The organism is Actinomadura physcomitrii (genome assembly GCF_008923205.2).
Lineage (GTDB): Bacteria > Actinomycetota > Actinomycetes > Streptosporangiales > Streptosporangiaceae > Spirillospora > Spirillospora physcomitrii.
In genome coordinates this window covers 169,779-227,449 of record NZ_WBMS02000007.1, presented here as the reverse complement: position 1 = coordinate 227,449, position 57,671 = coordinate 169,779, and the positions used below count along the sequence as shown (strand labels likewise).

34 protein-coding genes (2 of these 34 cut by a window edge) are annotated in these 57,671 nt (G+C 73.2%); 10 read left to right on the top strand and 24 right to left on the bottom strand.

The window, feature by feature from the left end:
* On the top strand, positions 1 to 1,144 hold the 3' portion of the coding sequence (locus tag F8568_RS11580) for a protein kinase domain-containing protein (RefSeq protein WP_151593526.1). It extends 947 nt beyond the left edge of the window; 1,144 of the gene's 2,091 nt are visible here — the last part of the coding sequence; its start codon lies off the left edge, out of view; its stop codon occupies positions 1,142 to 1,144.
* Positions 1,145 to 1,169: 25 nt separating this feature from the next.
* Here F8568_RS11580 and F8568_RS11575 read toward each other — a convergent pair whose 3' ends face one another.
* Positions 1,170 to 2,114, bottom strand: coding sequence for a Ppx/GppA phosphatase family protein (locus F8568_RS11575; RefSeq protein ID WP_151593525.1), 945 nt, complete (start codon positions 2,112 to 2,114; stop codon positions 1,170 to 1,172).
* Between the two features lie 86 nt (positions 2,115 to 2,200).
* On the opposite strand from F8568_RS11575, the gene F8568_RS11570 reads away from it, so the two are divergent.
* On the top strand, positions 2,201 to 2,629 hold the full coding sequence (locus F8568_RS11570) for a PH domain-containing protein (RefSeq protein WP_151593524.1): 429 nt from the start codon (positions 2,201 to 2,203) through the stop codon (positions 2,627 to 2,629).
* A gap of 18 nt (positions 2,630 to 2,647) precedes the next feature.
* Here F8568_RS11570 and F8568_RS11565 read toward each other — a convergent pair whose 3' ends face one another.
* From F8568_RS11565 to F8568_RS11555, 3 genes are read right to left on the bottom strand one after another with little or no spacing between them, the layout of a single operon-like run.
* Complete coding sequence (locus F8568_RS11565) at positions 2,648 to 3,550, bottom strand: ribokinase (RefSeq protein WP_151593523.1); 903 nt, start codon at positions 3,548 to 3,550, stop codon at positions 2,648 to 2,650.
* Positions 3,551 to 3,562: 12 nt separating this feature from the next.
* Positions 3,563 to 3,850, bottom strand: coding sequence for a substrate-binding domain-containing protein (locus F8568_RS49505; RefSeq protein ID WP_151593522.1), 288 nt, complete (start codon positions 3,848 to 3,850; stop codon positions 3,563 to 3,565).
* 10 nt (positions 3,851 to 3,860) lie between these two features.
* Positions 3,861 to 4,073 (bottom strand): hypothetical protein, encoded by a 213-nt coding sequence (locus tag F8568_RS11555; RefSeq protein ID WP_151593521.1) that lies wholly within the window; start codon positions 4,071 to 4,073, stop codon positions 3,861 to 3,863.
* 84 nt (positions 4,074 to 4,157) lie between these two features.
* On the opposite strand from F8568_RS11555, the gene F8568_RS11550 reads away from it, so the two are divergent.
* Complete coding sequence (locus F8568_RS11550; RefSeq protein ID WP_328600820.1) at positions 4,158 to 5,219, top strand: DUF2293 domain-containing protein; 1,062 nt, start codon at positions 4,158 to 4,160, stop codon at positions 5,217 to 5,219.
* A 13-nt stretch (positions 5,220 to 5,232) separates the two neighbouring features.
* Here the strand turns inward: F8568_RS11550 and F8568_RS11545 are convergent, their stop codons facing one another.
* The gene (locus F8568_RS11545; RefSeq protein WP_151593520.1) at positions 5,233 to 6,063 is read right to left on the bottom strand and encodes an aldo/keto reductase; all 831 of its coding nucleotides are present in this window, start codon (positions 6,061 to 6,063) and stop codon (positions 5,233 to 5,235) included.
* Positions 6,064 to 6,313: 250 nt separating this feature from the next.
* Here F8568_RS11545 and F8568_RS11540 point away from each other — a divergent pair, with 250 nt between their 5' ends.
* Positions 6,314 to 6,841 (top strand): pyridoxamine 5'-phosphate oxidase family protein, encoded by a 528-nt coding sequence (locus tag F8568_RS11540; protein WP_151593519.1) that lies wholly within the window; start codon positions 6,314 to 6,316, stop codon positions 6,839 to 6,841.
* A gap of 73 nt (positions 6,842 to 6,914) precedes the next feature.
* Here the strand turns inward: F8568_RS11540 and F8568_RS11535 are convergent, their stop codons facing one another.
* From F8568_RS11535 to F8568_RS11445, 19 genes are all read right to left on the bottom strand, one after another.
* A complete protein-coding gene (locus F8568_RS11535) occupies positions 6,915 to 10,043 on the bottom strand; it encodes a family 78 glycoside hydrolase catalytic domain (RefSeq protein ID WP_202124800.1) in 3,129 nt (1,042 codons plus the stop codon).
* Positions 10,044 to 10,053: 10 nt separating this feature from the next.
* Positions 10,054 to 12,579, bottom strand: coding sequence for a beta-L-arabinofuranosidase domain-containing protein (locus F8568_RS11530; protein ID WP_151593518.1), 2,526 nt, complete (start codon positions 12,577 to 12,579; stop codon positions 10,054 to 10,056).
* Positions 12,576 to 14,615 (bottom strand): alpha-L-rhamnosidase-related protein, encoded by a 2,040-nt coding sequence (locus tag F8568_RS11525; protein ID WP_151593517.1) that lies wholly within the window; start codon positions 14,613 to 14,615, stop codon positions 12,576 to 12,578. The genes F8568_RS11530 and F8568_RS11525 overlap by 4 nt, the downstream gene beginning before the upstream one ends.
* A gap of 114 nt (positions 14,616 to 14,729) precedes the next feature.
* The gene (locus F8568_RS11520; RefSeq protein WP_151593516.1) at positions 14,730 to 17,693 is read right to left on the bottom strand and encodes a glycosyl hydrolase; all 2,964 of its coding nucleotides are present in this window, start codon (positions 17,691 to 17,693) and stop codon (positions 14,730 to 14,732) included.
* Positions 17,694 to 17,725: 32 nt separating this feature from the next.
* Positions 17,726 to 20,908, bottom strand: coding sequence for a family 78 glycoside hydrolase catalytic domain (locus F8568_RS11515; protein WP_236008639.1), 3,183 nt, complete (start codon positions 20,906 to 20,908; stop codon positions 17,726 to 17,728).
* Between the two features lie 8 nt (positions 20,909 to 20,916).
* Positions 20,917 to 24,120 carry a family 78 glycoside hydrolase catalytic domain gene (locus F8568_RS11510; protein ID WP_151593514.1) on the bottom strand — a complete coding sequence of 1,068 codons (3,204 nt, stop codon included), beginning with the start codon at positions 24,118 to 24,120 and terminating at the stop codon, positions 20,917 to 20,919.
* An 11-nt stretch (positions 24,121 to 24,131) separates the two neighbouring features.
* Positions 24,132 to 26,849 carry a family 78 glycoside hydrolase catalytic domain gene (locus tag F8568_RS11505; protein WP_151593513.1) on the bottom strand — a complete coding sequence of 906 codons (2,718 nt, stop codon included), beginning with the start codon at positions 26,847 to 26,849 and terminating at the stop codon, positions 24,132 to 24,134.
* Between the two features lie 29 nt (positions 26,850 to 26,878).
* Positions 26,879 to 30,634: a glycosyl hydrolase gene (locus tag F8568_RS11500; protein WP_151593512.1), complete on the bottom strand. Its 3,756-nt coding sequence runs from the start codon at positions 30,632 to 30,634 to the stop codon at positions 26,879 to 26,881.
* Positions 30,631 to 34,611: a family 78 glycoside hydrolase catalytic domain gene (locus tag F8568_RS11495; protein WP_160573587.1), complete on the bottom strand. Its 3,981-nt coding sequence runs from the start codon at positions 34,609 to 34,611 to the stop codon at positions 30,631 to 30,633. Before F8568_RS11495 ends, F8568_RS11500 begins: the two co-directional genes overlap by 4 nt.
* Positions 34,612 to 34,803: 192 nt before the next feature.
* Positions 34,804 to 36,222: an L-fucose/L-arabinose isomerase family protein gene (locus F8568_RS11490; protein ID WP_151593510.1), complete on the bottom strand. Its 1,419-nt coding sequence runs from the start codon at positions 36,220 to 36,222 to the stop codon at positions 34,804 to 34,806.
* Positions 36,223 to 36,237: 15 nt separating this feature from the next.
* A complete protein-coding gene (locus F8568_RS11485) occupies positions 36,238 to 38,442 on the bottom strand; it encodes an alpha-L-rhamnosidase-related protein (RefSeq protein ID WP_151593509.1) in 2,205 nt (734 codons plus the stop codon).
* A 9-nt stretch (positions 38,443 to 38,451) separates the two neighbouring features.
* Entirely contained in the window at positions 38,452 to 40,977 is a 2,526-nt protein-coding gene (locus F8568_RS11480; RefSeq protein WP_151593508.1) for an alpha-L-rhamnosidase-related protein, read from the bottom strand.
* A gap of 164 nt (positions 40,978 to 41,141) precedes the next feature.
* Positions 41,142 to 43,190, bottom strand: a complete 2,049-nt coding sequence (locus F8568_RS11475; protein WP_151593507.1) for a bifunctional aldolase/short-chain dehydrogenase — start codon at positions 43,188 to 43,190, stop codon at positions 41,142 to 41,144.
* A gap of 78 nt (positions 43,191 to 43,268) precedes the next feature.
* On the bottom strand, positions 43,269 to 44,435 hold the full coding sequence (gene rhaI / locus F8568_RS11470) for an L-rhamnose isomerase (RefSeq protein ID WP_151593506.1): 1,167 nt from the start codon (positions 44,433 to 44,435) through the stop codon (positions 43,269 to 43,271).
* Positions 44,436 to 44,446: 11 nt separating this feature from the next.
* The gene (locus F8568_RS11465; RefSeq protein ID WP_151593505.1) at positions 44,447 to 44,779 is read right to left on the bottom strand and encodes an L-rhamnose mutarotase; all 333 of its coding nucleotides are present in this window, start codon (positions 44,777 to 44,779) and stop codon (positions 44,447 to 44,449) included.
* 21 nt (positions 44,780 to 44,800) lie between these two features.
* Complete coding sequence (gene rhaS / locus F8568_RS11460; RefSeq protein WP_151593504.1) at positions 44,801 to 45,886, bottom strand: rhamnose ABC transporter substrate-binding protein; 1,086 nt, start codon at positions 45,884 to 45,886, stop codon at positions 44,801 to 44,803.
* 65 nt (positions 45,887 to 45,951) lie between these two features.
* A complete protein-coding gene (locus F8568_RS11455; RefSeq protein ID WP_151593503.1) occupies positions 45,952 to 46,992 on the bottom strand; it encodes an ABC transporter permease in 1,041 nt (346 codons plus the stop codon).
* Complete coding sequence (locus F8568_RS11450; protein ID WP_151593502.1) at positions 46,989 to 48,173, bottom strand: ABC transporter permease; 1,185 nt, start codon at positions 48,171 to 48,173, stop codon at positions 46,989 to 46,991. The genes F8568_RS11455 and F8568_RS11450 overlap by 4 nt, the downstream gene beginning before the upstream one ends.
* Before the next feature lie 3 nt (positions 48,174 to 48,176).
* The gene (locus F8568_RS11445; protein ID WP_151593501.1) at positions 48,177 to 49,715 is read right to left on the bottom strand and encodes a sugar ABC transporter ATP-binding protein; all 1,539 of its coding nucleotides are present in this window, start codon (positions 49,713 to 49,715) and stop codon (positions 48,177 to 48,179) included.
* A gap of 299 nt (positions 49,716 to 50,014) precedes the next feature.
* Between F8568_RS11445 and F8568_RS11440 the strand changes: the two genes are divergently transcribed.
* From F8568_RS11440 to F8568_RS11415, 6 genes are all read left to right on the top strand, one after another.
* Complete coding sequence (locus F8568_RS11440) at positions 50,015 to 51,127, top strand: LacI family DNA-binding transcriptional regulator (RefSeq protein WP_151593500.1); 1,113 nt, start codon at positions 50,015 to 50,017, stop codon at positions 51,125 to 51,127.
* On the top strand, positions 51,124 to 51,840 hold the full coding sequence (locus tag F8568_RS11435) for a (Fe-S)-binding protein (protein WP_151593499.1): 717 nt from the start codon (positions 51,124 to 51,126) through the stop codon (positions 51,838 to 51,840). The genes F8568_RS11440 and F8568_RS11435 overlap by 4 nt, the downstream gene beginning before the upstream one ends.
* Positions 51,837 to 53,291, top strand: coding sequence for a LutB/LldF family L-lactate oxidation iron-sulfur protein (locus F8568_RS11430; RefSeq protein ID WP_151593498.1), 1,455 nt, complete (start codon positions 51,837 to 51,839; stop codon positions 53,289 to 53,291). The genes F8568_RS11435 and F8568_RS11430 overlap by 4 nt, the downstream gene beginning before the upstream one ends.
* Positions 53,288 to 53,908, top strand: coding sequence for a LutC/YkgG family protein (locus F8568_RS11425; RefSeq protein ID WP_328600819.1), 621 nt, complete (start codon positions 53,288 to 53,290; stop codon positions 53,906 to 53,908). The genes F8568_RS11430 and F8568_RS11425 overlap by 4 nt, the downstream gene beginning before the upstream one ends.
* A 50-nt stretch (positions 53,909 to 53,958) precedes the next feature.
* Positions 53,959 to 55,392, top strand: coding sequence for a rhamnulokinase (locus F8568_RS11420; RefSeq protein ID WP_151593497.1), 1,434 nt, complete (start codon positions 53,959 to 53,961; stop codon positions 55,390 to 55,392).
* Positions 55,393 to 55,614: 222 nt separating this feature from the next.
* Positions 55,615 to 57,671: the 5' portion of a helix-turn-helix transcriptional regulator gene (locus F8568_RS11415; protein WP_202124798.1), read on the top strand. It continues 946 nt past the right edge of the window; 2,057 of the gene's 3,003 nt are visible here — the first part of the coding sequence; the start codon lies at positions 55,615 to 55,617; its stop codon lies off the right edge, out of view.

Here is a 57,671-nt window from a genome sequence, read left to right as displayed (position 1 = left end):
GCCGCACCCGCCGGCCGGCGGCGCGGTTCCGGTGCCCGGGTCACCCGGCGGCGGCGTGGGCGCGGGGCCGGTGCCGCATCCGGCGACCGCGCCCGCGAACGAGCTCGCCCAGACCGCGCCGTCCCCCGAGAGCGAGCGCCTGCAGCAGCTCCCGCACGCCCCGACGACGCCGTCCCACGGGACGGCCCCGCCTCCCCTCCGGCGCGTCCGGCGCGCGCCGCTGATCGGGGCGGCTGCGCTCGCGGTCGTCCTCGTCGCGGCCGCCGGCGCCTACTTCCTCACCCGCCCCGACGACGACCACCGCGGGTCCAACACGGGCGCCGTCGCCACCGGGTTCCCGGCCGAGCCGATGCTGGTGCGGATCGACACCGCCTCCGGCTGGCCGGAGGACTGCCACGCCGACATCGGCACCTACACGCCCGGCGCCGCCGCGCCCACCACGCTCGTCGGCGGGCCCGCCTGCGACGTGCTCCCGGAGCGGTCGCCGGACGGCAAGTACATCGCGTTCACCCGCACGGTCGACGGAGCCACGTCCGCGCAGGTCATGAACGCCGACGGCAGCGGCGTGCACAAGGTCGCCGACATCGCGGGCGGCCGGGTGACCTGGTCGCCCGACGGCACCCGCCTGGCCTACATGGGCGGCTCCGGCGGCACCCGCCAGATCTACACCGTCGCCCTCGCCACCGGTGCGGTCACCCGGCTGACCGACGACGGCTCGGCGAAGGACGACCCGATGTGGTCGTCCACCGGGCGGATCGCCTTCTGGAGCAAGAAGGACGGCGCCGAGCAGATCTACACCCTCGACCCCGACCACCCGTCCCGGGCCTGGACGCGGCTGACGAAGGACGGCGTCCGCTCCGTCGACCCCGAATGGTCGCCGGACGGCACGAAGATCGCCTATACCCGCGGGCCGTCCGCGACCAGCGAGATCTGGGTGATGAACGCCGACGGATCCAACGCGCGCGCCCTCACCACCGGCGGCCTGCACGACATGGACCCGGGCTGGTCCCGCAACGGCCGCTGGCTCTGCTACGTCCGCGGCCCGGTCGCCGCGCCGGTGATCCACGCCGTCCGCGCCGACGGCACCGGCGACCGCGTCCTCACCCCCGCCGGCCACGTCCTCGGCCATCCGAGCTGGTCGTGAGCCCGCGCGGCGGAAACCGGCCCGCCTAGCGGCCCGTCCCGAGGGGCGACGCGTGGTCGATGCGCCGCAGGATGACGCCCTCGCGCAGCGCCCAGGGGCAGATCTCCAGCTCCTTCAGCTCGAACAGGTCCATCGCCGCGTCCGCCACGATCGCGCCGGCGAGCAGCTGCGGCGCCCGCGACTCCGACACCCCCGGCAGCTCCGCGCGCTCGGCGGACGTCAGCTGCGCGAGCTTGTCGGCCCAGTCGGTGAGGTCGGAGTCCTGCAGGACGCGCCGCTGGTACGGTCCATCGGCCGAGGGCGCCGCACCCGCGATCCGGGCGAGCTGCCGGAACGTCTTGGACGTCGCCACCGCGTGGTCGGCGGGCCCGTACCGGGACACCTCCCCGACGTGCCGGGCGATCTCCGCGCGGACGTGCCGGCGCAGCGCGCGGACCTCGTCGGAGGGCGGCGGGTCGGCGGTGAGCCAGTCGCGGGTGAGGCGGCCCGCGCCGAGCGGCAGCGAGAACGCCGCGTCCGGCTCCTCGTCGATGCCGGACGCGATCTCCAGGGAGCCGCCGCCGATGTCGACCACCAGCAGCCGCCCGGACGACCAGCCGAACCAGCGGCGGACGGCGAGGAACGTCAGCCGCGCCTCGTCCTCGCCGGACAGCACGTCGATGCCGATCCGCTTCTCCGTGCGGATCCGGTCGAGGATCTCCTCGCCGTTGGCGGCGTCGCGGATCGCGGAGGTGGCGAACGCGACCAGGTCCTCGACGCCCTTGTCCTCGGCGATCTGCAGGGCCTCGTCGACGAACTCGCGGAGCAGCCGCTCGCCCCGCTCCGACAGCCGGTCGCCGTCCTCCAGGTGCGCGGCGAGCCGCAGTTCCGCCTTGTGGGAGAACGCGGGCAGCGGGCGGGCCCCCAGATGGGCGTCCACCACCAGGAGGTGCACCGTGTTCGAGCCCACGTCCAGCACGCCGAGTCGCATGTCCTCGACGGTATCGGACACCCGCGCGGCGGGAACGCCAGACCGGCCTTCACCGGACGGAACACGCTTACCACTACGGTGGGCGCATGGACGGGCGGGAGGCGCGGCGCTGGCGGGTGCCGCCCAAGGTCGTCGCGGCCAAGTGCGCGGCGGCCGCCGCGGTCGCGGCGCTGGCCGCGCTCAGCGGCGGCGACGACGAGCGGCTGCTGCTGGCGGGCGTCGCGGCGCTGGGCCTCGCGGCGGTCGCGCTGCGGGACCTGCTCGCGCCCGTGCGGGTGGCCGCCGACCGGGACGGCGTGACGGTCGTCACCGGCTACGCGGGGCACCGCCGCGTCCCCTGGGAGGCGGTGACGGCGATCCGGGTGGACGAGCGGCGCCGGCTGCTGCTGCACACCCGGATGCTGGAGATCGAGACCGCCGACGACCTGCACCTGTTCAGCGCGTTCGACCTCGGCGCCGACGTCCACGACGTGGCCGACGACCTCTACCGCCTGCGCGCCCGCACCACCCGCTGACCCCCCGCGGCCGGACGGTCAGCGTGGCAGCTCGTCGGGGGCGGGGTAGCTGGTCTGGGCACCGGGCCTGCGGACGGCGGCGGCGCCGACGCGGGCGGCGTAGCGGGCCGCGTCCGGCAGGGAGTCGCCGCGGGCGAGGCGCAGGCAGAGGGCTGCGGTGAACGCGTCGCCCGCTCCGGTGGTGTCGACCGCCTCCACCTTCGGCGATGGGACGGCGGCCGTGCCGTCGGCGTCGGCGACGACGGCGCCGCCGGGGCCGAGGGTGATGACGGCCGAGCGGGGGCCGGAGCGCAGCAGCGCCCTGGCCATGTCGTCAGGGGACGCGGCGCCGGCGTCGCCGAGCAGCCACGCGGCCTCGTGCTCGTTGACCACGAGCGGGTCGCAGAGCGCGAGGACCTCGTCCGGGACGGGTGCGGTCGGCGACAGGTTCAGCACGACCCGGGCGCCCGCGGAGGCCGCCGCGCGGGCGGCGGCCTCGATCGCGGGCATCGGCACCTCGAGCTGGAACGTCACCACGGACGCGGCGGCGATCATGTCGCCGGCCGCGGCGACGTCGCCGGGGGTCAGCCGGGCGTTGGCGCCGGGCGAGACGATGATGCTGTTGTCGCCGTCCGGCCCTACCGTGATCAGCGCGACGCCGCTCGGGCCGGGCGTGACCGCCAGGTGCGCGAGGTCGACGCCGGCGCCGGCGAGCGCGTCGCGCAGCAGCGCGCCGTGCCCGTCGTCGCCGATCCGGCCGACGATCCCGACCCGCCCGCCGAGCCGGGCGGCGGCGACCGCCTGGTTGGCGCCCTTGCCGCCCGGGTGGGTGGCGAGGTCGGAGCCGAGGACGGTCTCCCCCGGCGCGGGCCTCCGGTCGACGCCGACCACCAGGTCCGCGTTGACCGAGCCGACCACGACGACGTCGTACTGATCCGGCACGGGACTCCCCTTCTAGTGTGTGGCGAACTGGGCGGCGTTCTCCGGCGTGGCGATCTTCACCGGCACCGGGGCGTTGGCGACCAGCGCGCCGCCCCTGGCCGCCTTGAGCGCGCTGTCCACGGCCATCTTGCCGAGCAGCCGGGGCTGCTGCGCGACGGTCGCGTTCAGCGTGCCGTCCTGGACGGCTTTGATGCCGTCCGGGGTGCCGTCGAAGGCGACGACCTTGATCTGCTTGCCGGCCTTGCCGCCGAGCGCCTTGCAACCGGTGACCCCCGGGGGATTTCCCCTAGCACGGCCCAGGGCAGGGTCCCTAGTCGGCGCGCAGCTCGGCCAGGTCCAGCACGTCCGCGAGCTCCTCCACGGTGGCGTAGTAGCCGACGATCTCGCCGTTCCGCGTCACGAGGTACGCGCCGGCTCCGCGCACGCCCGCGAGCGCCGCCCACACCCCGTGCGCCCCCGACAGCCGCACCGCCGTCACGCGCAGACCGCCCGGGCCCGTCCAGCTCGTCCGATCGTCCCCCATGCACAGAACGCTACGCTGCGTGACTTTTCGTGATCGACGCAGGTCGGGGGGTATCGTCCGAGGGGTCCTATAGCGTGGTGCGCCGTGAGCGAGGTGCATGAGTCCCGGCTGGCGCGCCGGGTGTCGGACGCCGCCGGAGAGCTGCTGAAGCGGTCCCGGACCGTGGCGCCCGTGGAGGTGTTCGTCCGGCTCGGCTGGCTCCGGACCGCGACCGTCGACGAGTGGCGGCAGGGGCGGCACGACCACCTGCACGCCGCGATGGCCGTCCGCCCCGACCGGATCGCCGCCGCGCTGCGCGCCCTGCGCGCCTGGGCCGAGGCGAACGGCCTGGAGCCCGCCGAGACCCCCTACCCGGCCGCCACCCGCGACCACCGCGAGCTGCGCTTCACCGCGAGCGGGAGCGCCGCCGCCGAACGCGACCACCGCACGCACTGGCTGTCGCCCGAGCTGACCCCCGCGCAGCGCGAGCGCCTCGCCGCCCGGCAGGCCAAGGCGCCCGACCTCACCGTCCTGATGCCGGCGGGCGACTGGACGTGCGGCGGCTGCCACTCCCCCGGCGGCCTCCAGGTCATCGAGGACGGCGCGCCGCTCTGCCTGGACTGCGCCGACCTCGGGCACCTGGTGTTCCTGCCGTCCGGGAACGCCGCGCTGAGCCGCCGCGCGAAGAAGGAGAGCGGGCTGTCGGCCGTCGTCGTCCGGCACAACCGGCGCCGCAAGCGCTACGAGCGGCGCGGCGTGCTGGTCGAGGAGGCGGCGCTGGAGCGCGCCGAGGAGCAGTGCCTCGCCGACGAGGACGCGCGCGCCCGCCGCCGCGACCGCGACCGGGAGCGCCGCGCCGCCGAGGACGCCGGCTTCCAGGAGCGGATGGCCGTCGAGATCGTCCGGCTGTTCCCCGGCTGCCCGCCCGGCCGCGCCGAGGAGATCGCCCGGCACGCCGGGCTGCGCGGCAGCGGGCGGGTCGGCCGCACGGCGGCGGGCCGCGACCTGGACGAGAACGCCGTCACGCTCGCCGTCATCGCCTCGATCCGGCACCTCGACACCGGCTACGACGCGCTGCTGATGTCCGGGGTGCCGCGCCGCGCGGCCCGCGACCGCATCCGCGCCGACGTCGACGCGGCGCTCGCCGCCTGGCGCCGCCGCCCCTGACGCGCCCCGGAGGTCAGGCCATCTCGAAGGTGGCCGGGTCGGGGCCGACCCGGGCGCCCTTGTCCAGCTCGGCGATCGTCTTCATGTCGTCCGGGCCGAGGTCGAAGCCGAACACGTCGATGTTCTCGGCGATCCGCCTCGGCGTCACCGACTTCGGGATGACCACGTTGCCGATCTGCAGGTGCCAGCGCAGCACCACCTGCGCCGGGGTCCGGTCGTGCGCCTGCGCGATGCGGGCGAGCGCCGGGTCGTCCAGCAGGCCCTGGCCCTGCCCGAGCGGCGCCCAGGCCTCGGTGTGGATGCCGTGCTCCCGGTGGAACGCGCGGAGGCCGTCCTGCTGGAAGTAGGGGTGCAGCTCGATCTGGTTGACCGCGGGCACCGTGCCGGACTCGTCCATCACTCGGCGCAGCGCGTCGACGGTGAAGTTGGAGACGCCGATCGAGCGGATCCGGCCGTCCTCCTGGAGCTTCTGGAACGCCCGCCAGGTGTCCATGTAGGTGTCGTGGCCGGGCATCGGCCAGTGGATCAGGTACAGGTCGAGGTAGTCCAGGCCGAGGCGGCGCATGCTGGCGTCGAACGCCCGGAGCGTCCGGTCGTAGCCCTGGTCGCTGTTCCACAGCTTGGTGGTGACGAACAGCTCCTCGCGCGGCAGCCCGGACGCGCGCAGCGCGCGGCCGGTGCCCTCCTCGTTGCCGTAGGCGCTGGCGGTGTCGACGCTGCGGTAGCCGTCGCGCAGCGCGACCTCCACGGCGTGCTCGGCCTCCTCGTCGGACACCTGGAACACCCCGAAGCCGAGCTGCGGCATCATGGCCCCGTCGTTGAGCCTGACGTCGGGTACGGTCATGGTCCTCCCCCTTCGGATGGCGCCTGCCTGGAATCCGCCGGTCCGGAAATCCGCCGTGCCAGGAGAGCCGTGCCCAGCAGATCGGGCACCGAACCTGTGAGCAGCCTCGCACGCCGCCCTGCCGCGGCTCGGGCGGCCGGACGCGTGCGGCGAGCCGGCGGAGGGCGTCCCCGGTGATCGCGAGCCGATGAGTTCCCGGGCGCTCGCCGGTCATATCTCTCGAGACCGCACGAACGGAGAGGTGACAGCCATGACCGACCGCGAACCCGTCGACGTCAAAGACCTGGACATCTACGACAGCGGCGGCCCGATGCCCTGGGAACGGGCCCGGACCGCGCTGGCCGAGGGCCTGCCGCGGATGGAGACGCCCGTCTTCCTCGGCACGGTCCGCCCGGACGGCCGGCCCCACTCGGCCGGCATCGGCGCCCTGTGGCACGACGGCGATCTGTACTTCACCAGCGGCCCCGGCACGCGCAAGTCCCGCAACCTCGCGCGGAACCCGGCGTGCACGCTGTCCGCCCGGCTGGAGGGCCTGGACCTCGTCCTCGAAGGCGAGGCGGCGCGGGTCACCGACCCGGCCGTGCTCGAACCCGTCGCCGCCGCCTACCGCGAGGGCGGCTGGCCCGCACAGGTCGACGGCGACGCGTTCACCGCCCCGTACAGCGCGCAGAGCGCGGGCCCGCCGCCGTGGCACCTGTACCGCTTCACCGTCCGCGCCGCGGTCGGCGTCGCGTTCGTCGAGCCGTACGCCGCGACCCGCTGGACCTTCGCGACATGACACCGCCCCGGGGCGGTGCGCTGGCGCCGGGCCCGCCCTCCCCGGGGGGTGATGGGAGGGCGGGCCCGGGTCGTCAGGCGACGGTGCCGTGGAAGGTCCAGGTGCCGGAGCCGACCTTCGCGGGTTCGGCGGTGCCGGGGACGTGGACCTCGGCGGTGCCGCCGGCCGGGACGGTGACGGTCAGCGTGACCTTGCCGCCGTCGCGCGTCCAGGACGAGCGGACCTCGCCGTACGGGGTCTGCCGGGTCGCGGACGCGCTGGTCAGGTCGCCGACGACGGCCGGGGCGACGACCAGGTTCCGGTAGCCGGTGGAGCCGGCCGCCTGCTGGATGCCGGCGAGGCGGGAGGTGAACCACGAGTCGATCGAGCCGAGCATGAAGTGGTCCTGCGACTGGCCGCTGCCGCCGTCCCACGACTCGCCGAGGGCGGTGTTGCCGTGCACGACCTGGTAGCCGTAGCTGGGGCTGTCGGTCTGCGTGGCGATCCGGTAGACGACGTCGTCGGGCAGGACGCGGAACGCCGACGGCAGCGAGATCTCGCCGAGCAGCAGGTGGTAGCCGGCGTCCTTCACGCTGGACACCAGGTGGTCGAGGAGCTTCTGCCGGTCGGCCGCGGGCACCGCGCCCATGTCGAGGGCGATGGCCTCGGCGCCCTGGCCGCCGCCCGCGAACGTGCCGGTGGAGGCGTCGTAGTACTTGTCGGTGAGGGACTTGACGCTCTGGTCCGCCTTGGCCTTGTAGGCGGCGGCGTCGGCGGTCTCGCCGAGGACCCCGGCGATCTTGGCGAGGGTGTCGTTGACGCGCCAGTAGCCGTAGGTGCCCGACACCATCTTCGGGAACGTCCGGTCGGGCGTGAACCAGTCGCCGAGGCTGTAGTCGGTGAGCCCGTCGGTCGCGCGGGCCTCCAGGTAGGCGGAGTACTTCTTCATCTGCGCGTAGTACGTCCGCATCGTCTCGGTGTCGCCGTAGTTCTGGTACAGCTGCCACGGGACGACGACGAACGCGCCGCCCCAGTTGGGGTCGTCGCGGTAGGCGCCGGCGAGGACGGTGTAGTCCGGCACGGTGGACGGGATGAGGCCGGTGTCGGTCTGCGCGTCCGCCATGTCCTGGACGACCTTGCGCAGCAGCGCGTGCACGTCGTAGTTGGCGGCGAGGGCGTCGCCGACGAGGTGGTCCTGCTCCAGCCAGCCGAGCTTCTCGCGGCTCGGGCAGTCGGTGAGGATGCTCTGCATGTTGTTCTCGATGGCGCGCCTGATCAGCCCGTGGATCCCGTTGATGAGGTCGTTGGACGAGCTGAACGTGCCGGCGGACGCGGTGTCGTTGCGCAGCGCCTGCCCGCGGACGGTGATCGTCGCGCCGGCGGGCAGGCCGCGCACCTCCAGGTACCGGAACGAGCCGTAGGAGAACTGCGGGTGCCAGGTCTCGGCGCGCGAGGTGCGGGTCGTGTACTGGTCCCAGATCGGCGCGCCGACGTTGCTGATCGACTGGTCGGCGCGGCCGTCCTTGAGGCTCTCGGACGGGTAGACGCGCACGGCGGTGCCGGCGGGCGCGGTGACGGTGATCTCGGGGCGTCCGGCGATGACCCGGCCGATGTCGAAGACCTGGTAGCCGTCGCCGGAGCCGACCCGCTTGCCGGGCAGGGTCTCGACGACGCGGACGGGTTCGGCCTCGCGCCCGCTGAGCGCGCCGGGCGCCGCCACCGGGACGGCGGCCTCCCAGCCGGAGCGGGACGCGCCGGGCCGGTCCCAGCCGGGGCGCTCGCGGCGGGCGTCGTGGTCCTCGCCGCCGTACCAGTTGGAGAAGGTGACGGGCCCGAGGACGGTCTTCCACGTCCCGTCGCTGGCGACCCGCACGACCTGCCCGTTCGCGAGCGTGACCTCCAGCTGCGCCATCAGCTTGGGGTCGCTGATGGTGCCGGAGAACTTGCGGTACCGGTCGGGCGTGGAGATCACGTTGGCGGTGCCGTTGCCGAGTTCGACGCCGAGCGTGTTGCCGCCGGGCCGCAGCATCTTCGTGACGTCGTACGTCGCGTACTGGACGCGCTCGGCGTACCCGGTGTTGGCGGGTTCGAGCTCGGCGTCGCCGATGCGGCGGCCGTTGAGCCGCGCCTCGTAGACGCCGAGCCCGGCGACGTAGAGGCGGGCGTCGCGGACGCCGCGCGGCAGCGAGAAGTCCTTGGCGAAGATCGGCAGCGCTTCGGGGATCGGCGACTCCGGCGGCTGCTGCCCGGTGACGGCCGCGCGGTTCTCGAACGCGCCGTCGGCGGCGTCGGACGTGCCGACGGTGAAGTCGGCGGGCGCGTACGGGACCTTCCCGCCCTCGGCGGGCTGGTCGGTGCGCGGGAACAGCAGGACCTCGTCGAACGCCTTGGCGTCCTTGAGGTCGACGGTCAGCGTCAGCGGCGCGTCCGAGACGTCCGCCTTGGTGTAGGCGGAGCTGGACCAGCCGGCGAACTCCTGGTTCGTCGTCTCCGTCCCGTCGGTGAGGTAGCGGGTGCCCCACTTGCGGTTGACGTTGCCGCCGTTGTCGGACGCGGTGACGGTCCGCCCGGCGGCGAGGTTCGTGCCGGGGTCGGCGGAGTCGCGGACCTCCAGCTCGGCGAGCTGGAGCCGGTACGTCTCGTCCGGCACCTGCTCGACCATCGGCAGCCCCAGCTTGGTGACGTCGAGGCGGACGTAGCGGGCGGTGGTCTTCGGCAGCTTCACCACGATCGGGTCGGGCTTCTTGGTGCTGGTCTGCCAGTCCTTCTGGCCGATCCAGCGGCCCTGCCAGTCGCTCTGGGCGGTGAGGCCGGTCTCGAACCAGGACGGCGCCGACCAGCCGGACGCCTTCGGGCCCGTCCACACGCGGACCCGCCAGTACACGCGGGTGCGGCTGCCGAGCGCCTTGCCGGCGTAGTCGGTGCGCTGGGCGGCGGAGGCGACGCGGCCGGAGTCCCACAGGTCGGGGCGGCCCCGGTGCAGCGCCTTCTCGCTGGTGGCGGCCTGGATCTGGTAGGCGGTCTGGGCGGTGTTCCGGCCGCCGCGCAGCTGCCAGGTGAGGGGCGGGGTGGTGTCGTCGATGCCGAGCGCCTGGGACAGGTCGTCGGCCCGCAGGCCGGTGACGCCCGCGGGGGCGGCGGCGTGCGCCGGCGCGGCGAGGAGGCTGAGGGGCAGGACGGCGGTCACCGCTGCGGCCGCGAGGCCGCGCATCGGGTTGCGCAAGGGGTCTCTCCTAGGAACGGCCCTGCGTGTGCAGGGAGGCGATCTCGTCGGCCGTCAGGACGTGGTCGTAGAGGCGGAACCCGGTGACCTGGCCGTCCATGGCCGGGTTGCGGGTGTCCTGGGAGCGGCCGAGGTAGTTGTGCGTGGTGGCGCCGAGTGCGAGGGGGCTCATGACGAGGGCGTCGTTGCGTCCGGCCGGGACCCCGTCGACGTACAGGACCGCCGATCCGCCCCCGGCGGTGACGGCGACGTGGGTCCAGGCGCCGGCGGGGAGGGCGGACGGCGCGTCGGCGTAGTCCTCGCCGTCCATGCCGGTGATCTTCATGGTGAAGCGGGCCTTGGCCGACCCGGTCCGGGCGATGACGGCGAAGTACGTCGTCTTGTTGAACCCGAGGTCGAACACCCGCGTGTTGTTGGGGACGGTGTCGAGGTTCAGCCAGAGGGAGACGGTCAGCGCGTCGAGCCCGGACAGGAGCCCGGCGGGCAGCGCGACGTGGCCGCCGGTGCCGTCGAGCACGACCGCGCCGCCGTCCTCGGCCCACGCCGCGCCGGACGCCAGCGACGCGTCCGGCCACCGGCCCGTCGCGTCGGCGAGGCTCCGCCCGGTGAGGGGGAAGTGCGCCAGCAGCGCGGGCTTGCGGCGCGGCGCGGGCGTCGCCCAGTACACCGTGTAGTGCTCGTGCTGGACTTCGGCGAACGGCTTCAGCTTCACGGTCGCGCCGTCCGCCGTGGCGGTGTAGGCCAGCGGAGCACCGCGGTCGGCGCGCAGAGAGCGCGGGTCGATCGCCGGGAACGCGTTGAGCGTCCGGTCTCCGTACTCCCCCGCCAGGACGACCGGGCCGACGCTGACGGCCTGGACGCACGGGTTGTCGGGCGCCTTCCGCCACACTGGCGCCATCGGCATCGCGACGTCGACGACGTCGCCGCGCTTCCAGTGCCGCTCGATCGCGACGTAGGTCCCGGGACGGGCCTTCACCGGCACGGCGGCGCCGTTCACCTTGATCCGGGGCCGGGCGCCGCGCGCGCCGAGCCAGCCCGGCACCCGGATCTTCAGCGTGAACCGGGACGAGCCGGACGTCACCGTCAGCCGCGTCCGGTCGGAGTGCGGGTACCCGGTCTCCTGCCGGAGCCCGATTCCGCGTTCCTTCCAGGTCACCTCGGACGGAATGAAGAGGTTGACGTACATCTCGTCACCGGAACGGAAATAGATGCTGTCGGCGAATTTCGTCGCCGTCTCCATTCCGGTGCCGTGGTCGCAGGAGAAGTTGTCGTAGTCGGAGCTGTAGCTGCCGGGCGCCGCCTTCAGGCCGCCTTTGACCTCGCGCTGCGAGCCGGGCCACAGGCCGGTGTAGTAGGTGACGAACCCGTGCTCGGAGTCGGGGTCCTGTTCGCCGAGCATCTGGTTGAGCAGCGTCCACTCGTAGTAGTCCATGTAGGCGGACGCGGACGGGTCGTGCAGGAACAGCAGCCGCGAGAGCTTCAGCATGTTGTAGGAGTTGCAGTTCTCGCAGGTGTCGGAGCCGAGCCGGCTGGCGATCTCGCCGGGCGGGCAGAAGAGCTCGTTGTTGCTGTTCCCGCCGATCACGTAGGAATGGTGGTGGACGACCGTGTCCCAGAAAAAGGCGGCGATGTCGTGGTAGCGGGTCTCGCCGGTCGCCTCGTACTCGCGCACCGCACCGACGATCTTGGGGATCTGGGTGTTGGCGTGCAGGCCGTCGAGGGCGTCGGTGCGGGCGGCGAGCGGTCCGAAGACCGCCTCGTGGTCGAAGCGGCGGGCCGTCGCCAGGTGCTCGGGGTCGCCGGTGACCTGGTACAGCTCGGCGAGCACGTCGTTCATGCCGCCGAACTCGACGCCGAGCACCGCCTGCATCTGGGCGGTGCTCAGCTTGGCCGTGCGGGTTCCGGCCCAGGACGCCATCCCCTTGAGCACGGTCAGCGCCTGCGCGTTGCCGCTCAGCCGGTACTGGTCGAGCAGCCCGGCCATGATCTTGTGGAGGGTGTAGTACGGCGCCCAGGGGTGGCCGCCCGCCTCCATCTGGTCGAAGACGGCCTCCTCGAACGCCGACAGGTACCCGGCGCCGAACCCGGCCGACGGCGAGGCCGCCTGGCATTTCGCCAGCTCGCCGACGATGTACCGGCCCTTGGCCGCGTACGCGTCGTCGCCGGTGTTGGCGTGCGCCTGCGCGAGCGCCGACAGCAGGTGCCCGGTGGAGTGGCCGCGCAGCTGGACGTCCGGCGCCTCCCAGCCGCCGCACGGCTCCGCCGACGACGGCAGCCCCACGTTCAGCCGGAAGGTGTGCAGGAGCCGGTCGGCGTCGACGAACTTCAGGTAGGTGCAGGTACGGGTCATGTTCGCGCGGAACGGGCCGTCCAGCAGCGTGACGTCCGACAGCGGGAACGGTGCGAGCGCCGGCTTCGGCGACACGCGGACGGTTTCGGCGCGGGCGGGCCGTGCGGGCAGGGCGGGGAGGGCGAGCGCCGCCGAAGCGGCGCCCGCCGTGCCGAGGAACGCCCTGCGGTTCAGGGCGCCGGTCATGCCCGCTCGCTCCGGATGGTGTGGTCGCCGTGCAGGCCGTCGACGTAGACGTACTCGCCGTCGGTGCGGACGCCCTTCATCAGCGCGCGGGTGCCGTCCCAGACGAGGTGCCCGTCGACCCGGACCTTGATCCGCGTGCCGAACGTGGGCACGCCGGCGCGTCCGGTCGCGGCGCGCGGCGCCTTCAGCTTCGCCGTGTAGGCGCCCTTGGCGACCTTCCAGGAGCCCTCGACGGCGCCGAGCGTCGTGGTGATGCGGCCCTGGGCGAAGGTCAAATCGGCGATGTGCGGGACGAAGTCGAACGACCGCCCGCCCGTCCCGGTCGGGTTCAGGCCGAGGACGCCGAAGGTCAGCGCCGTGACGGGGCCGGTCGCCCACGCGTGCGCGAGGCTGGTGTAGGAGCTGCAGAAGACGCAGCCGTCGCCGGGGTTGCGGTACGACTCCCAGAACGTGCTTCCCGTCCCCTGCGGGTTGCCGAGCATGTATCCCCACTCGCGGCGGATGATGTCGACGCCGGCCTGGTCGGCGGCCTGCCCGCCGGCGGCGAAGTGCGCGTTGACCTCCATCGACCCGGAGAAGACGCCCGGGTTGCCCTTGTTCTCGGGCGCGGTGGAGGCGACCTCGTTCCAGTTGCCCTTCAGCTCGGCGCTGATCCGGCGCGCCTGCTCCTGGTCGGCCAGCCCGTACCAGACGGCGAGCGAGTTGCCGTCCTGCGGGTGGATCGTGTTGCCGGGGTAGAACGTGTACGCCCCGGCGGCGTCGTCCCAGAAGTTGGCGTTGATGGCGGTGCGCAGCGCGGCGGCGCGCTGGGCGTAGGACGCGGCGAGGGCGGTGTCGCCCTGGGTGCGGGCGAGCTGCGAACCGGTGTCGAGGACGCGCCACAGCAGCACGTTCGCGATGAGGTTTTCGCCCTTGGCGAGGATGCGGACGGAGTCCGACGTCCCCGTGATCGACAGCAGGCCCTTCGCGTCGACCTTCGCGGAGCTGTAGTCGACGGCCTTCTTGTACTGGTCCCAGATCCCGGAGACCCAGCGCGTGTCACCGGTGTACTTGTAGTAGTCCCAGCTCGCGGCCAGCGTCCACAGGTGGTAGGTGTCCGAGCCGTACTTGTTCAGCTCCGGCCCGGCGTAGGGCAGCTCGCCGGTGTCGCGCTGGTGCTGGTAGATCACGTCGAGCGAGTTGCGGGCCGACGCGGTGTCGTCGAACGCCGCGTACGCGGTGGGGATCTCGACGCCGAGGTCGCCGGGCCAGACCGTCCGGTCGCGCTTGGCGCCGTCCACGAGGATGGACGTCCCGGAGCCGATGTCGCCGGTGTTGTCCCACAGCGCCGCCGGCGCCTCCCACACGCGGCCGGTCTTCGGCGAGATCGTGTTCAGCTGGACGGTGTAGGCGCCCGCGTACCAGATCCGGTTCAGCAGGTCGTCGCTGGAGTAGAAGTAGTTCGCGTACTTCGACGGGTCCTTCAGCTGCGGCGCGGGCGTGTAGTGCAGCGACACCCCGTCCAGGTCGACGCTCCCGGCGGACTGCATGAAGATCGTCAGGTAGCGGAAGCCGCCGCGCAGGTACTTCTCCGGCGTGGTGTAGGTGGTGCGGCCGTCCACGTCGGCGGTGAGGGCGCCGTCGCGGCTGCGGGGGCCGCCGGTGGAGGCGTCGCTGTCGGTGGTGACGTAGGCGGAGGACTCGTTGAACGCCAGCCCGACCTGCTGCGCGCCGTCCGATCCGGAGAAGTGCAGGGTGGTGAGGCCGCCGACCTCCTTGCCGAAGTCGAGCGTGACGTACGATCCGGCGCCGCTCAGCGTGGTCTTGTGCCCCTTGAGGACGGCGGACGGGTTCGTGACGTCACCGCTGGTGTTGTAGACGGCGACGGGGCGGACCGTCCGGGACGACGGCGACAGGATGTACCGCTTCCACGGCGCCGAGCCGTGCCCGCTCCCGTGCCCGGAAGAGGCCGACGCCGGGACGGCCTGGGCGGCGATCAGGGCGGACATTCCCAGGGTCAGAGCGGCGATGCGCCGCCTGGTTACGCTGTGATACATGGATTCCTCGTGTTCCGTTCCGTGTGCAGGATGGGATTGACGGGGGTTCAGGTGCGGGAGGGCGGGCCAACGCCCTCCCGCACTCGTTCTCGAAGCGGCTTTTTCAGAGCCGGTTCAGCGGGTGCGGATCACCGCCTCGCCGTACGGGACGAGCCGGACCGGCCCGATCAGCCCGTACGCCTGCCGCGGCGCGCCGCCGTAGACGCCGGGGTCGGACACCCGCAGCCGGTTGTTCAGCGTCGTGGCGACCTCCACCTCGATGGTGTTGGTGCCGCGCCGCAGGTAGGGGCCGATGTCCACGGACGGGTACAGCACGCTGACCGGCGGGACGCGGCGCCCGTTCACCGACACCCGGCAGGTGTCGAAGACCTCGCCGAGGTCCAGGACGGCGCCGGTGCCCGCGCCGCCGTCCCACGTCACCGTGGTGGTGTAGGTGCCGATGCCGGAGACGTCCGCGAGTTCGGGGATGTCGGGCCAGGCCTTCAGCGCGTCGAGCGTCAGGTCGTGGCGCTTCGTGCCGTCCGGGGTCATGTCCTCGACGCGCAGCCGCCAGGTCGTGAGGGTCCGCGCGGCGGGGACGGCGCCGATCGCGGTCGTGACCGTGCGCCCGCCGGCGAGGGTGGTCGCGTAGGTGCCGGCGGCGGTCACGCGGGCGACGAGCCGCTGCCCGTCCACCCGGACCTCGGCCTGCGAGGCGGTCGCGGACGGGTGGTGCCCGCCGCGCGCCAGCATGATCACGGTCGCCTCGGACGGCTGGAGCGCGATCCGGACCGTGACGGTGTCGCCGTCGGCCTTGTAGACCGCGATCGGCTCGGTCTCCCCGGTCCACAGGTCCAGCCGGTACGGGACGGCCTTGCGGTCGGCGCGGACGAAGGCGACCTCGTGGTCGATCGCGGCGACCGGCGGCTTGACCGTCTCAGCGTGCTTGCCGTTGCACAGGTAGAAGTAGTCGACGCCGCCGTCCCGCCGGTGGGCGTTGAGCAGCGTGGAACTCTGCGCGTAGCGCGCCTCGGGCCGCAGGCCGAGGGCGTCGAGCGCGCCCTGCACGTCGGTCTCCGCGGCGACGTTCTTCACGCGTGGTAGCGCGAACATCTCCTTGATGACGGCGCGGAGGGCGTCGTTCTCTCCGTCTTTCGCGATGCCGGGGACCGTCGCGGCCGACCAGTCGCCCAGGAAGACCAGCGGCAGGCCCGCCTTGGCGAGCTTCAGCATCGTGCGGGCGCTGTCGAGCGGCAGCGTGCACGCGTTGCCGTTGAAGCGGTCGCCCTCGACGAACAGCACCTGGTAGGCGGGGCCGTCGGGGGCGAGCCGCCCGTCGCGGACCTTCGCCGACGGCAGGTCCAGCAGCGGCGCGCTGATCATCTGGTGCGTCCAGCCGAGCGGAACGCCGTACTTGGTGAACCAGCCGACGCCGATGCCGGTCTTGGTGTACCCCTTCTGCCGGAACACCGCGACGTCGATGCGGCTCTTCCCGGCGCGCAATGTCTGGTGGATCCGCGCGAAGTAGGCGGCGATGTCGGGGACGTGCCGCCAGGTCGGCTGCCGCGGCCCCCACGCCTCGGCGAACCCGATGCCGCCGTTGTACGGGGTGAACGCCGCGAACCCGGGCCAGGCCGCGCCGGGCGCGGTCGCGTAGGAGAACCCGTGGAAGACGGTCTGGTTGAGGCCGGCCGCGTAGGCGCCGCCCATGGTGCGCAGCAGCTTGTCCCACGTGGTGTTGTACGCGCCGCCCTGGTACGCGCCCGCCTCGCAGGACAGCAGCTCGCGTCCCGCCATGTCGCGGCCTCCGGCGAGCGCGCGGTAGTCGTCCAGGTTGTGGAACCCGAGCGACTCGCCCTCCGGGACGTCCAGGATCGCCGCCGACCGGATCGCGTCGGTCTGCAGCCCGTACGGCTGGGCGCGCAGCTCCAGCCCGACCGAGTGCGCCCACGTCCGCAGCGCCTCGAAGTGGTACTCGTTCAGCAGGTCCGAGACCGTCAGCCAGAAGTCGTGCCGCGCCTGCGCGGTGCGGTCCGCCTCGTAGGAGTAGACGGTGTTCTCGTTGTTCAGGACGAGCACAGGCAGGTACGGCGTCAGGTCGTAGCCGCGCCGCCTCTTGAACTCGGCGGGCAGGTCCGGGGTCCAGTTGAGGGCGTCCGTCTCCAGCTCGATCGAGTCCTCGAACAGCGTAGCGCCGGCCTTGCGGATCAGCTTGCGGACGCGCGGGGTGAGCAGCCGCGCCTCCCAGAACGCGGTGACCGCGCGGGTGCCCGCCTTGCTGAAGTGGTCGACGACGTAGGACTCGGGGCTGCTGTGCGGGCCGCCTTCGGGCTGCTGCCCGCTGCCGCGCCGCCAGTACGACAGCAGCAGCCAGTCGCCGCCGGCCGGGGCCGTCCAGGTGATCCGGCCGTCCTTCGCCTGGGCGGTGAGGTCGGTGAAGGAGGCGAAGTCGAGCCCGGTCTCCTTGCGGGTCGCGTTCGCCGCGTCGACCTTCACGGCGTGGACGGCGACGAGGTCCCGCTTCGTCACGCCGTCCGCCGCCGCCACGACGGGCTCGGGCACCGGGCCGTCGTGGGTCGCGCCGCCCGCGACCGTCACCGTCCCGTAGGCCAGCTCCTGGACGGCGGCGTCGTCGTCCGGCGCGATCGTCGGGACGGCGGCGGGCCAGGCCGGGCCGATCGTCAGGTCGACGGTCAGCCCGCGCCGGGCCGCCTGGTCCAGCGCGGCCTCGACGCCGGCGACCCATGCCGCCGTACCCCAGCCGTGCCCCGCCGGGTCCAGCACGGACGCGTCCCTGATGCTGTGGTGCACGGCGGAGATCTCACCGCCGCCGAACCCGGCCTCGGCCATCTGGTCGATCTCGCGGCGGATCTCGGCGGGGTCCACCAGCCCGTCCGGCCACCACCAGCGGAACCTCGGCCGCACGGCCGCGCCGGGCCGGGCGAACCCGCCCGCGCCCGGGCGCGCCGCCGCCTCGGCGACCGCCTCTCCCCCCAGCGCCGGGGCCGCGGCCGCCACGACGGCGGCGGCGGTGCCGATCTGCAGCACGCGCCGGCGGGTCAGGCCGCGCGGCCCCTCCTCGCTACGGTCGTCGTTCACTCTCGTCACTCCTCCTGAATCGATCGCGCCGGTCAGGTGCGCGCGATCACCGTGGTGCGGCCGGAGCCGACCGGGCCGATGGCGAGCACCGGTCCGGTCGCGTCCCGGCCCGTGCGGCGGGGGGCGCGGGCGTTGGGCCCGGTGACGCGGACGTCCCGGGGGTCGAGGGAGCCGAGTTCCACGACGATCCGGGCCGCGGTGTTCGGCGGCACGTCCACGTCGAGGCGGTAGCTTTTCGCGCGGTCCAGCGCGACCGACACCGGGCCGCGGACCGTCGGCACCGTGCCGGAGACGCGGGTGAGGTCGCCGGGCCGGGGCCGCACCTCGATCTCCGCGGCGCCCGGCGCGGTGATCTCCACGCCGAGCACGCGCCGGGGGAGCACGTTCGCGGGCGCCGAGCCCCAGGCGTGGGAGAACGTCATGTTGCTCTTCAGCGACGGGTCCCACGCCTCGCCGACGATGGTCGCGCCGAGGTCGTCCATGAGGTGCAGCCAGGAGTTCGTGCCGGTGGCGGTCATCAGCCCGATCGCGTCCTTCGCCCGGCCCGTCGCGAACAGCGCGTCCAGCAGGAACTGCGCGCCGTAGACGCTGACCCTCATGCCGCCGCCGGCGAGCGTCTCCCCCAGCGCCTGGACGACGGAGTCCGGCACGGTGCCCTGACCCGCGACGCCGAGCGCGACCGGGTACACGGTCGCGTGCTGCGCGCTGTGGGTCGTGCCGGCGCCGTCCACGAACCGGCCGTTCGGCGCGTCGAGGAGCGTCGTGCGCATCGCGTCCGCGAGCCTGCCCGCCTTCGCGCGCCACGCCGTGGCGTCGGCGGTCTTGCCGAGGACGCCCGCGATGTCGGCCATCGCGGTGAACGCGGCGTACTGGCACGCGTTCACCACGGTGTTGACCTCGGTGAACACGTAGCCGTCGCGGTTGGAGGCCGGCCAGTCGACCAGGTCGCCGAGGTCCGCGCTGGACGAGCCGGGCTTCTTGTGCACGAGGCCGTCGTCGCCGATGTAGGACGTCAGGTGCTTGGTAACGAGGAGGTCGTAGTCGGCGGCGAGCTGGTCGGGATCGCCGGTGTGCAGGTAGTCCCGCCACGCCGACATCACGTTCATCAGCCGGTACTCGGTCGGCCAGGTGTGGTTGCGGGCCAGGTAGACGTCGGACGCGCGGGCCAGCGCGAACGACCGCTGCACCGCGTACTCCGACGCCTGGTTGATCAGCGCGTCGCCCTCGTAGGGGCCGCGTTCCCGGGTCGGGGTGTCGATGTACAGGTCGCCGCGCGTCGCCTCGATCGAGTAGCGGCACAACTCGTAGACCCGGTCGAGGTCGCTGCTGGAGCTGGCGAACGAGGCGTCGGAGCCGCGCCAGTCGAGCCGCCAGGCGCGGCCGGTGGCCGCGTCCGCCAGGTCGAGGTCGTCGTCGCAGATCAGCTGCGCGTAGCGGAAGCCGCGGTAGCCCCAGTGCTCGGCGGACTGGCGGCCGTCGCGCAGCGTCCAGACCTCCTTGTAGGTGACGCCGGCGCGCAGCGCGTACCGCACGGTCCCGTCGGCGTTCAGCTCCTCGCCGAGCCGGATCTCGATCGTCTGCCCGGCCTTGCCGCGCACCGACAGCCGCAGCCCGCCCGCGATCTCCTTGCCGAGGTCGACGAGCCAGGTGCCGGGGGCGACCTTCCGCACCGACGCGGGCCGCACGTCGTGCAGCCGGACCGGCTCGACCAGCGCCGGGACCAGACCGTCGATCGCGGGCTTGACCTGCGCGGCGTCCCAGCCGGAGTCGTCGAAGCCGGGGCGGGTCCAGCCGGCCGGCTCCTTGCGCAGGTCCCAGTACTCCTGCGGTCCCACGTAGAAGGACGAGCCGATCGTGCCGGCGGCGGGCAGCATCCCGGCCTGCCGGCGCGCCTTCCACGACGCGCCGCTGGCGGCGAACGTCGCGGTCGTCCCGTCGGCGTAGGTGACGGCGAGCTGCGCGACGAACCGCTTGTCCTCGGTGGTGAACGCGAGGGCGGCGAGCGCGTTGCGGCGCCCGGGTTCGACCAGGCCCGTGACGTCGAACGAGTGGTAGCGCGGCGCGCCCGCCCCGCCGCGCTGGGACGCGAACCCGGCGACCTCACCGTTGATCCAGATCTTGGCGGGGTACTGCCGGATCGGCGCGGGCGACTGCGCGGCGACGTGCAGGACGGCCGCCGCGATCGGCTTGCGCGCCGGGGTGAACTCGGTGCGCAGCAGCGCCCAGTCGTCGTCGGCCGAGCCCGCCGACGACAGCGTCGACTGCCCCTTGCCGAGCGCCAGCACGCCGCCGGAGACGGTCCCGGCGGAGAACGTGCCGACGCCGTCGGTGAAGTCCTCGCTGATGAGGGCCTTGCCGTCGGGGGCGGTGAAGGTGACCGCGTCCCACTCGTTCGCCTCGGTCGAGCCGTTGCGCATCCCGACGGTGCCGGTGGCGTACGTGCCGTCCGTGGTGGTGTCGACGACCGTCCCGTCGATCGAGGTCGTGAACGTCGAGCCCTTCATCTCGACGGCGACCTCGTACCAGCGGCCCGTCTCGATCGGGACGCCGAGCGCCGTCTCCTCCAGCACCCGGTACGTCCCGTTCACGCACACGTGCTTCTTCAGCACGCCCGGCGATCCGGCGCGCAGCTGCCACAGGTAGTTCGCGCTCGCGGAGGACGCGCGGAACCACAGGCTCGCCGCCACGGCGGTGATCCGCACCCGCGCCTTGAGGACGCCGTCGCCGGGCGACGTCGCGGCCGGGACCCAGATCGGCTGGGCCTTCCAGGCGTCCAGGCCGGTCGCGACCAGCGCCGGCTCCGACCAGCGGGACGCCTTGTGCCCGTCGAACGTCCGGACCCGCCACCAGTACGCCGTCCCGGCCGCGAGCGGCGGCCCGCCGTACGGGACGGCGACCGACGCGGCCGACGCGACGCGCCCGCTGTCCCAGTGGTGCGGGCCCTTCGCCAGCCGCGACGGGGTCGTGGCGAACTGCACCTGGTAGTGGGTCTGCTTCGTCCCGGGGCCGAGGTCGGCGACCTGCCAGCTCAGCCGGGGCTTCGCCGCCGTGACGCCGAGGCCGTCCGGCAGCAGCGACGTCAGCAGGCCGGACGGCGTGCGCGCCGCGACCCCCTTCCCGGCGGGAGCCGCGGCGGCGGCCGTCCCGGCGTGCCCGAGGACGACCGCGCCGGCGGCGCCGACCGCCGACGCGCCGAGGAACCGCCTCCTGCTCAACCCATCACTCATTTGGTGGCCCCCTCGAAGGTCCAGTCGCCGGAGCCGATCTGGAAGACGGCCCGGTCGTTCTCGATGCCGACCCACTCGGCGTCCTTCGGCGCCTCGGGCCGGGTCGTGCCGCCGAGCAGCGGGAACTCGACGCGGGCCGTCGTGTTCGGCGGGACGGTGGCGTCGAGGCGCAGCGTCCTGCCGGTGCGGCGCCACGACACGGCGGCCCGGCCGCGCGGCGTCTCGTACGTCGCGGCGGCGCGGGTGATGTCGCCGACGACGGCCGGGCGGACGAGCAGCGTCGCGTACCCGATCGAGGCGTCGGTCTGCGACAGCCCGGCGAGCCCGGCGTGGAACCACTCGTCGATCGCGCCGAGCATGAAGTGGTTCTGCGAGTTCCCGGAGGTGGGCCCGTCCCAGTTCTCGGTGAGCGACGTCGCGCCGTGCACCACCTGGTAGCCGTAGCTGGGGTTGCCGGTCTGGGTGGCGACGGCGTGGATGACGTCGTCGCGTCCGGCGGCCGACAGCACGCGGAACACCGACGGCAGCGCGATCTCCCCGACCGTGAGGTGGTAGCCCTTGTCGGTGATGCTCTGCACGAGGTGGCCGAGCACCTTGTCCTTGGACGCGGCGGGGACGATGCCCATGTCGAGGGCGAGCGCGTCGCACGCCTGGCTGCCGGAGCCGTAGGTGTCGCCGGTCGCGTACTTGCCGTTGAACGCGTCGCCGATGCCGGCGGCCAGCTTCGTGTACTTCGCGGCGTCGTCGTCCTTGCCGACGACCTTGGCGATGGACGCCAGCGCCGTGACCGCGCGGTGGTAGCCGAACGTGGCGGTGACGCCGAGCGGGGTGCTGTTGTCGAAGGTGATCCAGTCGCCGAGGCCGTAGTCGAGCAGGTTCCCCTTCGCCTTGGACGACAGGTAGTCCACGTACCGGACCATGTTCGGGTAGTAGGTGCGGAGCGTGGCCTCGTCCCCGTACGCGCGGTACATCTGCCAGGGCGCGAACACGATGACGTTGCCCCAGTTCGGGTCGTCGCGGAACCCGCCGGAGAACACCGTGTACTCCGGCGCGATGTCCGGGACGAGCCCGTCGGAGGTCTGCGCCTCGGCGATGTCGCGGACGATCTCGCCGTAGTAGGCGGTCACGTCGTAGTTGCGGGCGACGGCCGGGAAGACCAGGTTCGCCTGCTCCAGCCAGCCGAGCTTCTCGCGGTGCGGGCAGTCGGTGAGGACCGAGTACATGTTGCTCTGCACGGCCCGGTCGATGATCCGGTGGATGTCGTTGAGCAGGCCGTGCGAGCTGGTGAAGGACCCGGCGGTGTCGTTGGCGGCGCGCAGCGCGATGCCGGTGACGGTGCCGTCGTCCGGCGCGGACGGCAGCCCTTCGAGCTGCACGTACCGGAAGCCGTGGTAGCAGAACCGGGGATGCCAGGTCTCGGTGCCCTGCCCGGACAGGGTGTAGGAGTCCCAGATCGGGGAGCCGGTGGTGCTCTGGCTGACGGTGCCGTCGGCGTTGAGCAGCTCGCCGGGGCGCATCGTCACCTTCGTCCCGGCCGGGCCGCTGACCCGCAGTTGCGCCCAGCCGGCGAAGTTCGTGCCGAGGTCGACGACGTGCACGCCCTCCTTCGGCTGCGTGATCTTCTGCGTGCGGAACGTGCCGGCGCGCTCGATGGGCGGGGCGGCGCGGGCGGTGAGCTTCGCGGTGGGCGGGTCGCGGCGGACGGCGGCCGTCCAGCCGGACGGGGTACGGCGGGCGTCGTAGTCCTCGCCGCCGTACCAGCTGCTGAACGTGGTGGCGCCGAGCGCGGTCCGCCACGAGGCGTCCGACGCGACGACCTCGCGCGACCCGTCGGTGTAGGTGATCTCGAGCTGGCCGAGGAACGCGGGCCTGCCATCGGAGCGGGCGAGCTTCTGGTAGCGGCCCGGCGTGGCCGGGACGTTCGCCATGCCGTTGCCGACCTCGGCCTGGACGGTGTTGCCGCCCGTGCGCAGCAGCTTGGTCACGTCGTAGGTCGAGTAGACGATGCGCTGCTTGTAGGCGGTGTTGGGCGGTTCGAGGACGGCGTCGCTCACCGGCCGCCCGTTGACGGTGACGTCGAGGACGCCGAGCGCCGTCGCGTACAGCCGCGCCGACCGGACGCGCTTGCCGAGGTCGAACTCCTTCCTGAACAGCGGGAGTGCCTCGGGCTGGGCGTGCAGCGGCGGCGGGGCCTGCTGCCCCTTGACGGTGGCGGCGGTGTCGAAGGTCTTGCCGTCGGCGGAGGTCTGGACGGTGAAGTCCTCGGGGAAGTTGGCGGTCTTCCCGTCGTCGGTCATCACGTCGGTGCGCGGGTACAGCAGCACCCGGTCGAACCGCCGCTGCTCGCCGAGGTCGATCTGCACCCAGATCGGCGTGGCGAGATCCTGGTCCTGGTATTGCAGGCTGGTGTAGCCGAACGGCGCGGCGTCGCTGGTCAGCGACCCGTCGGTGATCGCCTTCGGCTCCCACTGGCCCGCGACGGTGTAGCTCTCCGACGCCGTCACCGGCGCGTGCAGCGCCAGGTCGGCGCCGGACGCGCCGTCGCGCACCTGGACCTCGGCGAGCTGCAGCCGGGACACCTCGTACGGCCAGCCCTCCTTGAGCGGGAGGCCGAGCCGGGTCACGTTCAGCCGGATGTACCGGGCGGTGCGGGCGGTGAACGCGACCGTCGCCGGCGTGGGCTCCGGGTCCGACCAGGCCGGGTTCCCGATCCACTGCGCCGTCCAGTCGGACGCGGCGAGCAGGCCCGTCTCGAAGTGCGCGGGCGCGCTCCACGCCGATGCGCGGCCCCGCTCGTCCCACACCCGGACCTGCCACGACACCCGCTGCCGCGAGCCGAGGGCGCGGCCCGCGTAGGCGGCGGAGACCGCGCCGCCCGCGACCTTGCCGGAGTCCCACAGGTCGGGGCGGTGCAGGCGGGCGTCCGCGCTCGCCGCGCGGACCTGGTACGCGGTCTGCGCCGCGTTGCGCGGACCGGCGGCGAACCGCCAGCTCAGCGTCGGCTTCGCCGCGTCGATCCCGAGCGGGGACCGCAGATGCCCGGCCCGCAGGTCGGTGGGCGTCAGCGTCCGGGCGCGGGCGGGCCCCGCGGGCGCCGGCGCGGCGCTCGCCGCGGACGGCAGCGCGCCGGTGGCCGTCACCGCGGCGGCCGCGACGCCGCCCGCCTGCACGAACCGTCTCCTGCTCAGCTCATTCGTCATCGGACGGCCCTTCAGGCGTGCGTGGAGTGGAAGGTGAGGCGGCCGGACCCGGCCTGGTAGACGGCGTAGCCGTCCCGCATGCCGACGAAGCGGGCGCCGCCCGGCCCGGACACGCGGACGTCGCCCGCCGACCGCGCCGGGACGTGGATCTCGGCGGTGACGTTGACCGGGACGCTCACCGAGAGCGAGACGCCGTTCCCCCGCCGCGTCCACTGGACGCCGACGTCACCGCGCTCGACCGGGATGGTGCCGGTCGCGCCGCTCAGGCCGGACAGCGGCGGCCGGATCCGGACCGACGCGGCGGCCGGGGCGGTCACGGTGACGCCGAGGAGGGACCGCTGCACGTCGACCAGGGACGTCGAGCCCCACGGGTGCGAGAAGCTCTGCCCGGTCTCCGGCGCGTCCCACGACTCCCAGGTGAACGTGCCGCCGCGGGCGAGGATGTTGCCCCAGCCGGGTCCCTCGGTGTCGGTGAGGCGGGTGACGACGTCGCCGGTGCGTCCGGTGTCGTCGAGGGCCTGCAGCAGCCGGTGCGCGGTCATCGGCCCCATCTGCATGCCGAGCCCGGCGATGTAGGTGCCGATCGCCTCCCGGGACTCGGCGGGCGCGACCCCGTACGCGACCGCGTACGCGTTGGCGATCTGCGAGGCGTGCGTGCTCTGGCTGCCGTCGCTCTTGAGGCCGTCGATGTAGATGCCGTCGGCGCGGCGGAGCTTGGCGTTGATGGTTCCGGTGAGGGTGCCGGCCTCCTTGCGCAGCGCGGCGGCCTCGTCGGACTTGCCGAGCGCGTCGGCGGCGCGGGCGGTGGCGTTGAGGACGTCCACGCCGAGGATGTTGATGACCGTCCGCGCGGCGGTGTCCATGTCGTGGCCGTAGCGCATGGTCGCGGGCCAGTCGATGATGCCGTACTGGTACTGGCCGGAGCCGCCTTCCAGGTTGGTGACCAGGCCCGTCCCGGAGTCGATGTAGCGGCGGACGTAACCGGCGACCGCGTTCATCACCGGGTACGCCTGCGCGAGCGTGGTCGCGTCGCCGGACTGCTCGTAGTAGTCCCAGACCCAGCCCGGGAACATCTCGGTGTAGTCGGGTATGTCGCGCTTGCCGTCGCCGTTCGGGTAGACGGAGTTGAGCCGGCCGTCCGGCCAGTACCGGGCCTGCGAGGCGATGAACTCGCGGATCGCCTGCCGGGTCAGGCGCCGCTCCCCGAACGCGCCCATCGCGGCGGTCGAGGTGTCGACGGCGTCGCCGAGGAACTGGCCCTTCTCGCGGGTCGGGGTGTCGAGGAACTGCGACTGCGACCCGTACAGCGCCGACCGCGCCATCATGTCGTAGGCCGCGTTCACCCCCTTGTCGGACGTGCGGACCGTCGCGGTGCGGTCGACGGAGTTGTGCTGCACGACGGCGGAGATGTCCTTCGGGTCCACGCCCGAGTCGGGGCCGACCTCGAAGTAGCGGAAGCCCTCGTAGGTGAAGGCCCGGAACGTCTGGTCGCCGTCGCGCTGGGTGTAGCCGTAGGTCAGGTCGGTGCTCTGGTTGTCGCTCTTGGACCGCGACACCGTGCCGTCGTCGGCGAGCAGGTAGCCGGCGTGCATGTCGACGTGCCGCCCGGCCGTCCCGTCGCGGAACCGCACGACCGGCACCGCCGGGATCACCTTCCCGAAGTCGGCGACGAGCGCGCCCGACGCCAGCTTCGTCACCTTCACCGGGTGGACGGTCTCGTACGCCAGCGACGTCTCCTGCCCGTGGACGTGCTTGAACGTCGCGGTCGGGTGCGCGCCGACGACCTGCGGCGCCGCCCAGGACGACGCGTCGAAGCCGGGCCGGTCCCAGCCGAGCGGCTCGGCGGTGCCGTCGATGTCCTCGACCCAGTCGCCGCCGTCGCCGTTGCGGCGCGGCGCCGTCTTCCACGGGCCGCGCGCCACCTGCCAGGTGCCGTCGCTGACGACGACCTGCCGGGTGCCGTCGGCGTGGTCGATGACCAGCCGGACCAGCAGCCCCGGCTCGCCCTTCGGCCGGCCCTGCCCGGACCCGTACCAGTGGTAGACCGCGCCGAGCGTGGCCTCGCGGCCCGCCTTCAACTGCGAGGTGACGTCGACGGTCTTGTAGAACAGGTCGTCGGCGTACTCGAACGCCGGGCCCCGGTCGACGGTCGCGCCGTTGAGGCGCAGGTCGTACTGCTGGTCGGCGGAGATGTGGACGCGGGCCCGCACGACCGGCGACGCCCCGACGGTGAAGTCCTTGCGGGCCAGGGTGTGGTCGTCGGACTCGGCGGTGGTGCGGCGGATCCAGGACGCGCCCCACTGGCCGTCGCTCAGCCCGGTGTCGAACGAGGCGGGCCGCGACCACGGCGACGCCTTCCCGGTGCGGTCCCAGGTGCGGACCTTCCAGGTGTAGGTCGTCTCCGGCGCCAGCGCCGGCCCCGCGTACGGGACGTACTCCTGGCTCGCCGATCTCACCCGGCCGCTGTCCCACACGGTCCTGCCGGACGCGTCGCGCACGGCGATCTCGTAGGCGGACTGGACCTCGCCGGGGTCGACGTCGCGGGGCCGCCACCCGAACTGCGGCGCGCCCTCCACGCTGAGCGGGCGGGCCTGGTCGCCGACGGTGAGGCCGGCCGGGGACTGCGGCGCGTGGCCCGCCTTCAGCGCGGCCTGCGCGGTGCCGGGCAGCGCCACGACGGCGGCGGACGCCCCGGCGGCGGCGAGGAGCAGAACCTTGGAACGGATCATGAGGTGAACCTCCAGAGAGGGAAGCGGCCCTACGGCCGCACGGAGAAGCCGCTCATCTGCACGTTGGCGTTGACCGAGTCCCAGCTCCGGCTGACCTCGATGCGCACGTACCGGGCGCTGACCTTGTCGAACGTCGTCGTCCCGCCCGCCTTGGGCGTGTCGGTGGCGGTGGCGACGGTCCGCCACGTCCGGCCGTCCTGGGAGACCTGGACGGCGTAGTCGCGGGCCCCGTAGTTGGAGCGGCCGCCCACGACGACCGAGCCGAACTCGACGGGAGCGCCGAAGTCGAGCCCGAAGTGCACCGGGTTCTGCGCGGTCGGTCCCTGGCCGGCGGCGCGGCCCCACGAGACCCAGAACGTGCTCGCCGAGCCGTCCACGGCGAGCTTCGCCGGGTAGCGGTCCTGGCCCGCGTCGGCGATGACGCGCGGGAACGGCGCGCCGCCGGGGTTGAGCGCGAGGTCGCCGGAGTGCCGCAGCGTCACCGCGGTCACGGCGGACGGTCCGGCGTCGCTGCGCGCGGTCACCTTCAGCGAGCTCGTCCCGGAAGAGACGCCCTTGTCGCGCACGTCGACGGGCACCGTCACCGACCCGCCGGCGGGGACCGTGACCTTGCCCTGCCGGGGCGTCGCGGTGATCCCGTCGGCGGCCGACGCCGTGACCGTCACGTTCGCGGCGCGGGCGGAGGCGTTGGTGAGCAGCACGGTCGCGCGGTTGTAGCCGCCGTCGGCCAGCGGCAGTTCGGGTTCGAGGGCCTCGGCGGCCAGCACCGGCCGGTCGCCGCCGGTCGGGGTGAGGGTGAGCGGGCCGAACAGCCCGTAGTCCATCGGCGCCCGCGACGACGCGCCCGTGCCGGGCGCGACCCGGACGGCGTTGAGCAGCGTCGACGCGACCCGCACGGTGATCGTGTTGTCGCCCGGCCGCAGGTAGCGGCCGACCTGGACGTGCCGCAGGTCGGACTGGTCGAGCGGCGGCAGGTCGTGCCCGTTGACGTTGACCCGGACGGTGTCGACGGGGGTGCCGAGGTCGAGTTCGGCGGCGTCGATGCCCTTCCAGCCGTCGTCGAGGGCGACGTGCGCGGTGTAGGTGCCGACGCCCGACACGTCCTTGAGGTCGACGGGGTAGCCGTTGGCGGTGGTGATCGCCGACCATGCGGGCAGCGCGCCGTTCTCCCCCGCCTTCACCGTGACGGGCCCGAGCGTCTTGTGCGCGGTGTCCCCCGGCTTGCCGGACGGTCCGGGCCCCCAGGAGTCGACCGACAGCGACCACTCGTTGAGCTTCACCGGCTGCGGGACGGCCGCCGTCCGCTGCCCGCCCGGACGGCCGGGCTTGCCCCGGCCGGGGAAGGTGGCGTCGTGCCGCGGCGTGACCGCGATGACCGTCGCGTCGTTCCCGCCGAGCCGGACGGGGACGGTGACGGTGCCGTGCCCGGACGTGTAGTCCGCGATCGGCGTGATCTTCCCGGTCCAGGTGTCGAGCCTGTACGGGACGCCGTCGCCGGTGAGGGTGACCGTCTGCGCGGTCGTCGTGTTGGTCTGGTTGTACAGGTAGTAGTAGTCGGTGGAGCCGGCCTGGCGGCGCACGTCGAGGATCGCGCCGGAGCCGTCGTGCGGCGTCGCGGCCGGGGTGACGCGCAGGCGGCGCAGCGCGCCGGGCGCGTCCGCCTCGCTCGCCGCCCGCACCACGGTGCGCTGCTTGAGCAGCTCGGAGACCACCGAGGTGAGCCGCGCGTCCTGGCGGCCCGCGTCACCGTCGCCGGGCACCGTGCTCGGCGCGTCCCCGACGATCACGACGGGCAGGCCCTGCCGCGCCAGGCTCAGCAGCTTCTCGGCGGCGGCCAGCGGCATGGTCTTCTGGTCCTTCAGCAGCACCGCGTGGTAGGCGGAGCCGTCGCCGAACAGGGCGCCGTGGGTGTAGGAGGCGTCCTTGCGCTGGAGCTGCGCCGGGCTGAGGTACTCGTAGGTGTATCCGGCCGACGCCAGCTCCGAGGAGCTCTGGATCAGCTTGTTCGACCCGGACCCGGTGGTGCCGGTGCCGTTCATGCCGAAGTCCTGCCAGTACACGGCGAGGTCGAAGCGGGGCTTGCCCTGCCGCAGCACGAGCTGCATCCGCGCGAGGTTGTCGTTGATCGCGCGGTAGTCGGCCCAGTTCGGGCCGCCCTTGTCGCCCCACGCCTCCGAGTAGGAGGTGTTGCCGCCGTAGGTCATGCCGGGCCAGGTCGACTGCGGTCCGGCGCCGGCGGGCCCGCGGCTCAGGTAGGGGAAGCCGTGCCAGACGACCTGGTTCACGCCGCCGGCGAAGCCGCGGTAGACGGCCTGGAGGTTCGAGGCGTCTGACCCCGCGCCCGCCGTGGAGCCCCACACCGAACCGGAGAACGCGCAGCACTCGTCCGACACCACCGGCTGCCCGGACAGGTGCGCGCCCGTGGCGACCACCCGGTAGTCCTGCACGTTGCTGTAGGCGCCGACCGACTGCCCGAACGCCAGCGACTCGCCCTCCGGCACGTCGATGTGCGACGCGGCGTCGGAGACGTCCACCGGGATGCCGTACGGCTGGATGCGGGTCTTGATGTGGTGCTTGTGCGCCCACGCGCGCAGCACGTCGAGGCGGTTGCGGATGTACAGGTCGCTGAGCGTCTGCCGGTAGTCGGTGCGGACGCGGGCGCCGACCCCGTCGCCGAAGTCGAAGAACGGCCTGTCGGTGATGCCCTGGTCGCCGGCGCCGGCGAGGGCGGGCAGCACGTCGATCGGCGAGTAGCCGCGCAGCTTCGTCCACTGGTCGACCAGCTGCGACGTCCACTTCTGCGTGGAGCCGAGTTCGAGGGAGTCCTCGAACAGGTCGGTCTCGCCGATCTGGGCGAGCAGCTTGCGCACGTCGGAGGTGAGGATGTTCTTGTCGTAGAAGTCGGTGGTGGCCTTCGCGCCGGCCTCGCTGAACGGGTCGAGCGCGTAGTTGGTGCCGGTCGCGGTGTAGCCGGACAGGGACTGCCCGCTGGGCGTCTGGTAGAAGGCGATCAGCGCGTAGGTGCTGGTGCCGTCGCCGGGGAAGTCGACCGAGAGGCCGCCCTGCGCGTCGACCTTCGCGGTGACGTCGGTGACGCTGGAGCGATCCAGCATCCTCGGCGCGCTGGACGAGGCGCTGCAGTCCGCGTCGGAGCACTTGGCGACGAGCGCGGCGACGAGCGTCTTCTTCGCCCCGGCGGGCGGCGCGACGTTGAAGTTCGTCGGCAGCCCGCCGGACCGGCTCGTGCCGCCCTTGTGGAACTCGTAGGAGAAGACGATCTGCTGCTGGGCGCTCGGGTCGTTGACGTCGTCGACCGTGGGGACGGTCGCGGGCCAGCGCGGGCCGATGGTGAGGTCCAGGCCGAGGCCCTTGTCCCTCGCCGCGGCCAGCATCGTCCGGGTCTTCTCCGCCCACAGCGGGGTGCCCCAGCCGTAGGTCTTCAGGAACTCGGGCGTGTTGTTGCCGGTGCCCTCGACATTGAACGGGGCGACCTCGGCGCCGCCGCCGCCCGCCTTCTTGATCTGGTCCAGCTCGGCGGCCAGCTCCTTGTCGTCGGTGTAGGCGAGCGGCTGCCACCAGCGGTACTTGGGCCGGACGGACGCGGGCGGGTCGGCGAAGGTGCCGCGGGTCAGGGCCGGCACGGTCGGCCCGAACGACTCCGCGCCCTGCGCCGCCTCGGCGACGGCGAGACCGGAGACGGCGAGCAGCGCCGCCACCGGGACGGCGGCGAGCCGCGCCGACGCCCGGCGGGCGCCGCCCGCCGGGCGAACTGTTGAACGGGTCATGAGGAGTAGGCCTCCAGTTCGATGACGCGGCTGTAGTTGTGGTCGTTGGAGTCGTGGACGAGCAGTCGCAGCGCGGACGCCCGCACTGGCGCGAAGGTCTTCTCGACCGTCCCGGCGGTGTTGCCGGTGACGGTCGCGACGGTCGTCCACTGGCCGTCCACCTGCGCCTGGACGTCGAAGTCCCGCAGGCCGGACTTGGACGCGGGGCTGCTGGAGCTGTTGAGCGTGTAGACCTCGACCCGGCCGATCTCCTGCGGGTCCTTCCAGGTGGCGGTGAGGGTGTCGGGGAAGGTCTTGGACGTGTCGTCGTTCCAGCCGCCGACGCCGTTCAGCCAGACGCCGGAGTCGGTGCCGCCGTCGTTGGCCCACGCGGGCGACGACCCGCTGTGCGTGCTGGACGCCGACATCGTCGCGGACCGGACGAGGTTGCCGGTGACCAGGACCGGTGCGGTCGCGGTCTCGTCGTCGGCCGTGACGGTGACGGAGCCCTTCGTCCCGTCCGCGCCCGAGCCCGTCACCTCGACGGGGACCTCGGTGGAGCCGCCCGCCGGGACCGTGACCCGGGCGGGGGCCGACGCGGTGAACCCGGCCGACGCGGTCGCCTTCACCGGGACGGTGACGGACCGGCGCTCCAGGTTCGTCACGCGGAACTTCGCGCCGGTGGCCGCGCCTGCGGTCACCGGGATGTTCACGCCGAACGGCGGCTCGACGGCGAGCTGCGTCCGGTCCTGCCGGACGGCGCCGGGCGTGCGGACGGTGAACGTCCACGACCCCGACCCGACCTCGTACACGGCGTGCCCGTTCTGGACGCCGAGCGGGCGCGCGCCCGCCGGTGCCTGCGCGGCGGACGCGCCGAGCAGCGGGACCTCGACGCGGGCGGGCGCGCCGGGCGGGACCGTCACGTCCAGCCGCAGGTCGTGCCCGGACCGGCGCCACGCGCTGGACACCGTCCCGCGCGGGGTGTCGTAGGACGAGGCGGCGCGGGTGAGGTCACCGACCACGGCGGGCCTGATCACGAGCTTGTCGTAGGCGACGGAGCCGTCGGCCTGCCGGATCCCGGCGAGGCCCGCGCCGAACCACTCGTCGATCGCGCCGAGCATGAAGTGGTTCTGCGAGCCGTAGCCGGTCGGGCCGTCCCAGTACTCGGTGAGCGAGGTCGCGCCGTGCACCACCTGGTACCCGTAGCCGGGGTTCGTGACCTGCTGCGCGACGGCGAGGACGACGTCGTCGCGGCCCGCCGCCGACAGCGTCCGGAACACCGACGGCAGCGCGATCTCCCCGACCGTCAGGTGGTAGCCGTCGTTCTTGATCGTCGAGACGAGGTGGTCGAGGACGGCCTGCCTCTGGTCGGCGGGGACGATGCCGAGGTCGAGCGCGAACGCGTCGCCTGCCTGGCTGCCCGACCCGTAGGTGTGCTCGGTCGTGTCGAGGTACTTGGCGTTGAACGCGGCGGCGATGTCGCCGGCGAGCTTGGTGTACTTCGCCGCGTCGCCGTCCTTGCCGAGCAGCTCGGCGATCTTGGCGAGCGCGGTGGCGCTGCGCTGGTAGCCGTAGGTCGCGGCGACGCCGACCGGGGTGGTCTTGTCGACGGCGGCCCAGTCGCCGAGGCCGTAGTCGAGCAGGTTCCCCTTCGCCTTGGACGTCAGGTAGTCCAGGTACCGCTGCATGTTCGGGTAGAACTCGCGCAGCGGCTTGCTGTCCCCGTAGGTCGTGTAATGCTGCCAGGCGGACAGGATGATCGCGCTGCCCCAGTTCGGGTCGTCCCAGACGCCGCCGGAGAACGTCGTGTACGCGGGCGCGATGTCGGGGACGAGCCCGGTGGACGTCTGCGCCTCGGCCATGTTCCGCAGCAGCGCCGGGTAGTAGGCGGCGACGTCGTACCCGCGGGTGATCGAGCCCTGGACGAGCTGGTCCTCCTCGAGCCAGCCGAGCTTCTCCCGGTCCGGGCAGTCGGTGAGGATCGACATCATGTTGCCCTGGACGGCCCGGTCGATGATCTTGTGGATGCCGTTCAGCAGCAGGTCGGAGCTGGTGAACGAGCCGGCGGAGGCGTTCCCGGCGCGCAGGATCTCCGCGCTCACGGTGCCCGCGGACGGCGCCGCGTCCAGGCCGCTGATCTGGACGTAGCGGAAACCGTGGTAGACGAACCGGGGGTGCCAGGTCTCGGTGCCGGTGCCCGCGAAGGTGTAGGTGTCCATGACCGGCGGGTTCTGCGCGCCGCCGGCGATCATCGTGCCCTGCTCGACGAGGCCGTCCGCGCCGAGCCGCTCCCCCGGCTTGATCGTCAGCTTCTCGCCGCGCCTGCCGCGCACCCGCAGCTCGGGCCACCCGACGATGTTCTCGCCGAGGTCGAAGACGTAGGTGTCCTTCTCCGGGTGCGTGACCTTGACGGTCTTGCGCGAGCCGACCGGGACGATCGCCGGGGACATCCGCGCGGTCAGCGCGATCCCCGGGTCGGGCGCCTCGGCGGCCGGCTTCCACGACGCGAGGTCGGCGGACGGCCCGTCCCAGCCCTTCTGCGCGAGCCGCGCGTCCTCGTCCTCGCCGCCGTACCACTGGCTGGACGTGGTGGGCCCGAGGTCGGTCCGCCAGGACCCGTCGGTCGCGATCCGCGCGGTCGTGCCGTCCTTGAGGGTGACCTCCAGCTGCGCGAGCAGCTTCGGCGCCCCCTGCGCGCCGACGTACTTGGTGTAGCGGTCGCTGGTCGCGGCGACGTTGTAGGTGCCGTTGCCGAGCCGGACGCCGATCGCGTTGCCGCCGCGCCGCAGCAGCCTCGTCACGTCGTAGGCCGCGTACTCGACCCGCTTCTTGTAGTCGGTGTTCGGCGGTTCGAGGACGGCGTCGCCGACCGGCTCGCCGTTGATGGTCGCGTCGTAGATGCCGAGCGCGGTGATGTACAGCCGCGCCGACCGGACGGTGTCCTTCAGCGAGAACTGCCGCGCCAGCAGCGGCAGCGCGGGCATCGACGTCTGGTAGGCGGGCGGCGGGACCTGGCCGGTGACGGTCTTGACGACCGTGAACGGGCCGTCCGCGGCGTCCGAGGTCTGCACGGTGTAGTCGACGGGGAAGTTCGGGGTCTTCCCGTCGCTCGTCATCACGTCGGTGCGCGGGTAGAGCTTCACCGACGCGACGTCCTTGGCGGCGCCGAGGTCGAGCTGCAGCCAGATGTGGTGCCCGGGGTCCTGCGACCCGTAGGCGTTGCTGGTGTACCCGAACGGCGCCTTCTGCGTGGTGAGCGACCCGTCGGTGAGGAACTCCGGCATCCACTTGCCCGGGTACTCGCGGACCTCGGACGCGGTGACGGCCGCGCCCTTCGCCACGTTCGTCCCCGACGGGTCGAGCGCCTCGATCTCGGCGAGCTGCAGCCGGGACAGCAGCGACCCGCCCTCGATGATCGGCAGGCCCAGCTTGGACACGTCGACCCGCAGGTAGCGGGCCTTCGTCCCGGCGGGCAGCGCGACCGTGACGGGGCTCGGCGCCCGGTTCAGCCACCGGTCGTCGGTGATCCACTTCGCGGACCAGTCGTCCTTGCCGAGCAGGCCCATCTCGAACCGGGCCGGGCGGCTCCAGGCGGACGCCCGCCCGGAGCCGTCCCAGACCCGGACCCGCCACCACACCTGGCGGCGGGAGGTGAGCGCCGCGCCCCGGTAGACGGCGTTCGCGGCGCTTGACGGCACCTTGCCGGAGTCCCACAGGTCGGCGCGGCCGAGCCCGTCCCGGGAGGTGGCGGCCTCGACCTGGTAGGCGGCCTGCGCCGCGCCGTGTCCGGGCGCGGTGAGCCGCCAGCTCAGCGCCGGCGCGGTGTCGTCGATGCCGAGCGGGTCGTCGAGCGCGTCGGTGCGCAGCCCGAAGGCGCTCAGCCCGGCCGCGTCCGCGCGCGCCGGAACCGTGAACGCGGCCCCGACCAGCAGGGAAACGAGCGCCGCGGGCAGCGCCGCGCGGTAGAAGGTGTGCAGGGGTGGGGGGATGGTGCGCATGGACGGGGCGTCCTCTCGCAGGTGCGCTGTGGGGTGGGAGGGACGGCGCGTCGTCCGTTTCCGGGCATGCGGAACAGAGCCCGTGGCCGTGCGGGCGGGAGCGCACGGTCGCGGGCCTGCGCCCGTCATCGCCTAGGGACGGATCCCCCGATCGCGCCTAGTGAGAGTTCGAGTCCGTCAGGGTCGTGGTCGTCAGGGGTTCACGGTGACCAGTTCGATCTCCAGGAGGTCGGCGAGGGCCTTCAGGTCGGCGATCCGGTGGCCGGTGCCGAGGGCCCAGTGGTGGGAGATGCCGGTGGCGCTCCAGGCGTCGACCCATTCGCCGGGGTCGCAGCCGAAGTCCACGCGGGAGGTGGTGTTGCCGATCTGCAGCAGCGGGCCGTCCACGGTCTCGCCCTCGGACGCGACGAACGCGAACCGGCCGTCGCGGCGCTGGATGATCCCGAACGCGGTGACCGGGCCGTGCTTGACGTCGAACTCCACGGACACGCCGTAGCCGCGCTTGCCGTGGTAGACGCCGAGGCCGCGCAGCAGCGGGCGGCGGGCGCTGATCGCCAGGTGCGCGGGCCCGTCGTGGCCCATCTCGACGTGCCCCCGGTGGAAGTCGAGCGCCTGCAGCTCGGTGAACGAGCCGCCCGCGCCGAGCCGGTCGGCGATCAGCATGGCGAGCGAGGTGCGCAGCTCGTACTCGCCGGCCGCCGGGACGCCGCGGGCGGTGAGCAGCGACGCGCCGAGGATCATCCCGGCGCCGAGCCGCTCGTGGATCTCGCCGTCCAGGCCCCGGTGGTAGTAGGCGAGGCTGTCCAGCTCGAAGTCCTCGACGAGCCGGTCCAGGCCCGCCGACACCCGCGCCGCCCAGGTGAGGTCGTCGTCGTTGACGGAGGCGTCCAGCTCGAAGATCTTCTCCGCCTCGGCCTTCTTCGCGGCCGCCTCGGCGTCGGTGACCTTCTCCACCCGGACGCGCAGGTCGTCGAACTCCAGCACCTCGACGTGCCCGCCGAAGTTCGCGCTGACCAGCGTCAGGTCGGTGGAGACGTCCAGCATGCCGGGGTACAGGTGGCCCATGAGCCCGTGCCGGCCGCGGCGCAGCGCCGCCCGGACCCCGGCGGCCCGCACCCAGCGGCCGATCTTCGCCCAGGCCCGCTCGTCCTCCAGGAACCCGGAGACGGACCGGAACGGGATGCCGCACCGCGCGAACGCGTTCGCCATCTCCGGCAGCGGGCACGCGCCGCAGTAGGCGAGCCACTGCCCGGTGTCGAACGTGGCGTGGTCCATCGACTCGGACGGCTGCAGGTTGATCAGCAGCACCGGGGCGTCGGCCCGCTGCGCGACGGGGACCAGCATCGTCGCGGTCATGTAGGTGGTGAGGAACCCGACGATGATGTCGCAGCCCGCCGCGCGCAGCTTCTCGGCCGCCGCCGCGCCCTCCTGCGCGTCGGAGATGAACCCGACGTCGACCACCTCGGCGCCGAGCCCGCGCATCCGCTCCGACACCCGCTCCGCCGACCGCTTCAGCTGCGGCAGCAGGTCGGGGAACTGCGGCCAGTACGCGCCGAGCCCGCCGGCCACGAGGCCGACCTTCACGGGCGGCGCCCCGGTGTTGCCTGTCATACCTGTTCCTTCCTGCTATTCGGCTGTCAGGGTGTGGCGGCCTGACGGCGCGCCGTCCACGTACACGTACTTCCCGTCGCCGGTCACGCCTCGCGCGGTGGCCTTGCCGTCCGCCCAGACCGTCCGGCCGTCGAGGGTGACGCGGGACGTCGACGCGGTGACCGGGACGGCGAGGCGGCCGGACGTGCCGCGCGGCGCGGTGACCTCCAGCCGGAACGTGCCCCCGGTCGCCCGCCACGACGCGGCGATGGCGCCGTGCGGCGTCGGGACGGTCCCTTCGGCCCACGCCAGGCCGCCGGCGAACGGGACGACCGCCCAGGACGAGTAGCCGGGGCCGGTCGGCCGGACGCCGAGGACGCGGGTGGTGAGCGTGATCGTCGGGCCGCTCGCCCAGCCGTGCGCGAGGCTGGAGAACTGCTTGAGGTTCGGGGTGCCGTCCGGCTGCATGTGCTCCCAGAACGTCGAGCCGGGGTCCTGGCCGAGCTGGTGGCCCCAGAACGTCCGGATCAGGTCGAGGCCGGACGCGTCGCCGGTGTCCAGGCGCGCGTCGGACTCGAACGAGCTGGGCAGCGGCGCGTAGAACGGCGGCAGGCTCGCGTTCGGGGTGGACTGCGCGACGGTCAGCGACCCGTACTGCGACCAGTTGTTCTTGCGCAGGTAGGCGAGGGCGCGGGTGGCGCGGTCGCCGCCGGCGACGCCGGTCAGGACGGCCGTGGCGTTGGCGTCCTGCGGGTAGGCGCCGGGGATCTCGCGCGACAGCCGGTAGGCGCCCGCCTGCTCGTCCCACAGCTGGTCGTTGATCGCCTTCTTGACGGTCGCGGACCGGTCGCCGTAGGTCGCGGCGGCCGGCGCGTCGCCGCGCGCCTTCGCCATCGCGGCCATCTGCGTGAGGTTGCGCGCGTACAGGGCGTTGACGTAGGTCTCGTGGCCGCAGTCGGAGTAGCCGTAGTGGCCGCAGGAGCCGGCGGCGCCGAACGCGATGAGGCCCTGGTCGTCCTGCGCGCGGACCGACTCCAGCCAGGCCGTCGCCTTGGTCAGCTGCGGCCACCACTTGTCGAGGTAGGCGCGGTCGCCGGTGTAGAGCCAGTGCTCGTACATGTTGTTGACGAACCAGGTGACGTACTCGCCGTAGGTCCGCAGCTCGTCGGCGTTGTGCTGGCCGACCTGGCTCTCGGCGGGCATGAACCCGTCCGGGAGCTGCTGGGCGGCCAGTGACGACAGCGAGTTGTCGACCGCCTCCAGGTCGTTCGTGGACAGGTAGGTGACGGGCGCCTGCACGGCGAGGTCGCCCTGCCAGACGATCCGGTCGCGCTTGCCGCCGTCGAAGATGACGGACTTGCCCGGGTCGGCGTGCGGGACCTGCGCGTCCGCGTGGTCGCCCTCGCCGGAGGCGTAGGGCCAGCTCTTGGCGGTGTTGGACGCGCCGGTGTCCACCTGCACGGTGTAGGCGCCCGCGTACCAGATCTTGTTCAGCTCGTTGTCGCTGGACAGGAAGTGGCCCTGGTAGCCGTCGAGGTCGCGCTGGTTCGGGGCGGCGGTGAAGTCGACGGACACGCCGTCGATGTCGACGGTCCCGGGGCCGTCGAGGAACAGCGTCGCGTAGCGGAACCCGCCGCGCAGGGCGCCGTCGCGGATCGTCGCGGGGAGCTTCACTCCGTCGAGCGGCAGGGCGTGGCTGTCGGTGTCCTGCGTGTAGGGCTGGCCGGGGAAGCCGTTCCAGATGTTGGCGGTGTCGCAGCCCGGTGCGATCTTGCCTTCGCCGTCGTTGGCGTCCGGGGTCAGCGCGGCGTACTGGATCGACTCGGAGAAGCAGGCGCGCAGCTTCGGCGGCGTGGACGACGCGCCCTTCACCCGGACCTTCAGGTGCCCGGCGACCTCCTTGCCGAAGTCGATGACCAGCAGCGGGGAGCCGGCGCGGTCGGCGGCGCCGGTGAGCCGGACCGAGCCGCCGCCGTCGCGCAGCGCCGCGTCCGGCGACCCGTCGATGCGGCCCTGGCGCGGGTCGGCCTTGTAGACCTTGACGGGCCGGACGGTGCGGCTCGACGGCGACAGCACGTACGGGCGCCACTGGCCGTGGTGCGGGGTGTAGGAGGCGTCCTGCCAGGGGCCGCGCGGGGACGCCGAGGCGGGCAGGGCGAGGGCGGCCGTGCCCGACACCGCCAGGGCCGCGGCGACGGCGGCGCGGGCGAGCGCGCGGCGAGGGGTGGGGGGAACCATCATCACTCCAGGTCAGCGAGAGGCGGTCAGGACGGACGAGCCGGTCAGCCCCGGCACCTGCACGAGACCGTCGCGGACGGTCACGCCCGGTTTCACGGCGGTGCCGTTCCGCCAGACGACCGAGCCGTTCACGCGGACCTCGGACGCGCCGGACGCGGGCACCCCCGCCGTGGCTGTCGTGCCGCCGGGCGCGGCGACGCGCAGCGTGAAGGTCCTGCCGCGCTGCTTCCAGGCGGCGGTGATGTCGCCGCGCGGCGTCGGCACCCTGCCCTCCGCCCAGCTCAGCCCGCTCGCCGGGTGCGGGAGGACGGTGAACGTCGAGAACCCGCCGGACGTCGGCGTGACGCCGAGGACCTGGTTGGTGAGGAACGAGGTCGGCGAGGCGGCCCAGCCGTGCGAGAGGCTGGTGTAGGAGCCGAGCTGCGGCGCGCCGGCGGTGCTGACGTTCTCCCAGAGGGTGCCGGGCGTGTCCTTGCCGAGCATCGGGTACCAGGTGCGGCCGAGGACGGACATCGCGCCGGCCATGTCGCCCTGCGAGGCGTACGCCAGCAGCGACTGGCCGGACACGAACGGGCTGATGTACCGGGGCACCACTCCGCCGGCCTTGTCCACGGTCAGGTCGCCGTGCGGGTCGGCGAGCCGGTCGCCGAAGAACTTCAGCACCGACTTCGCGCGGTCTCCGGTGGCGACTCCGGCGACGACCGCCATCGCGTTGCCGTCCTGCGGGTGGTTCGCGTCGGTCGGTCCGACCTTGTAGGCGCCGGCGGCCGGATCCCAGAGGTTGTCGTTGACGGCCTTGGCGGTGCGGGCGGCGGCGTCGCGGTAGGTCTTGGCGAGCGCCGCGTCGCCCTGCGCCTCGGCGGCCTGCGCCGCCTGCCCCAGCACGTGCACGTACAGGGACGTGACGTAGGTGCCCTTGCCCTCGTTGCCGTAGCCCCAGGTGCCGCCCGCGCCCTTCATGTCGAGCAGCCCGTCGGAGCCGACCTTCGACTGCATCCACGCGACGTTCTTCTTCATGGCGTCGTACCACTTGTCGAAGAACGCCTTGTCGCCGGTGTAGAGGTAGTGCGTCCAGTAGTTGTTGACCCACCAGGCCGCGTACTCGCCCCAGCCCATGTTGTAGCCGAGCTTGTCGGTCAGGTAGAGGCCGGGGATCTGGCCCTGTGGCGACTGCCCCTTCGCCATGAACGCGATGGCGTTGGCGGCGGGGTCGCTCTGCCCGGTGGTCAGGTAGGACACCGGGTCGGAGACGGCGTTGTCGCCACCCCAGATCATGCGGTCGCGCTTGGCGCCGTCGCTGATGACGCTGTCGCCCTCGCCGATGATCGCGTCGTTGCGGACCGGGCCCTCCTGCCCCGGGTAGGGGCGGCCGGTCTTCGGGTCGATCGTCGCCATCTGGACGGTGTAGGCGCCCGCGTACCAGAGCCGGTTCAAGGTGTCGTCGCTGGACAGGAACGCGCCCTTGTACCCGTCGAGGTCGGGGTTGGCGGGGTCGGCGGTGAACTTCAGCCGCAGGTCCGACAGGCGCACCTCGCCGGGGCCGTCCAGGAACACCATCAGGTAGCGGAACCCGCCGCGGATGACCGGGTCGGTCATCGCGGTGCGCCCGGCCTTGGTGTCGAGGTAGTGGGTCTCGGTGGCGAGGCCGACGGGGTCCTGGCTGTAGTCGGACGCGGTGGTGAGGTACTGGTCGCTCTCGCTGAACGCCAGGCCGAGCTTCGGCGTGCCCTTGCGGACGTCGGCGGTCACCTGGACCTGCCCGCCGACCTCCTTGCCGAAGTCGTAGATGGCGTAGGGGCGGCCGTACTCGTTGGAGGAGAGCGTGGTCGTGCCTCCGTGGAACGCTCCCGCCGGGTCGTGCACGGCGGCTCCGTAGGGGGCGGCGGACGCGCGGCCGTGCTGCGCGAGCGTCCAGACGGCGTGGATGCGGGCGCCCTGCCCGGGGTCGTCGGCGTTGCGGAACTCGACCTTGATCACTCCGGACGATCCGGCGACCCGCGCGGGGACGTCCACCTCGTAGTGGACGAGGCCGTCCTTGTCGCCGCTCCACACGCCGGCCTGCTCGGGGTCGGGCTTGCGCTCGTGGACGACCGTGCCGTTCACCAGCACGTCGTAGTGGGCGGTCGCGCTGCCGGCCTCCTCGACCCGCAGCGTCACCGGGCCGGGCCCGCCGCGCATCGTGTAGGCGAAGCCCGCACCGGCCCCGGTGCCGGACTGGCGGACCATGACGCCGTCCGCCTTGCCGGTGGTGGACGCCCCGGGCTCCAGGCCGTGGCCGCCGGTCTCGGACGCGGCGGAGTCGGCGGACACGTAGTCGCCGTTGAGCCCGTACGCCTCCGCCGCCCTGGCGGGACGGACCGTCCGGCCGGACGGCGCGAGGACGTAGCGGCCCGCGCGCGACAGCGACGGAAGGCCGAGCGGGTCGGGAGCGGAGGCGGACGCGGCGCCGGCGGGGACGGCGACGAGCGCGGCGGCGGCGAGGGTGAGGGAGGTGACGGCGGACACGTGTGCTCGTGCGAACTTCTTACCCGGGTTCATCGTTGTCCCTTCGGGTTCACCTTGGTCGAGCGGGCCCATGGAGGGAAGGCCGGCGGCCCCGGTGGGGACGGCGCGGCGGCCCGGCAGTGGAGTGCCGGGCGCCGGCGCGCGGTCCGGGCCGCCGGCCCGAACTCCGTCCGGGAACGGCGGGTCGGCGCGGGGAGTCAGCGCAGGAAGGCTGCGGCGACTCCGGCGTCCACGGGGATGTGCAGTCCGGTGGTGTGGGTCAGGTCCCCGCCGGTGAGGGCGAAGACGGCGGCCGCGACGTGCTCGGGCAGCACCTCGCGCTTGAGTAGCGTCCGCTGGGCGTAGAACTCGCCGAGCTTGTCCTCCTCGACTCCGTAGACGGCGGCGCGCTTGGCGCCCCAGCCGCCGGCGAAGATGCCGGAGCCGCGGACGACGCCGTCGGGGTTGACGCCGTTGACGCGGATGCCGTGCTCGCCGAGCTCGGCGGCCAGCAGCCGGACCTGGTGGGCCTGGTCGGCCTTCGTCGCGCCGTAGGCGATGTTGTTGGGGCCGGCGAACACGCCGTTCTTGGAGGCGATGTAGACGATGTCGCCGCCCATCCCCTGCTCGGTCATCACGCGGGCGGTCTCGCGGGAGACCAGGAACGAGCCGCGCGCCATGACGTCGTGCTGCAGGTCCCAGTCGGCGACGGTGGTGTCCAGCAGCGGCTTGGAGATCGACAGGCCGGCGTTGTTGACGACGAGGTCGACGCCGCCGAACGCGAGCACCGCGTCCCGGACGGCCGCGGCGATCTCGTCCTCGGAGGTGACGTCCGCGGCGACCGCGATCGCGACGTCGGCGGCCCGCAGGGCGTTCGCGCCGATCTCCGCGGCGACCTTCTCGGCGGCGCCGAGGTCGCGGTCGGCGACGACGACGCAGGCGCCCTCGGCGGCCAGCCGGCGGGCGGTGGCCGCGCCGATCCCGGAGCCGCCGCCGGTGACCAGCGCGACGCGGGTGGCGAGGGGCTTCGGCTTCGGCATCCGGCGGAGCTTGGCCTCCTCCAGCTCCCAGTACTCGATGCGGAACTTCTCCGCCTCGTCGATCGGCGCGTACGACGACAGCGCCTCCGCGCCGCGCATCACGTTGATCGCGTTGACGTAGAACTCGCCGGCGACCCGCGCGGTCTGCTTGTTCGCACCGAAGGAGAACATCCCGACGCCCGGGACCAGCACGATCGCCGGGTCCGCGCCGCGCATCGCGGGCGAGTCCGGGGCGGCGTGCCGGTCGTAGTAGGCGGCGTACTCCTCGCGGTAGGCGGCGTGCAGCTCCTTCAGGCGGGCCTTGACGTCGTCGAGCGGCGCGTCCGGCGGCAGGTCCAGCACCATCGGGCGGACCTTGGTGCGCAGGAAGTGGTCCGGGCAGGACGTGCCGAGCGCGGCGAGCCGCGGGTGCTCGGCGCGCGAGACGAAGTCGAGGACGGCTTCGGAGTCGGTGTAGTGCCCGACCTGCGGCCGGTCGGTGGACGCCAGGCCGCGGATCAGCGGGAACAGCGCGGCGGCGCGGGCGTGCCGCTCGTCCTCCGGCAGCACCGGGTGGATCACCGCGCCGAACGGGTCGGCCTTGCCGTGCTCGGCGATGTAGGCCTCGGCGGTGCGGATGATGTCGAGGGAGTTGGCCTTGCACTCCTCGCTCGTCGCGCCCCAGGCGGTGATGCCGTGCCCGCCGAGGATCACGCCGATGGCCTGCGGGTTCGCCTTCTTGATCGCGGCGATGTCCAGGCCGAGCTGGAAGCCGGGGCGCCGCCACGGCACCCACGCGACCCGGTCGCCGAAGATGCGGCGGGTCAGCTCCTCGCCGTCCGCGGCCGTCGCGATCGCGATGCCGGAGTCGGGGTGCAGGTGGTCGACGTGCGCCGCCTCGACGAGGCCGTGCATCGCGGTGTCGATCGACGGCGCCGCGCCGCCCTTGCCGTGCAGGCAGTAGTCGAACGCGGCGACCATCTCGTCCTCGCGCTCGACGCCCGGGTAGACGTCCACGAGCGCGCGCATCCGGTCCAGGCGCAGGACGGCGAGGCCCTTCTCGGTGAGCGTGCCGAGGTCGCCGCCGGAGCCCTTCACCCACATCAGCTCGACGTCGCGGGCCGTCACGGGGTCGGTGACGGTGCCCTTCGCCGAGGCGTTGCCGCCCGCGTAGTTGGTGTTGCGCGGATCCGAGCCGAGGGTGTTGGCCCGTTCCAGCAGCTGCTCCACCTCGGGTGGAGTGGTCATCGGTGCTCTCTCCTTATCGGATTCGGCGGCTTGTCGGGATCGAGGGTCGAGGTAGGGGAGCCGGGCCGGCGGCGCCGGTCAGGCGCCCCAGCCGGCCGCCTGGCCGTCCTTGCGCTCGGCGACGACGCGCTCGAAGTAGCCGGACGCCTGGTACGCGGCGACCGGGTCCGGGTGCAGGCCCATCTCCTCGCGCAGCTCCGCCAGCAGCGGCCGCACGTCGGTGTTGTAGGCGTCCATGAACACCGCGTTCGCGCCCAGCACGTCGCCGGACTCCTGCGCGGCGCGCAGCGCGTCGCCGTCCACCAGCAGCGCCTTCGCGGTGGCCTCCTGCACGTTCATCACCGAGCGGATCTGGCCGTGGATCTTCGGCTCGATGTTGTGGCACTGGTCGAGCATGAAGGCCACGCCGGTCTCCGGGTCGTAGCCGCCGCCCCGCACCACCTCGTACATGATCCGGAACAGCTGGAACGGGTCGGCGGCGCCCACCATCAGGTCGTCGTCGGCGTAGAAGCGGGAGTTGAAGTCGAACCCGCCGAGCTTCCCCTCGCGCAGCAGGAACGCGACGATGAACTCGATGTTCGTGCCGGGCGCGTGGTGCCCGGTGTCCACGACGACCTGCGCCTTCGGGCCGAGCTTGAGACAGTGCGCGTACGACGCGCCCCAGTCCGGCAGGTCGGTCATGTAGAACGCCGGCTCGAACAGCTTGTACTCCAGCAGGAACCGCTGGTCGTCGCCGAGCCGCTCGTAGACGGCGGCGAGCGCCTCGGCCATCCGGTCCTGCCGGGTGCGGATGTCGTCCTGGCCGGGGTAGTTCGTCCCGTCGGAGAACCACAGCTTCAGGTCCTTCGACCCGACCGCGTCCATGATGTCGACGCATTCGAGCAGGTGGTCCAGGGCCTTGCGGCGGACCTTCTGGTCGGGGTTGGTGACGCTGCCGAGCTTGTAGTCGTCGTCCTGGAACACGTTGGTGTTCACCGCGCCGATCCGCACGCCCTTCTCCTTGGCGTGCGCGGCGAGCGCGGCGTAGTCGTCCACCCTGTCCCACGGGATGTGCACGGCGACGCTCGGCGCGACACCGGTGAAGCGGTGCACCTGCGCGGCGTCGTCGATCTTCTCCTGCGGGGTGCGCGGCACCCCCTGCTGGGCGAAGACCTTGAACCGGGTCCCCGAGTTGCCGTACGCCCAGGAGGGAGTCTCGATCTGCTGGCGGCGCAGGGCGTCCTTCACCGCGCTGGTGTCGTTCACGATTACCTCTTTCAATCCAGGTGGAAGATCTCGGGGAGCGGCCGCATGCCCTCGTCGGGGCGGCCGTCGAGATCCTCGAAGTACTGCGCCATCTCCGCCTGCCAGCGGGCGTTGACGTCCGTGCGGGCCATCGCCTCCTGTGCCGCCTCGAAGTCGTCGGTCTCCAGGTAGCCGATAAGGAGACCGTCCTCGCGCAGGAACAGCGAGTAGTTGTGCCAGCCCGCCGCGCGCAGCGCGTCCCGCATCTCCGGCCAGACCGCCTGGTGGCGTTCCTTGTACTCCTCCAGGCGGTCCTGCCGGACCTGCAGCAGGAAGCAGATGCGCTTCGTGCCTTCGGATGCCATCGGAAAACGGGTCCCGGCGGATCAGAAGTGGTACTGGTCGATGTTCTTGGCGTCGAAGACCGTCGGCGGGCCGAGGATGACCTCGCCGTTGGCGCCGATGGTGCGCTCGCCGAGCTTGCCGGCCTTGAACGTCTCGCCCTGCTTGCCGGTGATCTGCCCGGACGACAGCGCCGCCGCGGCGTAGGACGCGAGGTAGCCGAGGTTCTTCGGGTCCCACAGCTCGAACGACTTGACGGTGCCGTCCTTGATGAACTTGCGCATCTGGTCCGGCGTGCCGAGGCCGGTCAGGGTGACCTTGCCCTTGTACTTCGAGCCGTCGATGTAGCGGGCCGCGGCGGCGATGCCGACCGTGGTGGGCGAGATGATGCCCTTCAGGTTCGGGTACGCCTGCAGCAGGCCCTGCGTCTGCTGGAACGACTTCTGGTCGTCGTCGTCACCGTAGGCGATCTTGACGAGCTTCATGCCGGAGTACTCCGGCTTCTTCAGCTCGTCCTGCATGAACTTGATCCAGGTGTTCTGGTTGGTGGCGTTCGCGGTCGCCGACAGGATCGCGATGTCGCCCTTGCCGCCGATCTGGTCGGCCAGCAGCTTGACCTCGCTGCGGCCGATCTCCTCGGAGCTGGCCTGGTTGATGAACACGTTGCGGCACTCCGGCGCGGTGTCGGAGTCGTAGGAGACGACCTTGATCTTCTTGGCCATGGCCTGCTTGAGCGGGCCGCACACCGCGTTCTGGTCGTTGGCCGCGATGAGGATCGCGTCGTGCCGCTGCTGGATCAGCGTGTTGATGTAGGACACCTGCGAGGACGCCGACGCGTCGGACGGGCCGACCTCCTTGGCCGAGCCGCCGTACTCCTTGGCGGCGGCGATGCCGGCGTTGTCGACGATCGTCTCGTAGGGGTTGTTCACCTGCTTCGGCAGGAACGCGATCTTCAGGCCCTTCTTGAGGGGCGCGTTCGGGTCCGCCTTGCCCGCGCCCGCGGCGGCCTTGCTCCCCGAGTCGTCCGAGGAGTCCTTGGTGGTGCCGCCGCACGCGGCGAGGGACAGGGCGAGTGCGCCCGCGGACGCGACGGCCACGAGGCGGCGCGGGGCGCGCAAACGAAGGGTCATCACGAGTGCCTTTCGGGATTCCAGGTCGTGCTCTGGGGTGGGTTTCGGATGCGGCGAGGGGCAGGTCATGGTGCGGCGGCGGGGACCGCGGGTCGCGCGCCCCGCCGCCGGCCTTGTGCCTCGCGTACCACGGCGATCAGCCGCGGCGTGAGGACGCTGATGATGAGCAGCAGCCCGGTGACGATCGACTGGACCTCGGTGGAGACGTCGTTGAGCATCAGCAGGTTGCGCAGCAGCCCGATGAGCAGCACCGCGGCGATGACGCCGCCGAGGGTGCCCTTGCCGCCGTCGAAGTCGATGCCGCCGAGCAGCACCGCCGCGATGACGGTGAGCTCCAGGCCGAGGCCGTTGTCGGCGCGGGCGCTGCCGTAGCGGAGCGTGTAGACGATGCCGGCGAACCCGGCGACCAGCCCGGACACCACGAACAGGATCAGCTTGAGGCGCTTGACCCGGATGCCGGCGAAGTACGCCGCGTCCTCCTGCGAGCCGATCGCGAACAGCGACCGCCCGACGCCGGTGGCGTGCAGCACCACCGCCGTGGCGACCGCCAGGACGGCGAACAGCGCGATCGGGTACGGGATCGGCGTGCCGGGGATCGACTCGGTCGCCATGTTCGTGTACTGGGTGGGGAACTCCGAGATCGCCCCGGTGCCGAGCACCACGTACGCCAGGCCCCGGTACAGGGTCATGGTGCCGATCGTCACCGCGAGCGACGGCAGCCCGACGCGGGTGACGAGCAGCCCGTTGACCAGGCCGCAGACGACGCCGACGACCAGCACGATCGGGATGATCGTCTCGATCGCCATGCCGTTGTCCCACATCTTGCCGGTGAGGGCGCTGCACAGGCCGAGCACGGACGCGACCGACAGGTCGACCTGCCCGCACACCACCAGCAGTGTCATCGGCAGCGCGATCAGCGCGATCTCGCTGAGGTCGCCGAGCGCGAACGACAGGTTGTCGGTGTTGGCGAAGTCGGGCGAGAACCCGGCGCCGCCGGCGAAGACGATGACCAGCAGCGCGGTGACGGCGGTCTCCCACCGCAGCAGCCGGCCGAGGCTCAGGCCGCGGCTCTGCCCGCGCGGGGCGCTCTTCGTGTCAGTGGTCACGACACCTTTCCTTTCGGCGCCTCGTCCTTGGCCGTCCGTGCCGTCGCTCCGGCGGCCGGGGGCGCTGCCGTCCCGGCGGCCGGGGGCGCTGCCGTCCCGGCGGCCGGGGGCGGGGCGGCGCCGTCGTCGCGGTGGACGCCGGACTCCAGCGACCGCTGCTTGAGCGCCCTGGTGACGCGCAGGGCCAGCAGCCGGTCCACGCTGATCGCCAGGAGCAGCAGCACGCCGGTGATGGCGTCCTGCCAGAACGAGTTGACCTTGAGCACCACCAGCACGCTGCCGATGGTGGTGAGCAGCAGGGCGCCGAGCGCCGCGCCGTACACGGTGCCGACGCCGCCGGTGATCGCGACGCCGCCGACGACGACGGCGCTGACGACCTTCAGCTCCCAGCCGTGCGCCGCGTCCGCGACGACGGTGCCGAACCGGGCCAGCCACAGCACCCCGGCGAGGCCGGCGAGGCCGCCGCTGACGAGGTAGGCGGCCAGCACGCGGCGGCGGATCGGGATGCCGGCGAGGTTCGCCGCCTCGGGGCTGGACCCGATCGCGTAGAACTCCCGTCCGGAGGAGTAGGAGCGCAGGTAGTAGCCCATCAGCAGCATCACGACGACGGTGATGACGGGCAGGTACGGCACGCCGAGGACCGAGTCGTTGCCGAGCGAGAGCACCGAGGACGGCAGGTCGGCGGCGCCGATCTGCTCACCGTGCGCGATCTTGTAGTCCAGGCCCTGGATCACGTAGAGGGTGCCGAGCGTGACGACCAGGGCGGGCACCTTGCAGAAGCTGACGAGCAGGCCGTTGACGAGCCCGCAGGCGAGCCCGATGACGATGCCGAGCAGCACCACCAGCACCACGTTCCGGTCGCCGCCGGAGGCGAACTTGCCGGCGGTGAACGCGACGAGCCCGACGACGGAGCCGACCGACAGGTCGATGTTGCGGGTGACGACCACCATCGACTGGCCGACGGCGAGCAGCGCCAGGATGGAGGCGTTGAGGAAGATGTCCTTGACGCCCTGCCCGGACAGGAACCGGTGGTTGGCGAGCTCGGTGCCGATGACCAGCACGACCAGCGCGCCGAGGATGCTCAGCTCGCGGGCGCGCAGGACCACTTCGACCAGCCGGCGCCCGCCGCCGGGCGGTCCGCCGGAGCCCGGCCTGGCCGGGGACTGGGTGAGCACGGTCATGGGTCAGGCCGCCTTTCCGGTTCCGGCGCGCCCGGTCGCGGCGGCCATCACGCTCTCCTCGGTCGCGTCCGCGCGGGCGATCTCGGCGGTGAGCCGGCCCTCGTGCATGACCAGGACGCGGTCGGCCATGCCGATCACCTCGGGCAGGTCGGAGGAGATCATCAGTACGGCGAGGTCCTGCGCGGCGAGCTCCGACAGCAGCCGGTGCACCTCGGCCTTGGTGCCGACGTCGATGCCGCGGGTCGGCTCGTCCACGATCAGGACGGTCGGCTCGGTGGCGAGCCACTTGGCGAGCACGACCTTCTGCTGGTTGCCGCCCGACAGGACGCCGACGGTGTCGCTGAGGCGGGCGTACTTGAGCTGGAGCCGCAGCGCCCAGTCGGCGGCGCGGTTGCGCTCCACCTTGTGGGAGATGAGCGGTCCGCGCCCGGTCTCCTTGCGCAGCGAGCGCAGCTGGGTGAGGCCCATGTTGCGCTCGATGGACATGTCCATCACCAGGCCCTGCTGGCGGCGGTCCTCGGGGACGAGCGCGAGCCCGGCCGACATGGCGGCGGTGGGGCTGCCGGGCGGCAGCTTCCTCCCCGCCACCTCTACATCGCCTGCGTCCCACCGGTCGACGCCGAAGATCGCGCGGGCGACCTCGCTGCGGCCCGCGCCGACCAGCCCGGCCAGCGCGACGATCTCGCCGCGCCGGACCTGGAAGGAGACGTCGGTGAAGGCGCCCTCGCGGGTCAGCCGGCTGACCTTCAGCGCGACCTCGCCGGGCGTCACGTCCTGCTTGGGGTACAGCGCGTCCAGGTCGCGGCCGACCATCCGCCGGACGAGGTCGTCGGCGGTGAGGTCCTCGACCTTGTCGGTGCCGATGTAGGTGCCGTCGCGCAGCGTCGTGACCCGCTGGCAGATCTCGAAGATCTCCTCGAGCCGGTGCGAGATGAACAGGATCGCGCAGCCCTGCTCGCGCAGCGTGCGGGTCACGTTGAACAGCCGGGCGACCTCCTGGCCGGTGAGCGCCGCGGTCGGCTCGTCCATGATGAGCACCCGCGCGTCCCGGGAGATGGCCTTGGCGATCTCGACGACCTGCTGGTCGGCGATGGACAGGCCGCGGGCGGGCTGCTGCGGGTCGAGCGCGACCCCGAGCCGCTCGAACAGCTTGGCGGTCTCGGCGTGCACGGTGCGGCGGTCGATGCGGCCGAGCCCGGCGCGCGGCTGGCGCCCCATGAAGATGTTCTCCGCGACCGACAGGTCGGGGAACAGCGTCGGCTCCTGGTAGATGACGGCGACGCCGGCGGCCTGCGCGTCGGCGGGGCCGTTGAACACCACGGGCTCGCCGTCGACGCGGACCTCGCCCGCGTCGGGCCGGTGCACGCCTGCGAACGTTTTTACGACGGTGGACTTGCCCGCGCCGTTCTCGCCGGCGAGGGCGTGCACCTCGCCGGCGTGCAGCTCGAGGGTGACGCCCTGCAGGGCCCGCACGGCGCCGAACGACTTACTCACGTTGACCAGTGCCAATGTCGGCGGCGTCGACCTGCCGGGTGCACTCATGGCCACCCTCCTCGAACGGGGAGTCTGTGACGGATGGATAAAAAACGTTTTAACGTGATGTTGCGGAGGACGCTAGATGTGAGCCGGAGCACCCGTCAAGAGGCAACTTCACCCGGAAGGCCCCCGAACCCTGCGAAAACCCCTGTGCGACCGGGCGCGGGCGAGTTTGCGAAGTTCCCCCCGGCCGGGTCCGGACAGCGGGGTTTGGGCGCGGTGACTTCCGACAGCGGGGTTGACACGTTTTAATCCGATGACCCAAAGTGAGCGGCGGCACACCAGCGGAGCGACCGGGGGCAGGATTGAGCACAGACGACACCGGGCGCCCCCGAACGAGCACCGCGACGGGCGCCGGCGGCGGCAACGGCGGTAACGGCGGCACGGTCGGGATCAAGCAGGTCGCGGCGCACGCCGGCGTCTCGCCGGGCACCGTGTCCAACGTGCTGAACCGGCCCGAGCGGGTCGCCGCCGCGACCCGCGCCCGTGTCGAGCAGGCCATCGTGGAGCTCGGGTTCGTCCGCAACGGGTCGGCGTCCACGTTGCGCGCCGGGCACTCCAGCACGATCGGGCTGATGGTGCTGGACCTGGCGAACCCGTTCTTCACCGACGTCGCGCGCGGCGTCGAGGACGTCGCCAGCGAGCGCGGCTACGCGGTGATCCTGTCCTCGTCCGGCGAGTCCGGCGAGCGCGAGCAGCGCAACCTGCGGGTGCTCGCCGAGCAGCGGGTCCGCGGCGTGCTGCTGACCCCGGTCGGCGACGAGGGCGACGGGGCCGACGGGCTGCGCGACCGCGGCGTGCCCGTCGTCCTGCTGGACCATCCGACGCCCCGCGCCAACCAGTGCTCGGTCGCCGTCGACGACGTCGCGGGCGGCGAGCTGGCGGTCACGCACCTGCTGGAGGACGGCGCCCGCACGCTCGGGTTCGTCACGGGCCCGGCGGGCCTGCGGCAGTGCGCGGACCGGCGGCGCGGCGCGCTGCGGGCGCTGCGCTCGGCCGGCCTCGGCCGCGACGTGCTGCGCGAGGTGTCGGTCGGCGCGATGAACGCCCGCGCCGGGCAGGAGGCGGCGCGGCGGCTGCTGGACTCCGGCGCCCCGCTGCCCGAGGCGATCTTCTGCGCGAACGACCTGCTGGCGCTCGGCGTGCTGCGGGTGCTGCTGCAGGCCGGCGTGAAGGTGCCGGCTGACGTGGCGCTCATCGGGTACGACGACATCGAGTTCTCGGCGGCCGCCGCCGTCCCGCTCAGCTCGGTGCGGCAGCCCACCTACCAGCTCGGCCGGATCGCGACCGAGCTGCTGCTCGAGGAGTGCGACGAGTCGGGCGGGCACGCCCACCAGCAGGTCATGTTCCAGCCGGAGCTGGTGGTCCGCGAGTCCAGCCGGCCCGTCCCCGACGACCGGGAGAGCAAGCCAGCATGAAGGTCGCACTGTTCCTGACGTGCGTGAACGACACGATGTACCCCGGGACCGGGCGCGCGATGGTGCGGCTGCTGCGGCGGCTCGGCCACGAGGTCGAGTTCCCCGAGGCGCAGACGTGCTGCGGGCAGATGCACCTCAACACCGGCTACCGCACGCAGGCGCTGCACATGGTGAAGGGGTTCGCGGAGACGTTCGAGCCCTATGACGCGGTGGTGACGCCGTCGGCGTCGTGCGGCGCGATGATCCGCGACTGGCATCCGAAGCTGGCGCCGCGCGCCGCCGGCGTCGCGTCCCGCGTGTACGAGCTGTCGGAGTTCCTGGTGGACGTCCTCGGCGTCACCGACGTCGGCGCGTACTTCCCGCACCGCGTCACCTACCACCCGACCTGCCACTCGCTGCGGATGCTGCGCGTCGGCGACCGGCCGCGGCGGCTGCTGCGCGAGGTCCGCGGCATCGACCTGGTCGACCTGCCGGACGCGCGGGAGTGCTGCGGGTTCGGCGGGACGTTCGCGCTGAAGAACTCCGAGGTGTCGGCGGCGATGTGCGCGGACAAGGTGACCGCCGTGCGGGAGACGAAGGCCGAGGTGCTGTGCGCCGCCGACAACTCGTGCCTGATGCACATCGGGGGCGCGCTGTCGCGCACCCGCGCGGGGGTGCGGACCGTCCACCTGGCCGAGATCCTCGCCTCCACCGAGGAGGAGCCCACACCATGACCGCCGAAGCGATGCCGACCTATGTCGGGATGCCGTCGTTCCCGGACGCGGCGCGCCGCGCGGTGGCGGACACGCGGCTGCGCGGCAACCTCGCGCACGCCACCACCACGATCCGCGACAAGCGCGCCGGGGCCGTCGCGGAGCTGGACGACTGGGACGCGCTGCGCGAGGCCGGCAAGCAGATCAAGGACCACGTCCTCGCCAACCTCGGCCACTACCTGCGCCTGCTGGAGGAGAAGGTCACCGAGGCGGGCGGGACGGTGCACTGGGCGCGCGACGCCGCCGAGGCGAACCGGATCGTCACCGGCCTGGTGCGGGCGACGGGCGAGACCGAGGTCGTCAAGGTCAAGTCGATGGCCACGCAGGAGATCGGGCTGAACGAGGCGCTCGCCGAGCACGGGATCACCGCCTACGAGACCGACCTCGCGGAGCTGATCGTCCAGCTCGGGCACGACCGGCCGTCGCACATCCTCGTCCCGGCGATCCACCGGAACCGGTCCGACATCCGCGACATCTTCCTGCGCGAGATGGAGGACGTCCCCGCCGGCCTCACCGACTCCCCCGCCGCGCTGGCGGAGGCGGCGCGGCGGCATCTGCGCGCCAAGTTCCTGTCGGCGAAGGTCGGGATCTCCGGGGTGAACTTCGCGGTCGCCGACACCGGCACGCTGGTCGTGCTGGAGTCGGAGGGCAACGGCCGGATGTGCCTGACCATGCCGGAGACGCTGATCTCGGTGATGGGCGTGGAGAAGATCGTGCCGAGCCGGCGCGACCTGGAGGTGTTCCTCCAGCTGCTGCCCCGCTCGTCCACGGCCGAGCGGATGAACCCCTACACCTCCGCGTGGACGGGCGTGCATCCCGGCGACGGGCCGGGGACGTTCCATCTGGTGCTGCTGGACAACGGCCGCACCGGCACGCTCGCCGACGAGGTGGGCCGGCAGGCGCTGCGCTGCATCCGCTGCTCGGCGTGCCTGAACGTGTGCCCGGTCTACCGGCGCGCCGGCGGCCACGCCTACGGCTCGCCGTACCCCGGCCCGATCGGCGCGATCCTGTCGCCGCAGATCAGGGGCATCGGGTCGGAGGTGGACGCGTCGCTGCCGTACGCGTCGTCGCTGTGCGGGGCGTGCTTCGAGGCGTGCCCGGTCGCCATCGACATCCCCGAGGTGCTGGTGCACCTGCGGGCCCGCGCCGTCGAGAGCGGGCCCCGGCACCCCCTCGAACGGGTCGCGATGACGGCGGCCGGATGGACGCTGCGCTCCCCCACCCGGCTCGCGCTCGCGCAGCGCGCCGCGTCGGCGAGCCGCCGGATCGTCGCGCCGCGCGGCCGGATCCGGCGGCTGCCCGGCCCGCTGAACGCCTGGACCGAGACGCGGGACGCGCCCGCGCCGCCGCCCGAGTCGTTCCGCGCCTGGTGGAAGCGGACCGGCGGCGGACGCACGGAGGAGGACCAGTGAGCGCGCGCGAGGAGATCCTCGGCCGGATCGACCGGATCATGCCGGCCCGCCCGGCCGCCGAGGTCGCCGCCGATTACGCCGCCATCGACCGCGGCTACCTGCGCCGCCACCACGAGGACGGCGTGCTGGACCTGTTCGCCGAGCGGGTCGCCGACTACCGCGCGACGGTCCTGCGCGTCCCGGCGGCGGAGCTGGCCGCGACGGTCGCCGAGCGCCTCGCCGCCCGTCCGGGCGTGCACGGGGTGCCGGCCGACCTGCCCGAGGAGTGGACGTCGCGGGTGACCGCCGACCTCGCGCGCGGCCCGGACGCCGCCGCGCTCGACGGCCTGGCGGGCGCGGTGACCGGCTGCGCCGCCGCGATCGCCGAGACCGGGACGATCGTGCTGGACCACGGCCCGGCGCAGGGCCCGCGCGCGCTGTCGCTCGTCCCCGACTACCACCTGATCGTCGTGCTCGCCGGGCAGGTGGCGCCGGACGTGCCGGAGGCGCTGGAGCGGCTCGACCCGCACCGCCCGCTGACGTTCGTGTCCGGGCCGTCCGCGACCAGCGACATCGAGCTGTCGCGCGTCGAGGGCGTGCACGGGCCCAGGAATCTGGAAGTCGTGATCTCAGAATGAGCGAAGCGAACCGGGGGGCGTGGGGGGTCGTCCCCCCACAGGAGACACGAATGACCGAGACCTTCGCCGCCGTGGACCTCGGCGCGTCCAGCGGGCGCGTCATGGCCGGACGGGTCGGCCCCGGCACGCTGGAGCTGGCGGAGGTGCGGCGGTTCCCGAACCGGCCCGTCCGCGTCAACGGCACCCTGCACTGGGACATCCTCGGCCTGTACGGCAACGTCCTGGACGGGCTGCGCGCCGCGCCCGCCGGGCTCGCGTCGGTCGGCATCGACTCGTGGGCCGTCGACTACGGGCTCCTCGACGCCGGCGGGAGGCTGATCGGCAACCCCGTCCACTACCGCGACGCCCGCACCGACGGCGTCATGGACCGGATCCGCGCCGAGGTCGGCGACGACCTGCTGTACCAGACGTCCGGCCTGCAGTTCCTGCCGTTCAACACGCTCTACCAGCTCGCCGCCGACGACCTGTCGCGCGCCGCCACCCTGCTGATGGTCCCCGACCTGCTCGCGCACTGGCTGACCGGCGCGGTCGGCGCCGAGCGGACCAACGCGTCCACGACGGGCCTGCTGGACGTCCGCGACGGGACCTGGTCGCGCGACCTGCTCGCCCGCCTCGGCCTGCCCGCCGGCGTCCTGCCGCCGATCCGCGAGCCCGGCGAGGTGCTCGGGACGCTGCGCCCCGACGTGGCGGCGGAGACCGGGCATCCGGCGGCGCTGCCGGTCGTGGCGGTCGGGTCGCACGACACCGCGTCCGCCGTCGCCGCCGTCCCCGCCGCCACCGACCGGTTCGCCTACATCTCCTGCGGGACGTGGTCGCTGGTCGGGGTGGAGCTGCGCGCGCCCGTGCTGACCGAGGCGAGCCGCAAGGCGAACTTCACCAACGAGGGCGGCGTCGACGGCACCGTCCGCTACCTGCGCAACGTCATGGGCCTGTGGCTGCTGCAGGAGTCGATGCGCGCCTGGGGGAACCCGGACCTGCCGGCGCTGCTCGCCGAGGCCGCGGACGTCCCCGGGCTGCGCAGCCTCATCGACCCCGACGACCCCGAGTTCCTGCCGCCGGGCGACATGCCCGCGCGGATCGCCGCGCACTGCCGCCGCCGCGGGTTCCCCGAGCCGGCGACGCGCGCCGAGACCGTCCGCTGCGTCATGGACAGCCTCGCGCTGGCGCACCGCGCGACGCTGCGGCAGGCGGCCCGGCTGTCCGGGCAGGAGATCGACGTGGTGCACCTGGTCGGCGGCGGCAGCCGCAACGAGCTGCTGTGCCGGCTGACCGCCGACGCGTCCGGGCTGCCGGTCGTGGCCGGCCCGGTCGAGGCGACCGCGCTCGGCAACGTGCTCACCCAGGCCCGCGCGCACGGCCTCGCCGGCACCCTCGCCGAGTCGCGCGCGCTGGTCGCGGCGACGCAGCCGCTGCGCCGCTACGAGCCGTCGGGCGACGAGGCGCGCTGGTCCGACGCCGCCGCCCGCCTCGGCCTCGACGGTTGACCCGCGGGCCGGTGCCCTTGATGTCACGTTCCCGGGACGGTTTGCCTCCCCCCGGTTGACATGCGGGGTGCGGCGGCGGTTGATAGCAGGGACGCGCGGGGCGTGTTGTCCCGCTCCTATTGACGATCGACCCGATAAGGTAAAAACCGCTTGAAGGACCGGGAACCACGACGACAAGCATGATCACGGCGTGTCGGCCGCCTGTCTCTGTTGGGGTGTGACATGAGCGACGCCGGTGCTCCGCTGGTGGGGCGACAGGACGCGCTCGGCGCGCTGAACCGCGCCCTGGACGCGGCCGCCACGGGCTACGGCTTCCTCGCGCTGGTCGGCGAGCCCGGCGCCGGCAAGACCCGGCTGCTGAACGAGCTGGCCGACGGCGCGAACGCGCGCAAGCTGCCCTACCTGGCCGGACGCGCCGCCGAGTTCGAGCAGGAGATGCCGTTCGGCGCCGTCGTCGACGCGCTCGACGACCGGCTGGAGGACGACGTCCCCGACCTGCCGCCCGCCGCGCTGCGGCTGCTCGGCACCGTGTTCCCCGCGCTCGCCGACCGCGTCGCCGGCACCGGCGCCGGGCACGCCCCCGACGGCGCCGCGGACGGCGCCGCCGACCCGGTCGCCCGCTACCAGCTGCACCGCAGCGTCCGGCACCTGCTGGAACGGCTCGCCGCGCCGTCCGGGCTGGTGCTGATCCTCGACGACCTGCACTGGGCCGACGACGCCACGATCGAGCTGCTCGACCATCTCGTCCGGCACCCGCCGCGCGCGAACGTGCTGGTCGCGGTCGCCTACCGGCCCGCGCAGGCGTCGCCGCGGCTGGCCGCGCTGGCCGACGCCGCCGGGCTCGTCGGCACCCGGGTGCCGGTGCGGCCGCTGACCCGCGAGGAGGTGGCGGAGTTCCTCGGCCCGGACGTCCCCCGTACCCGCTGCGAGCAGCTCTACAAGGCCAGCGGCGGCAACCCGTTCTACCTGGAGGCGCTGGCCCGGATGGGCCGCCACGACGACCGCCTCCTCGGCGCGGACGGCGGCGAGCGGCACGAATGGGAGCGGGGCGTGGCGAACCTGACCGAGGTGCCGCCCGCCGTCCGCACCGCGCTGCAGGTGGAGCTGAGCGCGCTGCCGCCCGAGGCGCTGCTGATGGCGCGCGGCGCCGCCGTCGCGTCGGACGTGTTCGAGCCGGCGCTGGCGGCGGTCGCCGCGGAGATGGCGCAGCAGGACGCGCTCGCCGCGCTGGACGCGCTGACCGCGCACGACGTCGTCCGTCCGACCCACGGCGGCCGGTTCCGGTTCCGGCATCCGCTGGTCCGGCACGTCGCGTACGCCTCGACGGCGGCGGGCTGGCGGTTCGCGGCGCACTCGCGGGTGTCGGCGCGGCTCGCCGAGCTCGGCGCCCCGGCGGCGGTCCGCGCCCACCACGTGCTGCGCTCGGCGCGGTTCGGCGACCGGGAGGCGATCTGGACGCTGGTGGAGGCGGCCCGGGCCGTCGCGCTCCAGGCGCCCGGCACCGCCGCGCTGTGGCTGGAGGCGGCGCTGCGCCTGATGCCGGACGGCACGGACCCGTCCGGCGCGTCCGGAAACGGCGCCTCCGGTGACGGGGCGGCGGGCGACGGCGCGCACCCCGACAGGATCCAGCTGCTGGTCGAGCTGGCGCACGCGCAGGCCGTCAGCGGGCACGCCGAGGAGGGCCGCGAGACGGCCCGCACGCTGCTGAGCCTGCTGCCGCCGGACGACACCGTCCGGCGGGCCCGCACGGTGCAGCTGTGCGCGGTGATGGACCGCCAGCTCGGCCGCATCCACGAGGCCCGCGCCCTGGTGCTGGACGAGCTGCGCCGCATCACCGACCGGCAGACCCCCGAGGCGGTGCTGCTGCGGATCCGGCTGGTCGCCGACCGGATCCAGCGGATCGACACCCGCGGCTCGCACGCCGTCCTGGAGACCATCCCCGAGAGCGCGCCGCAGTGGGGGCCGGGCCTGGTCGCGGCGGTCGCGGCGATGCGGCCGATGGTGGCCTACGGGCGCGGCGAGGTCGCGGAGGCGATCGCCTACGCCGAGGCCGCCGACCAGCGGTTCTCCGCCGCGTCCGACGGCGACTTCGCCGACTGCCTGGATTACATGGTCTGGCTGCTGTTCGCCGAGGCGTTCCTCGGCATGTACGACAGCGCGATCCGGCACGCCGACCGGCTCGTGGCGATCACCCGGGCGACCGGGCAGACGTTCATCCTCGGCTACATGCTGGCGGGGCAGTCCCGGGTCCTGATGATGCTGGGCCGGCTGGAGGAGGC

Bases quoted from the DNA above. Each gene is read 5' to 3' on its own strand.
- F8568_RS11575 (WP_151593525.1), bottom strand. From the start codon at position 2,114: ATGCGACTCGGCGTGCTGGACGTGGGCTCGAACACGGTGCACCTCCTG.
- F8568_RS11570 (WP_151593524.1), top strand. From the start codon at position 2,201: ATGGACGGGCGGGAGGCGCGGCGCTGGCGGGTGCCGCCCAAGGTCGTC.
- F8568_RS11555 (WP_151593521.1), bottom strand. From the start codon at position 4,073: ATGGGGGACGATCGGACGAGCTGGACGGGCCCGGGCGGTCTGCGCGTG.
- F8568_RS11545 (WP_151593520.1), bottom strand. From the start codon at position 6,063: ATGACCGTACCCGACGTCAGGCTCAACGACGGGGCCATGATGCCGCAG.
- F8568_RS11540 (WP_151593519.1), top strand. From the start codon at position 6,314: ATGACCGACCGCGAACCCGTCGACGTCAAAGACCTGGACATCTACGAC.
- F8568_RS11530 (WP_151593518.1), bottom strand. From the start codon at position 12,579: ATGACCGGCGCCCTGAACCGCAGGGCGTTCCTCGGCACGGCGGGCGCC.
- F8568_RS11525 (WP_151593517.1), bottom strand. From the start codon at position 14,615: ATGTATCACAGCGTAACCAGGCGGCGCATCGCCGCTCTGACCCTGGGA.
- F8568_RS11510 (WP_151593514.1), bottom strand. From the start codon at position 24,120: ATGACGAATGAGCTGAGCAGGAGACGGTTCGTGCAGGCGGGCGGCGTC.
- F8568_RS11505 (WP_151593513.1), bottom strand. From the start codon at position 26,849: ATGATCCGTTCCAAGGTTCTGCTCCTCGCCGCCGCCGGGGCGTCCGCC.
- F8568_RS11500 (WP_151593512.1), bottom strand. From the start codon at position 30,634: ATGACCCGTTCAACAGTTCGCCCGGCGGGCGGCGCCCGCCGGGCGTCG.
- F8568_RS11495 (WP_160573587.1), bottom strand. From the start codon at position 34,611: ATGCGCACCATCCCCCCACCCCTGCACACCTTCTACCGCGCGGCGCTG.
- F8568_RS11490 (WP_151593510.1), bottom strand. From the start codon at position 36,222: ATGACAGGCAACACCGGGGCGCCGCCCGTGAAGGTCGGCCTCGTGGCC.
- F8568_RS11485 (WP_151593509.1), bottom strand. From the start codon at position 38,442: ATGATGGTTCCCCCCACCCCTCGCCGCGCGCTCGCCCGCGCCGCCGTC.
- F8568_RS11480 (WP_151593508.1), bottom strand. From the start codon at position 40,977: ATGAACCCGGGTAAGAAGTTCGCACGAGCACACGTGTCCGCCGTCACC.
- F8568_RS11475 (WP_151593507.1), bottom strand. From the start codon at position 43,190: ATGACCACTCCACCCGAGGTGGAGCAGCTGCTGGAACGGGCCAACACC.
- F8568_RS11465 (WP_151593505.1), bottom strand. From the start codon at position 44,779: ATGGCATCCGAAGGCACGAAGCGCATCTGCTTCCTGCTGCAGGTCCGG.
- rhaS (WP_151593504.1), bottom strand. From the start codon at position 45,886: ATGACCCTTCGTTTGCGCGCCCCGCGCCGCCTCGTGGCCGTCGCGTCC.
- F8568_RS11450 (WP_151593502.1), bottom strand. From the start codon at position 48,173: ATGACCGTGCTCACCCAGTCCCCGGCCAGGCCGGGCTCCGGCGGACCG.
- F8568_RS11445 (WP_151593501.1), bottom strand. From the start codon at position 49,715: ATGAGTGCACCCGGCAGGTCGACGCCGCCGACATTGGCACTGGTCAAC.
- F8568_RS11435 (WP_151593499.1), top strand. From the start codon at position 51,124: ATGAAGGTCGCACTGTTCCTGACGTGCGTGAACGACACGATGTACCCC.
- F8568_RS11430 (WP_151593498.1), top strand. From the start codon at position 51,837: ATGACCGCCGAAGCGATGCCGACCTATGTCGGGATGCCGTCGTTCCCG.
- F8568_RS11420 (WP_151593497.1), top strand. From the start codon at position 53,959: ATGACCGAGACCTTCGCCGCCGTGGACCTCGGCGCGTCCAGCGGGCGC.